We start from the raw sequence: 56915 nt of genomic DNA, 5'->3' as shown, positions 1-56915 counted from the left end.
CACCGCGTCGGCACGGAACTGGTGGCCGCGCACATCGCGTCGCCCGAGGCGCTGGGGCGTACGGTCGAGGTCGTCCAGCTCCGGCTGGCCCGCGACCTCGGGCTGGTCGGCGAGGAGGTCGGGGACCGGCTGGCCCGGCTGCTGGCCGCGGTGTCCATCGGGTACTCCCGGGCGCTGCGGGACCGGACGCTGGACGAGCAGGAGTCGATCCGACGGGCCGCGATGACCGCCCGGGCGCAGGCGGAGCGGGCGCTACGCGCCAGCGAGGCCCGCTTCCGCCACCAGGCGACCCACGATCCGCTGACCGACCTGCCCAACCGCGCGCTGTTCACGGAGCGCCTGAGCGCCGCGATCGACTCTCCCGGCCCGGGCGGGGAGCGCGTCGGGGTCTGCTTCCTGGACCTGGACCGGTTCAAGGTGGTCAACGACTCGCACGGGCACCAGGTCGGCGACGGGCTGCTGGCCACCGTTGCCGACCGGCTCCGCCGGGCCATCGACGGGCACCTGGTGGCCCGGCTCGGCGGCGACGAGTTCGTCGTCCTGGTCGAGCGCACCACCGGCACCGACGACGTCGTCGCCGTGGCGGAGGCGGCGCTGGCCGCCGTGCGCGAGCCGGTGCTGGTGGACGGGCACGAGCTGTGCGTGTCGGCGAGCATCGGCATCGTGGAGCGGCAGGTCGCCGGTACCTCCCCCGGTGACCTCATGCGGGCGGCCGACAGCACCCTGCACTGGGCGAAGGCCGCCGGCGGCGCCCGCTGGGCGCTCTACGACGCCGACCGCGACCGCCGGGAACTGGCCCGGTACGCGCTCTCCGCGGCCATCCCGGCCGCCCTGGAGCGGGGCGAGTTCTACCTCGACTACCAGCCGCTGACCTCGCTGCGCGACGGCCGGGTGGTCGGCGTGGAGGCGCTGGTGCGGTGGCGTCACCCGGAGCTGGGCGTCCTGCGACCGGACAGCTTCATCGGCCTGGCCGAGGAGACGGGGCTCATCGTCCCGCTCGGCGGGTGGGTGCTGGCCGAGGCGTGCCGGCAGGCGGGTAGCTGGTCCGCCGGAGTCGCGACGGCCCCGTTCGTCAGCGTCAACCTGGCGGTACGGCAGGTCCGCCGCCCCGGCCTGGTCCAGGAGGTCCGCGGACTGCTGCGGCGCACCGGCCTGCCGCCGGAGCGGCTTCAGCTGGAGATCACCGAGAGCACCATGATGAGCACCGCCGAGGAGCCCGTCCGGGCGCTGCGGGTGCTGGCCGACCTCGGCGTCCGGATCGCCATCGACGACTTCGGCACCGGCTACTGCAACCTGGCGTACCTGCGGGACCTGCCGGTGACCGAGCTGAAGGTGGCCGGCCAGTTCGTGGCCGGGCTGCGCGCGCCGGAGAGCCGGGCCGACGAGCGGATCCTCGCCTCGCTCGTGGCCCTGGCGCACGCGCTGGACCTGACCGTCACCGCCGAGGGCGTGGAGACCGCCGGGCAGGCGGAGCGGCTGCGGGCGATCGGCTGCGACGCCGCCCAGGGCTGGCACTTCGGCCGCCCGGACTCGGCCGAGCGCCTCCTCGAACGCCTCCGCTGACCGCCGGCCACCCCACCGGCGACGCCCCTTCCGGCCGCTGTCGACCTGCCCCACCGGACGGGGGCATCCAGGCAGGGCTGCCGTTCCGTCACTGTCGACCTGCCCCAACGGGTGGGGCAGCCGGGCAGGGCACCCGTAGTCGGGGCGGCGATGGCAGCGGCCGGTCCGGGGTCGGAACGGCGAACGCCTTGGTCTCATAGACGGGGCAGCTCGACAGCGTGCAGCCGGGCACACCCGGACCCAGCCGGGCCGGCGTCAGCCGGCCAGCAGGGCCGTCATCCGCCGCGCCTGGGTCTCCCAGCGCCACTCCCGCTCCACCCATGCGCGACCGGCCGCGCCGAACTGGCGGGCCAGGTCCCGGTCGGCGAGCAGCGTGGCCACCCGGTCGGCGAGCTGGGCGACGTCCCGGCCACGCACCACGAACCCGGTCTCGCCCTCGCGTACGGCGTCCGGCGCGCCGCCGGAGTCGCCGGCCACCACCGGCAGGCCGGTCGCGGAGGCCTCCAGGTAGACGATCCCGAGCCCCTCGACGTCCAGCCCCCGGTTGCGGGTGCGGCACGGCATCGCGTAGACGTCGCCGGCGGCGTAGTGGGCGGGCAGTTCGGCGGACGGCACCGAGCCGGTGAAGACCACGTCCCGCTCGACCTCCGCCTGGCGTGCCAGCTTCTCCAGCGTGGCCCGGTAGGGCCCGCCGCCGACCACCAGCAGCGCGGCGTCGGGCACCCGCCGGCGGATCTCGGGCATCGCCCGGATCAGCATGTCCTGGCCCTTGCGCGGCACCAGCCGGGAGACGCAGACCACCACCGGGCGGTCGGCCAGGCCGAGCCGACGCCGCACCGGTTCGCCGTCGACGGACGGGTGGTAGGTGTCCACGTCCACCCCGGGCGCGAGCCGGTGCAGCTCGGTCACCCCGTGCAGCGCCCGCTCCAGCCGCACCCTGGTGTACTCGCCCAGGTAGGTGGTCACGTCCACGCCACGACCGATCCGGCGCAGCGCGGCCCGGGCCCCCGGCAGCGCGGCCCAGCCGACCTCGTGGCCGTGGGTCTGCGCCACCGCCCGGCGGATGCCCGCCCGGCGCCGCAGGCCGGCGGCGAGCAGCCCGAGGGGGGCCGCCGCGCCGAACCACACGGTGTCGCAGTCGTACGCCCGGGCCAACCGGGCGGCCCGGCGGGCCACCAGCGGGGTGGGCAGCAGCACGCCGGTGCGCTCCCGGACCACCTCTAAGGGCTGGTCGGCGTCGAACTTCTCCGCGCCGCGCCAGGTCGAGGCGTAGACGACCACCGAGCCGGCGGGCTGGCGCACCGCGAGGTTGTGCACGAAGGACTGGATGCCGCCCGGGCGGGGCGGGAAGTCGTTGGTGATCAGCAGCGTACGGCTCATCGGCCGGCCTCCCTGGCATGGGCGCGGGCGGCGGCCATCCGCTCGACCGTAGACGGGTGCGTGGCGGAGTAGAGGTACTCCCAGCGCGGCGGATCGGGGTCGGCCAGGTTGATCCCGGCGAGCCGGCGCTGCATCGCCTCGAAGGCGGCCGGGTCGCCGGTCAGGGCCAACGCGTGCGCGTCGGCGCGTGCCTCCACCCGCCGTGACATCAGCGCCTGCACCGGGGTGGAGACCAGCCCGGCGACCGTCACCAGGGCGATCAGCAGGGGGAACGCGCGCGGTTGGGCGACCGAGTCGACGCCGGCCAGTCGCAGCAGCGGGCCGGAGGACCCGATCAGGTAGAGCGCGACCACCGCGGCGGCGGCGCCCAGCGCCCCGGTCAGCGTGCCGACCGCCACGTCGCGGTCCTTGGCGTGCCCCAGCTCGTGCGCCACGACGGCGGTCACCTCGGCCGGCGTCGCCTCGCGCAGCAGCGTGTCGTAGACGACCACCCGTCGGGTCGGCCCGAGGCCCGAGACGTACGCGTTCACCGCCCGGGTGCGCCGCGAGGCGTCGGCGACCAGCACGTCGCGCACGGGGACGCCGTCGCGGGCCGCCATCGTCATCAGCTCGGTGCGCAGCGGGCCCTGCTCCATCGGGGTGAACCTGTTGAACACCGGTTCCACCAGCACCGGCAGCACGAAGGAGAGCAGCACCACCAGGGTCGCCGCGCCGGCCGCGCCGAACGCCCACCACCAGCGCGGCGACAGCCGGATGACGGTGTAGAAGCCGAGCAGCGCCACCGCGCCGATGACGGCGCTGACCGCGTACGACTTGAGCAGGTCGACCGTCCAGCCGCTCCAGCCGTTGGTGGCGAGCCCGTAGCGGGTGAGCACGCTCTGGCGCCAGGCGGCGAACGGGAGGGTGACCAGGTCGGCGACGAGCACCACGGCGAGCCCACCGAGCACGGCCTGGGCGATCCAGTGGCCGCCGAAGGGACGGCCGGCCAGCTCGACCAGCCGGCTGCCCAGCGGGGTGAGGCCGAGCGCCAGGGCGACCAGCAGGCCGACGGCCAGCGCGGCCCAGCCGGCGGGGCGCAGCGCGGAGCGGAACTCCCGGCTGTGGGCCACCTGGTCGGCGGGGAGGCCACCCAGCGCGGCCAACTGGTCGGCCCGCGGCGCGGGCGGGCGCTGCCACGGGATCAGCACCGCGGCGGTCACCACCAGGGCCACGGTCAGGCCGACCAGGGTCAGCACCGCCCAGCCGCGCGGGCTCACCGGGGCCCACCCGGCACCGCGCGGCGGCCCGCCGGCGGCACCGCCCGCGACCGTCGGGGCCCCACGGCGCCGCCGATCGCGGCGAGGCTGCCGCCACCGCGCCGTACCCGCGTCATGCGCCGCTCCCTCCCGCCGTGAGCGCCCATCCTATTGCCCGCGTCGGCGACGTTCGCCCCGACCGGACCCGCACCCCGCCGCCGGCTGCCCTCCTGGCGGCTCGCCGAGGCCGGGCTTGGCTGTCGCAGCCCGGCGTCGGCCGCCGTCGTGCCCCACCGACGCCATCGCGCGCCATCATGACGCCATACGACGCCAATCTGTCTTGCCATGACGCCACTGTGATGTCATAGTGGCGTCATGGACCTGACGTCGTATGTCGACAACCTCCGGCAGGAGCTGGCCGGCGTCGCCGAACTCGGCGGCGAGGAGGCCCGGGCGCTGGCCGAGCGACTGGCCGGTCCGCTCGAGTCGGCGCTCCGACTGGCGCTGCTGGACGCGCTGACCGCCGCGGCGGCGGAGATCACCCGCGACCTGGCACCCGGTTCGGTCGAGCTGCGCCTGCGCGGGCGCGAGCCGAGCTTCGTCGTGACGCCACCGCCGACCGGCCCGGAGTTCCAGGGCGAGCCCGAGGCTCCCGAGCCGGCCACCCCACCACCGGCGGACACCGAGGAGGGAGCCACCTCGCGGATCAGCTTCCGCCTCTCGGAGCACCTCAAGAACCGCATCGAGGAGGCGGCCGCCCGCGACGGCCTCTCCGTCAACGCCTGGCTCGTCCGGGCGGCGACCGCCGCCGTGGCGCCGACCGGGGCGGCGGGCCGGCACGCGCCGCGACGCGCCCCCCGGGGCGGGGAGCGCTACACCGGCTGGGCTCGCTGAGCGCCCGCCACCGGTTCGCGTCACCACCTCCCACCATCCGTCCCGTTCCGGGACGTCCACTCCGTTCAGAAGGGACCGTCGTGCCCACATTCGACACCCCGGCGCCGATCTCGGCCACCGTCGACCTGGTCGTCGGTGACGCTCGGATCACCGCGACCGACCGCACCGACACCGTCGTCGACGTCCGGCCGAGCAACGCCGCCGCCGACGCCGACGTCCGGGCCGCCGAACAGACCCGAGTGGAGTACGCCGACGGCCGACTCCTGGTCAAGGCACCCCGGCAGCGCGCATTCGGCCTGGTCGGCAAGCCCGGCTCGATCGACGTGACGATCACGCTGCCCGCCGGCTCACACCTGCACGGCGACGCCTCGGCGGGGGCGTTCCACGGCACCGGTCGGCTCGGCAACTGCCGGATCCGGATCGCGGCCGGCGACATCCAGCTGGACCGCACGGCCAACGCCGATCTCGACACCTCCGCCGGCGGCGTCCGGGTGGAGCACGTCGCGGGCGAGGCCCGGATCAGCACCGGGTCCGGCCGGATCCGGGTGCAGGAGGTCGAGGGCGACGCGGTGGTCAAGAACTCCAACGGCGAGAGCTGGCTGGGCACCGTAACCGGCGAGACGCGCGTGAAGGCGGCCAACGGCGACATCGCCGTCGACCGCGCGCACGCCTCGGTCACCGCCACCACCGCCAACGGCGACGTCCGGATCGGCGAGGTCTCGGCGGGCACGGTGTCGGTCAGGACCGCGAGCGGCGGGCTCGACATCGGCGTGCGCTCCGGCACCGCCGCCCTGCTCGACCTGCACACCCAGTTCGGCCGGGTGGACAACCACCTCGAGGCGTACGAACCGCCCGGCGAGCCCGAGAGCGCCGTGCGCGTGAGCGCCCGGACCTCCTTCGGCGACATCGTGATCCGCCGCTGCTGATCCCCCACGCCACCACCTCCCGGTCGGCTCGACGGCCGGCCCAGCCCCCGACCGGCCCGACGGCCGGCGTGGAAGGAGAAGACGTGCCATCCAACTCGACCCCGGCGGCCATCACGGTCGCCGGCCTCCGGAAGTCCTTCGGCGACCACGTGGTGCTCGACGGGATCGACCTCACCGTCGCCGCAGGGACGATCTTCGCGCTGCTCGGCCCCAACGGCGCCGGCAAGACCACCACCGTGCAGATCCTGTCCACCCTGATCGGCGCCGACTCCGGCGAGGCGCGGGTCGCCGGTCACGACGTCGCCCGGGAGCCCGACGCGGTACGCGCCGCGATCGGCGTGACCGGCCAGTTCTCCGCCGTCGACGGCCTGCTCACCGGCGAGGAGAACCTGCTGCTCATGGCCGACCTGCACCACCTGTCCCGGGCCGAGGGGCGGCAGCGCGCGCGGAGCCTGCTCAGGATGTTCGACCTGGTCGAGGCGGCCGGCAAGCCCGCCGCCAGCTACTCCGGCGGGATGCGCCGGCGGCTCGACCTGGCGATGGGTCTGGTCGGCCGCCCCCGCGTGGTGTTCCTCGACGAGCCGACCACCGGGCTCGACCCGCGCAGCCGGCAGGCCATGTGGCAGATCGTCCGGGACCTGGTGGCGGACGGCGTCACCATCTTCCTCACCACCCAGTACCTGGAGGAGGCGGACCAGCTCGCCGACCGGATCGCCGTGCTCGACCACGGCCGGCTGGTGGCGGAGGGCAGCGCGGCGGAACTCAAGCGGCTCGTCCCCGGCGGGCACATCAGCCTGCGCTTCGCCGACCGGGCCGGGTTCGACTCGGCCGTGGTCGCTCTCGGCGACTCGTCCCGCGACGCCGCCGAACTCACCCTGCACGTGCCCAGCGACGGCGGTGTCCGGTCGCTGCGGAACCTGCTCGACCTGCTGGACAGCCAGTCGATCGCCGTGGAGTCGCTGTCGGTGCACACGCCCGATCTCGACGACGTCTTCCTGGCCCTCACCGGCCAGCCCGAGAAGGTGGGAACCCCCCGATGAGCACCCTGGCCTACGCCGTACGCGACTCCGGCACGATGCTGCGCCGCAACCTGCGACGCGGGATGCGCTACCCGTCGATGACGGTGCTGCTCGCCGGCATGCCCATCCTGCTCCTGCTGCTGTTCGTCTACGTCTTCGGCGCGACCCTCGGCGCCGGGCTGGGCGGCGGTTCGGGCGACCGGGGCGACTACGTCGACTACGTCACCCCGGGGATCCTGCTGATAACCACCGGCCTGGCGGCCACCGGGACGGCGGTGTCGGTCGCCATGGACATGACCGAGGGCATCATCGCCCGGTTCCGGACCATGGCGATCGCCCGGGTGTCGGTGCTGACCGGCCACGTCCTGAGCAGCATGGTGCAGACCATGCTCAGCCTGGCGGTGGTCACCGGCGTCGCGCTGCTCATCGGGTTCCGGCCCACCGCGAGCGCGCCGGCCTGGCTGGCGGCCGCTGGCGTGCTGGCCATGACCACCTTCGCGTTCACCTGGCTCTCGGTCGCGATGGGTCTGGTCTCCAAGAGCGTCGAGACGGCGAGCAACCTCCCCATGCCGCTGACCTACCTGCCCTTCATCGGCAGCGGATTCGTGCCCACCGACTCGATGCCGGACGGGCTGCGGCAGTTCGCCGAGTACCAGCCCTTCACCCCCATCATCGAGACCCTGCGCGGGCTGCTGACCGGCGGGCCGGTGGGGACGAACGCCGCTCTCGCGGCGGCCTGGTGCGCCGCCATCGCGCTGGTCGGCTATCTCTGGGCGAAGAAGCTGTTCAACCGGGACCCGTCCCGCTGACCCGCACCGACCACGGGTGCCCCGACCGGCCGACCGGTCGGGGCACCCGTGGTCGCGGTCGCGGATCGGAGTCCCGGCGCGGAACTCCGACCGTGGAGGCCAGCAACGCCGGCCGGCCGTGCTGCGCCCGCGGCCGGCCCGGTCACGCGACCTGGTGCCGCCCGGCGGGCCGGCGGGCCGCCCGGGGTGCGGACAGCACCTCCACCTCGAACCCGGCCCGGGCGAACACCTCGATCGCCCGGGCCTCGGCGCCGCCCAGCCCGGCGGCCGGGGACGAATCGTCGAACAGGGCGGTGACCAGGCAGTCGGAGCAGCCACTCCCCCGGATCCCGCACCCCGCACAGTCGATGAGCATCACGCCTCCTGGTGCGCTGCGGCGACCGGGCGCGGCGTCACCGTCGCCACCCGAACACCGTCGGTCACCGCGACGCTAGGCGCGGGGTACGACAGAAAGGGACAACGGGGTCGCGGACGGCCGGAATGCGATCAAGCACCCCGATCAGGACCGGGCGAGCCGGCGCAGCAGCGAGTCGGCCCCGAGCGGGTACGCGCCGTGCCGGCGTACGCCGTCGGCGACCTCGCGGTCGGAGGAGACCACCACCACCGGCCGGCCCGGCGGCTCGGCGCGGACCAGGCGCCGGATCAGCTCGTCGGCGGTCTCGCCCTTGCGGGAGAAGAGCACCCGGACCCCGCGCGGCGACGGGGGCAGCCCGTGCATGCGTTCCGCGCCGTCGAAGACCACGGTGACCTCGTCGCCGGTCTGCGCGGCGATCCCGCCCAGGCCGGTGATCAGCCGCTTGCGCTGCTGCTCCAGCGACATCTCGCCGAAGCCGCGCTTGGTGACGTTGTAGCCGTCGACGACAAGGTGCGCCCGGGGCAGCGCCAGCAACTGGTCGAGGCGGGCCGGGTCGTCGGTGTCGCGGGCGCGGGTGGCGGCGCCGGCCGCCGGGGCGGCGGTCTGGTCGGCGAAGGCGTCGGCGACGAAGTCGGCGGGCAGCTTGTCGACCGGGTCCAGCGCCAGCTCGCGGCGCAGCCCGACGGCTGCCTGCCCGATGGTCTCCAGCAGCAGCCACAGTCGGGCGTCGTCCACCGACCGGGCCTCCTTGGCGCTGGCCCGGGCGACCCCGGCCGTCGCCTCCGCCTCGGCCAGCCGGGCCCGGACCCGGCGCAGCTCGGCGTCGGCGTCCGCCGCCGCCCGGGCGGCCCGGCCCCGCTCGGTGGCCAGCAGCTCGTTGGCCTTGCGCTCGCGGGCCTGCGTCTCGCGCAGCGACCGGCCCAGCTGCCGGCTCTCCTCGCGCAGCTGCCCCAGCTCCTCGCGCACCCGGGCCAGCTCGTCGCGGAGCTTCTCCGCCTCCACCCGGGCCACCGCCCGGTCGTGCTCGGCGCGGGTGGCCCGCTGCTCGGCCTCGCGGACCAGCTCGGCGACGACCGCGCTGTCGGCCTCCGCGCGCACCGCCGCGCCGCTGGCCTCGATCAGCTCCCGCCACCCCCGGGGCCGGGCCAGGTAGGCCAGCGCGGCCACCTCGACCGGGTCGGCGGCGGCGGGCGCGGTGCCCTCGAGCACCGCCGCACCCAGGTCGCCGGTGTCGGCGAGCACCCGCGCGGTGATCCGCTGCCGGAACAGCGGATCCCCGGTGAGCTGGGCGGCGATCGCCGGGGCGCCGAGCCGGGCCCGGCGGTTGGGGGCGAACTTGGCGACCCGGCGCAGCGGCACCGGCACCTCGTCGGCGGGCAGCCCGGGCAGCACGGCGGCGGTGAGCGCCACGATCCGCTGGCGGACCGGCTCGGGCAGCACTGGCTCCGGCTCGGGCGTGGACCCGTCGTCCGCCGATCCCTTGGGCGCCGATCCCTTGGGCGCCGATCCCTCGGGCGTGGACCCGTCGTCCGCCGGGCCGTCGGCGACGACCCCCTCGGCCGCCTCGCGACCGGGCTCGACACCGGCCGGCCCAGGCCCCGGCTCGACCGCCGCGGGCAGACCGCCCCCGTCGGGGCCGAGCCCACCGGCGTCGCGCACGGTGTCGACCGGCTCCTCCTGCGGGAGGCGGTCGTCGTGCGGCTCGGTGAGGGGCATGTGGCAAGTCTCCCACCGCGACCGGGCCCACCGCCCGGTGAGTGAGCCGATCTCTCATCCTAGACCGGTGGTGACGGCTGGTGCCGGTGGGACGGGAGTGTCGGACCGGGACGCTAGCGTGCCGCCGATGGCACAGACGGAGTACGTCCAGGAGCCGCTGGCCGGCTTCGACCCGGGCGCGGGCGGGATCGATCCCGCGCTGCCGCTGTACGCGACGACGTTCGTGGTGGTCGACCTGGAGACCACCGGCGGCGCGCCGGACGGCGGCGGGATCACCGAGATCGGCGCGGTGAAGGTGCGCGGCGGCGAGGAGCTGGGCGTGCTGGCCACCCTGGTCAACCCGGGCGTGCCCATCCCACCGTTCATCACGGTGCTCACCGGCATCACGCAGGCCATGCTGGTCCCGGCCCCGCCGATCGAGCAGGTGCTGCCGAGCTTCCTCGAGTTCGTCTCCGACGCCGTGCTGGTCGCCCACAACGCCCCCTACGACGTCGGCTTCCTGAAGGCCGCGTGCGCGAAGCACGGCTACCGCTGGCCCAATCCCCGGGTGCTCGACACCGCCGCGCTGGCCCGCCGGGTGCTGACCCGCGACGAGGTGCCCAACCGCAAGCTCGGCACGCTCGCGGCCTACTTCCGCACCGCCACCCAGCCGACCCACCGGGCGCTCGACGACGCCAGGGCCACCGTCGACGTGCTGCACGGGTTGATCGCCCGGCTCGGCGGGCACCGGGTCGACACGATCGGCGACGCCATCGAGTTCGCCCGGGCGGTCACCCCGACCCAGCGGCGCAAACGGCACCTGGCGGAGGGGCTGCCCAAGGCACCTGGGGTCTACATCTTCCGGGCCGCCGACGACCGGCCGCTCTACGTCGGCACCTCCGGCGACATCGCCACCCGGGTGCGCAGCTACTTCACCGCCGCCGAGAAGCGGGCCCGGATCTCCGAGATGCTCGCCGCGGCCGAGCGGGTGGAGGCGGTCGAGTGCGCCCACTCGCTGGAGGCGGAGGTCCGCGAGCTGCGGCTGATCGGGGCGCACGCGCCGCCGTACAACCGGCGGTCGAAGTTTCCGGAGCGGGCGGTCTGGCTCAAGCTGACCGACGGTCCCTACCCCCGGCTCTCGGTGGTTCGGGGCATCGCCCCCGGCGACGCCGGCTACCTCGGCCCGTTCAGCTCCCGCCGGGCGGCGGAGCTGGCCGCCGCCGGCTTCCACGACGCCGTGCCGCTGCGGCAGTGCACCCACCGACTCTCGCTGCGCACGGTCACGCCGGCCTGCGCGCTGGCCGAGCTGGGCCGCTGCCCGGCGCCCTGCGAGCACCGGATCACCCCGGAGGAGTACGACGTCCGCGCCGTCGCGCCGTTCCGCACCGCGACCGCCAGCGACCCGCAGCCGGTGGTCGACGCGCTGCTGGCCCGGATCGAGGTGCTCTCCCGCGACCAGCGCTACGAGGAGGCGGCGGTGGTGCGTTCGCGGCTGGCCGCGGTGCTGCGGGCGACGGTGCGGATGCAGCGGCTGTCCGCGCTGACCGGGATCGCCGAGTTGGCCGCGGCCCGCCCGGCGGCCCGGGGCGGCTGGGAGCTGGCTCTCGTGCGGCACGGCCGGCTGGCCGGGGCGGGGGTGTCGCCGCCCGGCGTCCACCCTCGACCGACGATCGCCGCGATCCGGGCGACCGCCGAGACGGTGCCGCCCGGCCACGGCCCGGTCCCGCACGCCTCCGCGGAGGAGACCGAACGCATCCTGTCCTGGTTGGAACGACCCGAGACCCGGCTGGTCGAGATGTCCTCCGGATGGGCTTCCCCGGTGGCTGGCGCGGCGCGCTTCCGCGACCTGTTGAGCAAGGCCGAGAGCGCCGCGTCCCATCAACTCTCGACCGAACGCTCATGACCAAGTGACCGATCGGACGACGTCGACTCGCTTAGGCTGTTAGAGAAGTGCAGTCCTGCCCGTTTCGTGGGCCTGCTCCCGGTTGCCGGGTCCCGGCGGCCGTGGGGCCGGGGTGAGGAGGTGTCCCACGTGGACGTCGACGCCGGACGCGGCGCCGCCCTGGGGGGCGCCCTTCCGACCCAACCGGGCGAGCTGCCGCTGGCCCGCCGGCTCCGGTCGCTGCTGAGCTGGCCCACCGCCGATACCGACCCGGTCAACCACCTCGTCCGGACCCATCGGACGATCCACCCGGGCACCGAGCCCTCCGTGCTGCGTCGGGCCTACACCATCGCGGAGAACATGCACCGCGGGCAGTTCCGCAAGAGCGGCGAGCCCTACATCACCCACCCGCTGGCGGTGGCCCAGATCTGCGCCGAGATCGGCATGGACGCCACCACCCTGGTCGCCGCGCTGCTGCACGACACCGTGGAGGACACGCGCTACACGCTCCAGGCTCTCGCGGAGGACTTCGGGCGGGAGGTGGCGCACCTGGTCGACGGGGTGACCAAGTTCGACAAGGCGTTCTACGGCAAGGCCGCCGAGGCCGAGACGATCCGCAAGATGATCATCGCGGCCGGCAAGGACGTCCGGGTCCTGATCATCAAGCTGGCCGACCGGCTGCACAACATGCGCACCCTGGGCGTCCGGTCCGCCGCGTCCCGGGAGCGGATCGCCCGCAAGACGCAGGAGGTGCTGGTCCCGCTCTGCGACCGGCTGGGCATCCAGTTGCTCAAGCGGGAGCTCGACGACGTGGTGCTGCTGCACCTGGAGCCGGAGGAGCACGCCCGCATCGCCCGGCACGTCCACGACCGGCCGGGCTGGGACGCGTACCTCGACGAGGTGGTCGCCCGGGCGAAGTCGGCGCTGCGCCGGAACCGGGTCGACGCCGAGGTGACCGCCCGCCCCCGGCACCTCTACTCGATCTGGAAGGACACCGTGGCCGGCGGCCACGCCGCCCCCTACGACCTGCCCCGCATCGCGATCGTGGTGGACGGCCCGGCCACCGACTGCTACGCGGCGCTGGGCGCGGTCCACGGCCTGTGGCGGCCGGTCCCCGGCCGCTTCAAGGACTTCATCGCCTCCCCGAAGAACAACCTCTACCGCTCCCTGCACACCAGCGTCTGCGGGCCGAGGGAGCGCACCGTGGAGGTGCTGATCCGCACCGAGGAGATGCACCGCTCGGCCGAGTACGGCGTCGCCGCCGACTTCCGCTTCCCCCGGCCGGGCGGCACGGCCGCCTGCGCGGAGCAGCTCGACTGGCTGCGCCGGGTGCTCGACTGGGAGCAGGACGCGGCCGACCCGGCACAGTTCCTCGAGTCGCTGCGCTGCGACCTCGCCGAGACCCAGATCCAGGTCTTCGCCGACGGGCGGCAGGTCGTGCTGCCGGCCGGGGCGACCCCGGTCGACCTCGCGTACGAGCTGGGCACCGAGCGTGGCGACCACTGCCTGGCGGCGCGGATCAACGGCCGGCTGGCCCCGCTCTCCTCCGCGCTCGAGGAGGGCGACGTGGTGGAGATCTTCACCGAGACCGACGCGGCGAACGGCTTCGACGCCGACGTCGCCCCCCGCGGCCCGCGCCGGGAGTGGCTCGGCTTCGTCAAGTCGCCGCACGCGCAGATGCAGATCAGCCGGTGGTTCGCCGAGCACACCGAGCCGGGCATCTCCATCACCGACAAGGTCCGCCTCGGCCGGGCCACCATCGGGCTGGCGCTGCGCAAGCACGACCGCGGGCTGGCCAGCGACCTGCCGCTGCTGCGGCTGTCGGAGGAGCTGGGCTACCCCGACCTGGAGACGCTGCTGGTCGCGGTCTTCGACCGGGTCATCGAGCCGGACACGGTCGTACGCCAACTCATCGACCTGGTGGACCACCGGCAGTGACCGCCCGTCGGGCCCGGGTCGTCCGAACGTTCCTCGGGGCCACTAGCCTGGAGCCATGATCCCCCGCTCGCGCGCCACCGGCCGGGCCGTCGCCTACCAGGTCTTCTACCGGCTGCCGCTGCCGGTGCGCCGCCGCCTGGTCCGGCTGGCCGTACCGAAGTACATCGTCGGCGCGGTCACCCTCGTCCGCGACGCCGAGGCCGAGGGGGCGGGGCGGCTGCTGCTGCTGCGCCAGCCGCCCGGCCGGGGCTGGGGGCTGCCCGCCGGCCTGTTGCAGAAGGGCGAGGCACCGGTGGTGGGAGCCGCCCGGGAGTTGTACGAGGAGTCCGGCATCCGGCTCTCCCCCCGCCAGCTGAGCCCCGCCGTCCCCAACGCGATCGTGCACGCCAAGGGCTGGGTGGACGTGGTGTTCACCGCCGAGGTGCCGGCGTCGACCACCGAGCTGAAGGTCGACGGCGCCGAGGTCTTCGAGGCCGCCTGGCACCCGCTGGACGACCTACCCAAGCTGACCTGGCCGACCGCCCGGCTGCTCGCGTACTACGACATCGGGCCGCTGGCCGGACAGTTCCCGCCCCCGGTGCCCGACGCGCGGCCGTGAACGCCGACCGGGCCGGCCGAGCGGCCGCCACCACCGTCCCGGCCGACCGCGGCGCGGCCACCACCGCCGACCGGGCCTACGCCCCCGCCACCGTCCCGGTCGACGTCTGCGCGGTGGTGCTCGCCGCCGGCGAGGGCACCCGGCTGCGGCCGCTGACCGAGCGGCTGCCGAAGGCGCTCTGCCCGGTGGGCAACGTGCCGCTGCTGGACCGGGCGCTGGACCGGCTGGCCGGGCTCGGCCTGGTCGGGCCGGCCCGGGTCGCGGTCAACGCCTGCTACCTCGGCGCGCAGGTCGTCGCGCACGTCGGGGACCGCGCCCACCTGTCGGTCGAGCCGGGCGCGCCGCTCGGCACCGCCGGCGGGGTGGCCAACCTGCGGGACTGGATCGCCGGGCGCGGGGTGCTGGTCGGCAACGCCGACGCCTACCTCGCCGACCCCGAGCGACCCGCGGGGCCGGACATCGCCGCGCTGCTGCGCGGCTGGGACGGCGACTCCGTACGCCTGCTCGGCCAGCCCGCCGCCGACCCGCGGGCGCCGGGCACCTTCGACGGCCACGTGTTCACCGGCTTCTCGCTGCTGCCGTGGCGGCTGGTGCGGGAGCTGCCGGTCGGGTTCGGCGACCTCGTCCGGGCGGTCTGGCGCCCGGCGGAGGCGGCCGGCGCGCTGACCGTCGTGCCCTATTCCGGCACGTTCTACGACACCGGCACCCCGGCCGACTACCTGGCGGCCAACCTGCACGCGGCCGGCGGCGGCAGCCTGGTGGCGCCCACGGCCACGGTGACCGGCCGCTGCCGGGCGGCGGTGGTCGGCGCCGACGCGGTCGTCCAGGGCGACGTGGAGCGTGCCGTCGTCTGGCCGGGCGCCACCGTGGGCCCCGGCGAGCGCCTGCGCGACGCGATCCGCGCGGGCGCCACCCTCACCGTCCCCGCCACACCCCCGTCCCGGGGCCCGGGGAACATCTAGCATGGGCGACGACGCCGACGAACGGAGAAATGCCCCGTGATCACCGCGATCGTGCTGATCGACTGCGCCACCGACTCCATCCCCGAGGTGGCCGAGGCCCTGGCCGCCCTCCCCGGCGTCAGCGAGGTCTACTCGGTGGCCGGCCACGTCGACCTGATCGCCATCGTCCGGGTCCGGGAGTTCGACCAGATCGCCAAGGTGATCGCCGGCAGCATCTCCAAGGTGCCGGGGGTGCTGAACACCGAGTCGCACATCGCGTTCCGGGCGTACTCCCAGCACGACCTGGAGGAGGCGTTCGCGATCGGGCTCGCGAACGCCGACTGACCACGGACGCCGGCCGGGCCGGCACGGGCGCGTGACGGCCGGTCCACCCAATGGTGGACCGGCCGTCGTGGTACGGCGACGTCAGCTCTGCGTGGGAGCCGGCGTCTCGGTGGTGGTGCCGCCCGGAGCCGGCGACTCGGTGGTGCCGCCCGGAGCCGGGGTCTCGGTGGTGCCGCCCGGAGCCGGGGTCGTGCCGCCCGGGCTCGGCGTGGCGGTGCCGCTGGCCTGCGGAACCGGGATGCCCAGCTGCTCGGCGAGCTGGACCAGCGCGTCGTAGTGCGCCTGCAGCGTCGGCAGGGCGGTCTGGGCCAGCTGGACCACCGTCTGGTCGGAGCCCTGCGAGATCTCCGTCTGGGTGGCCTGGATGGCCTGGACGTGGCCGGCCAGCTCGCTGGTCACCCAGAGCCGGTCGAACTCCTCGCCGCTGGCGTTGTTGAGCTGGTCGAGGACGGACTGCTGGTCCGCGGTGGGCTCGGCCGGCAACTGCACCCCGAGCTGGGACGCGGTCTGCTGGACCGTCTGGTCGAGCTGCGTGTGGTCCGTCTTGAACCGGGCACCCAGGTCCTTGACCCCCTGGTTCTGGCCCTTCTGCTGGGCCAGGTCACCCGCGGTGATCTCGAACAGATTCACCTGGTGCATGGCCTGCAGGTACTGGGTGTCCTGCTGCGACGGCTGCACCGCGGCCTGCGCCGCCGCTGCCGGCGCGATTCCCACCAGCACCAGCGCGGCCAGCAGGCCGAGGCGTTTGATACCCAACATGCTTCCTCCCCCTCGAGACGTTGGACCGCACGGATACCCGGCTGACCGGGGTTATTCCTGCGATCCCCGCCCCGGGGGCGACGGACGACACGCCACGCGCGGAACCGTGGGAGGGGCGGAAACGGACGTGGCGCCCACCGGAGGACTCCGGTGGACGCCACGTCGGGTGTCGCGAGGTCAGCGACGGCTCTCGCCGCTGCCGACCTGCTCCCGGTCGGGCCGCGGCTCGACCGGCGGGTGGCCCGGCGAGACCGGCGCCTCGGCCGGCTTCTCGATCGGGTAGAAGAAGCCCCGGATGGCCGGGCCGAGGGCCCCGAGCCGGTTCATCTTCTTCGGCACGACCCAGCCGGCGTACTCGAGCCCGCCGTGGCCGTCGTGGTCCCCCGCGCTGAGCGGCTGGTGCACCTCTTCGAACCGGCCGTCGGGCAGTCGCCGGATGATGCCGGTCTCGACACCGTGGGCGAGCACCTCCCGGTCGTGCTGCTGCAGACCGAGGCAGATCCGGTAGGTGAAGTAGTACGCCAGCGGCGGGAGCACCAGCAGGCCGATCCGGCCGGCCCAGGTCATCGCGTTCAGGCTGATCATGAACTTGTCGGCGATGACGTCGTTGGCGCCGGAGAGGGTCAGCACGATGAAGAACGCGATGGCCATGGCGCCCGCCGCGGTGCGCGCCGGCACGTCCCGGGGCCGCTGGAGCAGGTTGTGGCTGCGGGTGTCCTTGAGGCGCCGGGCCTCCAGGAACGGGTACAGCGTGGAGATCCCCACCAGGATGCCCGGCAGCACCACCGTCGGCCAGAACAGCGGCGGGATCACGTACCCGTCGCCGATCGGGATGTTGATCTCCCAGGCCGGCATCAGGCGGGTCGAGCCGTCGAGGAACATGACGTACCAGTCGGGCTGGCTGGCGGCCGAGACCACCCACGCCTCGTACGGGCCGAACAGCCAGATCGGGTTGATCTGGAACAGACCGCCCATCAGCGCGATCACGCCGAAGACGACCATGAAGAAGCCGCCCTGCTTGATCGCGTAGCGGGGGAACATCCGCTCGCCGACCACGTTGCCGTTGGTCCGGCCGGGGCCGGGCCACTGGGTGTGCTTCTGCTTGAAGACCAGGCCCAGGTGGACGCTGATCAGCGCGACCAGCAGACCCGGGATGAGCAGCACGTGGGCGATGTAGAACCGGCTGATGATGATGGTGCCGGGGAACTCCCCGCCGAAGATCGACGAGGTGACCCAGGAGCCGATCACCGGGATGGAGAGCATGATCGCCGAGGCGATCCGCAGGCCGGTGCCGGAGAGGCCGTCGTCCGGCAGCGAGTAGCCGGTGAAGCCGGCCAGGAAGCCGACCCAGAACAGCAGCGAGCCGATGATCCAGTTCGTCTCACGCGGCTTGCGGAACGCGCCGGTGAAGAAGACCCGGAGCATGTGCACCACGATCGCGGCCATGAACAGCAGCGCCGACCAGTGGTGCATCTGCCGCATGATCAGGCCACCGCGGACGTCGAACGAGATGTCCAGGCTGGAGGCGTACGCGGCCGACATCGGCGTGCCCCGCAGCGGGGCGTAGCTGCCGTTGTAGACCACCTCGGTCATCGCCGGCTCGAAGAAGAAGGTCAGGAAGACACCGGTCAGCAGCAGGACGATGAACGAGAAGAGCGCGATCTCGCCGAGCAGGAAGGACCAGTGGTCCGGGAAGACCTTGTTCAGCAGCCGGCGCAGCGGGGTGGCCACCTGGAAGCGGTCGTCCACTCCCCGGGCGGCGTTGCCCGGCACAGCTGCCATGTCAAACTTGCGCCGCTTCACGGCCGCTCCCAGAAGTCGGGCCCGACGGTCTCGGTGTAGTCGGACTTGGCCACGAAGTAGCCCTCGGAGTCCACCTCGATCGGCAACTGCGGCAGTCGCCGGCTGGCCGGACCGAAGATGGGCCGGGCGTTGTCGGTGATCAGGAACTGCGACTGGTGGCACGGGCAGAGCAGACGGTTGGTCTGCTGCTCGTACAGGCTCGCCGGGCAGCCGGCGTGCGTGCAGATCTTCGAGTAGGCGGCGTAGTTGCCCCACATGTAGTCGCCGTGCCCGACCCGCTCGTTGGCCCGGCGCGACTCCTGCGCGTCGCTGTCCCGCAGGTGGATCAGCAGGGTCGGCGAGTCGGCGTGCAGGTTGCTCACGCCGTGGTCGATGCCGGGGAAGACCGTGATCTGGCCGCCGGTGCTGACGTCCGCCGGGCGGACCGGACGGCCGTCCTCGCGGACCAGCCGGACCTTGCCGCCGCCCTCGGTCGGGGCGAACCCGGTGGTGAACATCTGGTTGTTCTTGTGCGGCTGGGAGATCAGGCCACCGACCAGGGGCGCGGCGACCACCGCGCCGACCGGCGCGAGACCGGCCAGCAGCGAGATGCCGAGCAGCGGCCGGCGCTTCACGCCCAGCTCGTCGGCCATGTAGAGCATGGTCTGGCCGGTGATGATCCGGTCGTCCTCGCTGACGGCGCCCTCGTGCCGGTCCTGGATCGAGACCTCCTTGGGCAGCAGCTTCTTGCCCCAGGTCAGGATGCCGAAGCCGACGCCGAGCAGGGCCACGCCGAGGGTGGCGCCGAGCAGCGGGGTGTACCACGTGTCGCCGCCGCGGCCGGGAGCGTACTCCCACGGCCACCAGATGTAGACCACCAGGAAGGCGGTCGCCGCCAGCCCGGTCAGCAGGAAGAACGACGCGACGGTGCGGGTCAGCCGGCGCTCGGCCTTGCTGCCCGGGACGACCTGCGGCTCGTAGTGGACGATCTCGATGTCGTCCCGGCGCGCGCCCTCGCGGACGATGTCGAACTGGCTGAGCCCGGGGGTCGTCACGTCGAGCGGTTCCCGGCCCTGCTGGGCCTGGTGCTCGGTGTGCGTGGTCATGCCGTCACCTCGCTACGGGCGGTGCCGGACCCCGGCACCACAGCACTGAATCGGATGATCCGCCCGGTCACGACTTGCCCGCGATCCACAGGCTCGCGAAGACGAGCGCGACGATGCCGACCAGGAAGATCGCCAAGCCCTCGGTGGACGGCCCGTACCGACCGAGGTTGAAGCCACCCGGGTCCTGGTCGTGCTTCAGCGTCTCCTGGATGTAGGCGATGATGTCCGCCTTCTGCTCCGGGGAGATCTGGTTGTCGCCGAAGACCGGCATGTTCTGCGGGCCGCTCAGCATCGCGGCGTAGATCTGCCGGTCGCTGGCCGGGCGCAGGCTCGGGGCGTACTTGCCGGAGGACAGGGCGCCGCCGCCACCGCCGAAGGCGTGGCACTGCGAGCAGTTGATCCGGAACAGCTCACCGCCGGCGGCGATGTTGCCGTCGGAGTGGAGGTTCTCGCCGTCGGGCAGGACCGGGCCGCCGCCGAGCTCCTGCACGTACTGCGCGAGCTGGCGGATCTCCTCGTCGGTGAACAGCTCCGGCTTGCGCTGCGCCTGGGCCTCCTGGCGGGCCATCGGCATCCGGCCGGAGCTGACCTGGAACTCGACCGAGGCCGCGCCGACGCCGATCAGGCTCGGCCCACGGCCCTCGACGCCCTGGGCGTTGCGACCGTGACAGGTCACACAGCTCACGTCGAACAGCGCCTTGCCCTCCGCGGCGGCGCCGGTGAGCGGGGCGTCCTGCGCCTGCACGCCGGGGGCGAAGACGGTGTAGGCGCCGCCGGCCAGCATCAGCGCGGCGAACAGCCGGACCGCGGCACCCAGCCGGCGGCGGCCCCTGCTGCGCGCCGCGGGCCGCTCGCGCAGCCGCGCGAGCAGACCGCGTCGGCGGTCGTTGTCAGAAGTCATGACCTGTGTCCTTAACCGGTTGGACCTTGTCTCAGGGGACGGAGCAGCGGCGCGGTTCGTGACGCGCCAAGATCACTGAAGCCAGTAGATCATGGCGTAGAGCCCGATCCACACGACGTCGACGAAGTGCCAGTAGTAGGACACGACGATCGCCGACGTGGCCTGCGCCGGCGTGAACCGGCCCATGGTCGTGCGGATCATGAAGATGATGAAGGCGATCAGACCGCCGGTCACGTGCAGACCGTGGAACCCGGTGGTCAGGTAGAACATCGACCCGTACCCGTCCGAGTTGATCTTGATGCCCTCGTGCACCAGCTCGCGGTACTCGTTGACCTGACCGAGCACGAAGATCAGGCCCATCACGAAGGTGATCGTGAACCAGCGCCGCAGGGCGTGGACGTCACCCTTCTCGGCGGCGAACACACCGAGCTGGCAGGTCACCGACGACAACACCAGGATCACCGTGAAGGTGGTCGCGTACGGGATGTTGAGTACCTCGGTGTGCTTCGCCCACTGCTCCGGCGCCGCCGCGCGGATGGAGAAGTACATCGCGAACAGCGCCGCGAAGAACATGAGTTCACTGGAGAGCCACACGATCGTCCCGACGCTGACCATGTTGGGTCGGGTCAGGGAGTGGATCCGGCTCTTGTCAATGGCTGGGGCCGCAGTCACGCGGTCATTATTGCCCTTGACCGGGGCCGGCGATCAGCGGGGTGGCAAACCGGTGGCATCGGCAGCCCGATCGGGGTCGTCCGGTTCGCCTGACCTAGGCTGAAAAGCGTGCTGCACGTCGATCCGATCTTCACCGCAACCTCGGCCGCCGCGCCCGCGGTGACCGCGGCCACCCCGCCGCCGTTCACCGTCACCTCCGTGTTCACCGAGACCCGGCTGGACAGTTGGCTGGCCGTCGGCCTGGTGCTGGCCGCCGGCATCTACCTCTACGGGGTGCACCGGCTCCGGCTCCGGGGGGACCGGTGGCCGGTGGCCCGGACGGTGTTCTTCCTCGGCCCCGGCCTCGGCGGGATCGCGGCGGTCACCGTCAGCGGTTTGCACGCGTACGACACGGCGCTGCTGTCGGTGCACATGGTCCAGCACATGGTGCTCTCCATGATCTCGCCGATCTTCCTCGCGCTGGGCGCGCCGGTGACGCTGGCCCTGCGTACCCTGCCGCTGCGGCCGCGCAAGCGGCTGCTGGCGATCGTGCACAGCCGGGTCGCGCGGGTCTACAGCTACCCGCTGGTGGCGTTCACCATCTTCGTGGTCAACCCGTTCGCGCTCTACTTCACCGACCTGTACCGCTACACCCTCGAGCACGCGTGGGCGCACGAGGTCGTGCACGCGCACTTCATCATGACCGGCTGCGTGTTCTTCTGGCCGCTGCTCGGCCTCGACCCGCTGCCGGGGCGCTGGCCGTACCCGGGCCGGGCGCTGCTGATGCTGCTCTCCGTGCCGTTCCACACGGTGCTCGGGCTCACCATCATGCAGAGCACCACGCTCTTCGGCGGCGACTGGTACCCGTCGCTCGGGCTGACCTGGTCCGACCCCTGGGAGGACCAGGTGGTCGCCGGCGGCATCCTCTGGGCCGGCGGCGAGTTCGTCAGCGTCACGATGCTGGCCGTGCTGGTCGTGCAGTGGATGCGCCACGCCGAGCGGGAGGCCCGCCGGATCGACCGCGACCTGGACCGCCAGGAGGCCCGTCAGCGCGCCGCGGAGTCCGCCGCCTGACCTGCGCCGACGGTACGCCCCGGCGCCGCCGACGGGCGGACGTCACGCACCTCACACCGACGGGTAGGATCAGCCGGCAGCTACGAGGTGGGAGCCTGTCCAGCCAATGAGTGAGCGCAGTGAGCGAATCACCAAGCGCAGTGCGACGGTGCCTCATGACGGCACCGCTCACAGCCCGATCCCCGGCCGAGGCCGTGGTGACGCTGTGGGATCCACCGGCGCGGCGTGGACTCGGACCGTTCGGCGAAGCGGAGTGTCGGCATGAGTGATCGTCTTTGCACCGTCCTGCTCTACAGCGACGACCCGCAGGTCCGTGACCGGATGCGGCTCGCCGTCGGCACGCGTCCCGCGCCCGGTCTGCGGATCGAGTTCGTCGACGCGTCCACCTACGCGGAGTGCGTCCGGCTCGTCGACGACTACGAGATCGACCTGCTGCTGCTCGACGGCGAGGCGACCCCGGGCGGCGGCATCGGCATCGCCCGGCAGATCAAGGACGACCGGGACGACGCTCCCCCGACCTGCGTGGTGATCGCCCGCGCCGCCGACCGATGGCTCGCGGCCTACGCCGAGGTCGACGCCACCCTGGTGCACCCGCTCGACCCGGTGACCACCGGCACCACGGTGGCCGAGCTGCTGCGGACGCACGCCCCCGCCTGACGTCCCCCGCTCCGGCCCGTCTCGGCGCCGGACCACCCGGCGCCGGTTCCATCCCACCCGCTTCGCACGCTCGGGAGGCCCGCCATGGGCGATCGGACCTGGCCGCACCTGCTCGCCGCGCTGCTGCGCGGGGAGGAGCTCTCCACCGCCGACACCGCCTGGGCGATGGGCGAGATCATGTCCGGGGCGGCCGCCCCGGCACAGATCGCGGGCTTCGCCGTCGCGCTGCGCGCCAAGGGCGAGACCTCGGCCGAGCTGGCCGGCCTGGTGGAGGCGATGCTCGGGCGGGCGGTCGCGGTCGAGCTGCCCGAGGCGCTGCGGGACACCGCCCTCGACGTGGTCGGCACCGGCGGTGATCTCGCGCACACGGTCAACATCTCCACCATGGCCTCCCTGGTGGTGGCCGGCGCCGGGGTCCGGGTGGTCAAGCACGGCAACCGGGCGGCGTCCTCCTCCTGCGGCACCGCGGACGTGCTGGAGTTCCTCGGCGTGCCGCTGGACCTGGGGCCGGAGGGGGTGGCCCGGTGCGTCGCGGAGGCCGGCATCGGCTTCTGCTTCGCGGCCCGGTACCACCCCGGCATGCGCCACGCCGGCCCGGTACGCCGGGAGATGGGCGTGCCCACCTTCTTCAACTTCCTCGGCCCGCTGACCAACCCGGCCCGGCCGCGGGCCGCCGCGGTCGGCTGCTTCGACCTCCGGATGGCCCCGGTGATGGCGGGCGTCTTCGCCGCCCGGGGCGACTCGGCTCTGGTGATGCGCGGCGAGGACGGGCTGGACGAGTTCACCACCGCCGCGCCGACCCGCGTCTGGGCCATCCAGGCAGGCACGGTCAGGGAGGCGCTGCTGGACGCGACCGACCTCGGGGTGCCCAGGGCCACCCTGGCCGACCTGCGGGGCGGAGACGCCGCTTACAACGCCGACGTGGTGCGCCGGCTACTGGCCGGCGAGACCGGCCCGGTGCGCGACGCCGTCCTGGTCAACGCGGCGGCGGCGCTGGCCACCCAGGGTCCGCTCGACGGCGACCTCACCGAGGCGTTGCGCGCCGGGATGGACCGGGCCGCCGAGTCCGTCGACTCCGGGGCCGCCGCCCGCGTCCTGGACCGCTGGATCGAGGCCGCCCGCGCCGACTAACCCGCCGGCGGCCACCCCGGCGGCGCCGGGTGGGCGTGCGGAAGTTGTCGGACCCCCGTGGGAAACTACAACTGAATAGTTTTCCACTTCCAACATGCGCTGTTCACCACAGCACACCCGTCGTGCGTCGTGCGGCGCGGCAGTTCCGCCGTGCGCCCCGACGGGATCGGAGCGAGAGGAGACGCCCGTGTCGGAGCGCGAGCTCTACTGCGCCACCTGCGAGGGCGTTCAGCCGTTCGTGACGCCGCCGTGCGTCGACGGCCACGGCGTCGACTGCCCCGAGCTGGCCTGCACGGGCTGCGGCGAGGCGGTGCTCGTCGCCACGTTCACCTTCCGGGCCCCGCGCCTGGCGCCGCGGCACCGCCAGCCGTCGCCCCACCGCCGCGCCGCCTGACCCCTCCGCGCCGCCTGCGCCATCGCCACCCGACCCGGTCCGCGCACCGCCTGGACCGTCGCCACCGCGCCGCCTGAGCCCCGCCGCGCCGCCTGACGCGGCCCGCGCCGGCACCACCGCCCCGACCGGCGGCGCGGCGCACGCCCGGCCGGTCCTCGGCCGCCCCGCACGTCGGCGATCACGGCACGAAGGCCCGCCTCCCCGAGGGGAGGCGGGCCTTCGTCACGTGCAGGGGGCCGTCGTCGGCCGCCGGCTCAGTGCTCGGCGGTGCGCCGGGTGCCGCTGTAGTACTCGAACAGCAGGCCGCAGGCCGCGAAGATGACCGCCACGGCACCGACGCCCAGCAGCCAGAACTGCCAGAACACGAGGCCGAAGCCGGTGAGCGCGGCGGCCAGCGCCAGGCCGAACGGCCAGTAGCTGCCCGGGCTGAAGAAGCCGACCTCGCCCGCGCCGTCGGCGATCTCACCGTCCGGCCGGTCCTCCGGCCGCAGGTCGATCCGGCGCGAGACGAACCAGAAGAAGCCGCCACACATCGCGCAGAGCAGGAAGCTCAGCAGCAGTGCGATCGTGCCGACCCACTCGACGTGGCCACCGGAGTCGGCGGCGGTCCAGCCCCCGTAGAGGGCGGTGGCGAAGAGCAGGAACCCGGCGATGACCAGGAAGATGCGCCACTCGGTCTTCATGCCAGCCCCCTCAGCTTCCCGTACCGGCCGGCGCGCTGTCCGGGTTGAAGTTGGCCTCGGTGCGACGGGTCTCGAACGGCCGCGTCTTCTGCGCGTACGGCTCCTCGCCGATGGCCGTCAGGGCCTCCTGCGTGGACTTGCCGTCCCGCTTGGCCGCCAGGAACTGGTCGTACTTCTCCGGCGAGACGACCCGCAGCTCGAAGTTCATGAACGCGTGGTAGCTGCCGCACAGCTCGGCACAGCGGCCGACGAAGGCGCCCTCGGTGTCGAGCTTGGAGACCTCGAACACGTTGCGGATCTTGCCCGGCATGACGTCCCGCTTGAACAGCAGCTCCGGCACCCAGAAGGAGTGGATGACGTCGCGGCTGGTCTCCTCGAACCGGATGGACCGGTCGGTCGGGAGCACCAGGATCGGGATGACCTCGCTGGTGCCGAGCACCGAGGCGACGGTGTTGGCGTCCTTGCCCTGGCCGTCGCGGTAGTTGAACTGCCAGTTCCACTTGAACGCGACCACCTCGACCGTGACGTCGGGGTTCTTGGTCGTCCGCACCACGTCGGTCTGCACGACCGCCGTGTAGTAGAAGAGCACGGAGACGATCAGGATCGGCGCGATGGTGTAGAGGAACTCCATCGGCATGTTGTAACGGGTCTGCACCGGCAGCTCGTTGCCCCGCTTGCGGTAGCGCACGATGCACCAGAAGATCAGGCCCCACACGAACACGCCGACCGCGAGCGCCGCGACGCACGAGGCGATCCACAGGTCGTACATCCGGTGGGACTCGGGCGAGATGCCGCCCTGCGGCCAGCCGAAGCCGCCGAACGCGGCGCCGACGTCGCAGCCCGTGAGCAGGACCAGCAGCGCCGCCCCGCCGAGACCGAGCCCGGCGATCCGACCAGCACCACGCCCCCGGCGCCCACCGGCTCCTGGGGAAGCGCTGTGCCGTACGGCCGACGGCCGTACCTCCGAACTCCTTGCGACCACCTGGTCCTGCCTCCCTAGCGCGCCGCGGTGTCTGTTCTGTTCTGTTCTGCCGGCCTCCGCCGGAGCGGAGCGACAACACCGGCGGCAAAGGCGTCACCGACGGTCGCAGATTACTCGACCATGACGGGCTCGACCGTCTTGGGGTCACTCTCCGCCCCCATCGGGGGGATCTTGGGCGTGCCGGCGCGATAGCGTTGGCTTCCGTGAGCGCTTCCCCGGTCTACCTGGACGCGGCCACCGCCGCGCCGCTGCACCCGGTCGCCCGACAGGCGCTGCTGGCCGCCCTCGACGACGGTTGGGCCGACCCCGGCCGGCTCTACACCCAGGCCCGCCGCGCCCGCCAACTGCTCGACGCCGCCCGCGAGGCCACCGCGCAGACGCTCGGCGTGCGCGCCGACGAGATCTCCTTCACCCCCAGCGGTACGACGGCCGCGCACGCCGCCGTGCTCGGCGGCCTGGCCGGCCGGCGGCGGGTCGGCCCGGCCCTGGTGCACTCCGCGATCGAGCACTCGGCGGTGCTGCACGCCGCCGAGCAGCACGTCGCGGCGGGCGGCACGGCGACGTCGGTGCCGGTGGACCGGCGGGGCCGGCTGGACCTGGACGGCTGGTCGGCGGCGGTGCGGGCACCGGGCGTGGCGCTGGCCGCGCTGATCGCCGCCAGCCACGAGGTCGGCACGCGCCAACCGGTCGCCGAGGCCGCGCGGGAGTGCGCCGAGGCCGGGGTGCCGCTGTTCGTGGACGCCGCCCAGGTGGTCGGCCGGGCGCCCGTGCCGGCGGGCTGGTCGGTGCTGACCGCCAGCGCGCACAAGTGGGGCGGCCCGCCCGGGGTGGGGCTGCTGGTGGTGCGCAAGGGCACCCGGTGGGAGTCGCCCTGGCCGGCCGACGAGCGGGAGTCCGGGCGTACGCCGGGAACGCTCAACCTGCCGGCGGTGGTCGCGGCGGCGGCGAGCCTGCGCGCGGCGGCGGCCGACGCGGCGGCCGAGGCGGCCCGGCTGGCGCCGCTGGTGGACCGGATCCGGGCCCGGGTGGCGGCGGAGGTGCCCGACGTGGAGGTGGTGGGTGATCCCGACGACCGCCTCCCGCACCTGGTGACGTTCTCCTGCCTGTACGTCGACGGCGAGGCCCTGCTGCACGCGCTGGACCGGCGCGGGTTCGCCGTCTCCTCCGGCTCCTCCTGCACCTCCTCCACGCTGCGCCCGTCGCACGTGCTGGAGGCGATGGGGGTGCTCTCGCACGGCAACGTGCGGGTCTCGCTGCACCGGGAGACGACGGAGACGGACGTGGAACGGTTCCTCGCCGAGTTGCCCGAGGTCGTGGCGCGGCTGCGCGCCGAGGCGGGGGTGGTGGGGCTGTGACGGCGCCGGCGGAGATCCTCGACTGTCGTGGTCAGCGCTGCCCGCTGCCCGTGATCGCGGTGGCCCGGCGGCTGCCCGAGCTGCCCGTCGGCACGGTGGTGCGGGTGCTGGCCGACGACCCGGCGGCGGCGGTGGACATCCCGGCCTGGTGCCGGATGCGCGGCCACGAGTTCCTCGGCACGGTCACCGGCCCCGACGGCCCCGCCTTCGACGTCCGCCGCCTCCACTGAGAGGTGTCAGGAAGGGCACCCGGCCGACGCGGAAGGCCCTTCCCGACACCGAGTGAGTCACGGCAACAGGTGCGGTCGGACGTCCTCGGCGGCCACGTCGCCGTACGACTCGGCCATCCGCTTGACGAACAGGTCGCGGCGGACCTCGTACTCCTGCGTGCCCACGGTCTCCAGCACCAGCGTGGCGAGCAGGGAGCCTACCTGGGCGGCCCGCTCCAGCCCGAGGCCCCAGGACAGCGCGGTGAAGAAGCCGGCCCGGAAGCCGTCGCCGACCCCGGTGGGGTCGACCGCCCGGATCTCCCGAGCGATCGGCACGTGGATCGGGTCGATGTCGCGCCCGGCGATCTCCACGCCGTGCTTGCCCAGCGTGGTGACCCGGACCTTGACCCGGTCGAGCAGCTGCGCGTCGCTCAGCCCGGCCTTGCTCTGCAGCAGCGACTTCTCGTAGTCGTTGGTCATCAGGTAGTCGGCGCCCTCGATCAGCGCGACGACGTCCTCGCCGTCCATCCGGGCGAGCTGCTGGGACGGGTCGGCGGCGAAGGAGTATCCCCGCTCCCGGCACTCGGCGGAGTGCCGCAGCATCGCCGCCGGGTCGTTCGCACCGACCAGGACCAGGTCCAGCCCGTCGAGGCGGCGCGCCACCGGCTCCAGCTCGATGTTGCGGGCCTCGCTCATCGCGCCGGCGTAGAACGAGGCGATCTGGCACATGTCGGTGTCCGTGGTGCAGACGAACCGGGCGGTGTGCGCCACCTCGCTGACGTGCACCGAGCCGCAGTCGACCCCGTGCCGCTCCAGCCAGGAGCGGTAGTCGGCGAAGTCCGCGCCGACCGCGCCGACCAGCACCGGGCGCAGGCCGAGCTGTCCCATGCCGAAGGCGATGTTCGCCGCCACGCCGCCGCGACGCAGCACCAGGTCGTCCACCAGGAAGGAGAGCGACACCTTGTGCAGCTGGTCGGCGATGAACTGGTCGGCGAAGCGGCCGGGGAAGCTCATCAGGTGGTCGGTGGCGATCGAGCCGGTCACGGCGATCTTCATGTCAACCCTCGGGGTCGGGAGCAGGGCGCCGGTCAGCCTACCGGTCCGGCCCCCTCAGGATGACCCGTCGGTCCGGCCTCGGTCATCTTCTCGGCTGCGCTACCGGGCCCGAACGCGGCAGCGGGGCCGCCCCGAAGGGACGGCCCCGCTGGTCGCGAGCGGAGGTGGGCTCAGCTGAACGAGTCGCCGCAGGCGCAGGAGTTGCCCGCGTTGGGGTTGTCGATGGTGAAGCCCTGGGCGTCGATGCGGTCGGCGAAGTCGATGGTGGCGCCGGCCAGGTAGGGGGCGCTCATCCGGTCGACGACGACCTCGACGCCGTCGAAGTCGGTGACGACGTCACCGTCGAGCGAGCGCTCGTCGAAGAAGAGCTGGTACCGCAGGCCGGAGCAGCCACCCGGCTGCACGGCGACCCGGAGCCGCAGGTCTTCGCGGCCCTCCTGCTCGATCAGGGCCTTGACCTTCTGCGCCGCGACGTCGGTGAGGACGACGGACGTGGGGGCCTTGGCCTCGGTCGACTCGGTCTGCGCTGGCGTGGTCACGTGAAATCTCCCTGCGCGGTTGGGTCCGGACGCACTGGCCAACATCTCACGTCGCCCAGCCATTCCCGGTGTGGTCCAGATCCGATGGTACGCCGCTGCGACCGGCCTCACCCGCCGCCGTGACACGGGCCGCCGCAGCCGGCGCGCCGACGGACCCGATCGGGCGGCGGGCGAGCGGCTCCCGGCCGCGCGCCACCGCACGGGGCGCGCACGGGCCCGTCGGCCAGGTCACGCCCGCGGGCCGGTCAGCGGCTCCACTGCCGGGCCAGCTTGGCGCCGAGCGCCCGCAGCCCCTCGGCCGGGCGCTCCAGCGCGGCGGCCAGCCCGCCGCGCTCCTCGCCCCCGAAGTGCTCCACCAGGCTGTACGCGTCGGTCACCCCGGCCGCGCCCGCCTCCCGCCGGCCGGTGCTCACCTGGCCGGCCAGCACCACGCAGGGCAGGCCCCGGTCCCGGGCGGCGCCGGCCACCCCGGCCACCACCTTGCCGCGCAGCGACTGGTGGTCGAACGAGCCCTCCCCGGTGACCACCAGGTCGACGGCGTCCAGGGCGTCGTCCAGCCCGATCGCCCGGGTGACCAGGCCGATGCCCGACTCGCAGTGCCCGCCCAGCGCCAGGACGGCCGCGCCGAGGCCCCCGGCCGCGCCGCCGCCGGGCAGGGCGCCCAGCCGGTCGGGGCAGCCGGGCAGGTCCCGCTCCAGCACGGCGGCGAAGCGCTCCAGCGCCGCGTCGAGCAGCAGCACGTCCGCCCGGTCGGCGCCCTTCTGCGGGCCGAACACGTTACTCGCCCCGTGCAGGCCGAGCAGCGGGTTGTCCACGTCGGTGGCGGCCACCAGCCGGGCGTCGCGCAGCCGGGGCGCCCCGTCGAGCGCGACGGCGGCGGCCAGCGCCGCGCCGCCGTACGGCAGCGCCCGGCCCGCGTCGTCCAGCGGGGTCACGCCGAGCGCGGTGAGCATCCCCGCGCCGCCGTCGTTGGTGCCGGAGCCGCCCAGGCCGATCACCACCGTGCGGGCGCCGGCCTCCACCGCGGCGGCGACCAGCACCCCCAGGCCGTACGAGGTGGTGGTCTTCGGGTCGCGCTCGCCCGCGTCGAGCAGGTGCAGCCCGCACGCCTGGGCGCTCTCCAGCCAGGCGGTCGTCCCGCCGGCGGTGAGCAGGATCTCACCGGCCACCGGGCGGCCCAGCGGGTCGACGGTCGGCACCGGGATCCGGCGCCCGCCGAGCGCGTCGCCGAGCACGTCGAGGAAGCCCGGCCCACCGTCGGACAGCGGCCGGACGAGCAGGTCGTCGCCGGGAGCCACCTCGCGCCAGCCGGCGACCACGGCGTCGGCGACCTCCGGGGCCGACAGGGTGCCGGCGAACTTGTCCGGGCAGAGCAGCACGCGCATGCCGAGCAGTGTGGCAGCCCACACCGGTGGAGGCTGCGCTCAGGCCACCCTGTGGGACCATGGGGTACGTGACTTCGACCTGGGTGGAACCCTCCAACACCGCAACGGCCCTGCTGCTGCTCGGCCGGGGCAGCGACCCCGCCACCGAGCGGGGCGTCGAGTGTCCGGGCGACCTTCCGGCGCCCAGCGACCCGGACCTGGTGGCCCGGGCGGCGGCGGCGAAGGCAGAGCTGGGCAGCAAGGTCTTCGTGCTGGGGCACCACTACCAGCGCGACGAGGTGATCCAGTTCGCCGACGTCACCGGCGACTCGTTCAAGCTGGCGCGCGAGGCGGCGGCCCGCCCCGACGCGGAGTACATCGTCTTCTGCGGCGTGCACTTCATGGCCGAGAGCGCCGACATCCTCACCTCGGACGCGCAGAAGGTCGTCCTGCCGGATCTGGCCGCCGGCTGCTCGATGGCGGACATGGCGGTGCTGTCGCAGGTCGAGACGGCCTGGGACGTGCTGACCGACCTGGGCATCGCGGAGCAGACCGTCCCGGTCACCTACATGAACTCCTCGGCGGACATCAAGGGCTTCGTCGGCCGTAACGGCGGCGTGGTCTGCACCTCGTCGAACGCGAAGCGGGCGCTGGACTGGGCGTACCAGCAGGGTTCGAAGGTGCTCTTCCTGCCCGACCAGCACCTGGGCCGCAACACGGCCGTGCTGGAGATGGGCCTCTCGCTGGACGACTGCGTGCTCTACGACCCGCACAAGCCGAACGGCGGGCTCACCCCGGAGCAGCTGCGCGACGCGAAGATGATCCTCTGGCGGGGGCACTGCTCGGTGCACGGCCGGTTCACCCTCGACAGCGTGAAGGACGTGCGGGAGCGGGTGCCGGGGGTGAACGTGCTGGTCCACCCGGAGTGCCGGCACGAGGTGGTCACCGCCGCCGACTTCGTCGGCTCGACGGAGTACATCATCAAGGCCATCGAGGCGGCCCCGGCCGGCTCGGCGTGGGCGGTCGGCACCGAGCTGAACCTGGTCCGCCGGCTCGCGCTGGCCCACCCCGACAAGCAGATCATGTTCCTGGACAAGGCGGTCTGCTACTGCTCGACCATGAACCGGATCGACCTGCCCCACCTGGTCTGGGCGCTGGAGGAGCTGGTGGCCGGCCGGGTGGTCAACCAGATCACGGTCGACCCGGACACCGCGCACCACGCCCGGGTGGCGCTGGACCAGATGCTCGCCCTGCCCGGGGCCGACACCCCGCCGCCCGCGGCGAGCTGATCACGCTCGGTAGCACCACTGGTACGGAAATGGGCCCGATCACCGATTAGTACCCTCAGGGGCGATCTGACCGGGTCCATTTACGTCACGGAGGGCTATGCTGCCGGGGCGACGACTCACGCGGCCGTTTCGACATGACCGCATTCCGGGTAGCGAAGACATCGCGAGCCCACCATCAACACGGCAGCACCGACGCGCTGGAGGTTGCGTTGACCGACGACGTCCTGGTCGTACACGGAGGTACTCCGCTGGAAGGGCGGATCCGCGTGCGCGGCGCGAAGAACCTGGTCTCGAAGGCGATGGTCGCCGCTCTGCTCGGCGACAGCCCGAGCCGACTGTTCGACGTGCCGAAGATCCGTGACGTCGAGGTGGTCCGGGGCCTGCTCGGCCTGCACGGCGTGAAGGTCACCGACGGCGAGGAGGACGGCGAGCTCGTCTTCGACCCCGCGAACGTGGAGAGCGCGAGCACGGACCAGATCAACGTGCACGCGGGCTCCAGCCGGATCCCGATCCTGTTCTGCGGGCCGCTGCTGCACCGCCTCGGCCACGCCTTCATCCCGGACCTGGGCGGCTGCCACATCGGGCCGCGCCCGATCGACTTCCACCTCCAGGCGCTGCGCGAGTTCGGGGCGACGGTCGAGAAGACCCCGGAGGGCCTGCACCTGTCGGCGCCGAACGGGCTGCACGGCACCAAGTTCTCGCTGCCGTACCCGAGCGTCGGGGCGACCGAGCAGGTGCTGCTGACGGCGGTGATGGCCGAGGGCGTCACCGAGCTGCGCAACGCGGCGGTGGAGCCGGAGATCATCGACCTGATCTGCGTCCTGCAGAAGATGGGCGCGATCATCAAGGTGCACACCGACCGGGTGATCGAGATCCAGGGCGTGCCGAAGCTGCACGGCTACACGCACCGGCCGATCCCGGACCGGATCGAGGCGGCGAGCTGGGCCGCGGCGGCGCTGGCGACCCGCGGCCACGTCGAGGTCCTCGGCGCGCAGCAGGCCGACATGATGACGTTCCTGAACATCTTCCGCTCGGTCGGCGGCGAGTACGAGGTCACCGACGCCCGGCCGCCGAAGCTGGGCGACCCCGGCCAGGAGGGCGGCATCCGGTTCTGGCACCCGGGCGGCGAGCTGAGGTCGGTGGCCCTGGAGACCGACGTGCACCCGGGCTTCATGACCGACTGGCAGCAGCCCCTGGTGGTGGCGCTCACCCAGGCCCGGGGCCTGTCCATCGTCCACGAGACGGTCTACGAGCAGCGGCTGGGCTACACCGAGGCGCTGAACTCGATGGGCGCGAACATCCAGGTCTACCGGGACTGCCTGGGCGGCACCCCGTGCCGCTTCGGCCGGCGCAACTTCAAGCACTCCGCGGTGATCGCGGGGCCGAGCAAGCTGCACGCCGCCGACCTGGTCATCCCTGACCTGCGGGCCGGTTTCAGCCACCTGATCGCCGCGCTGGCGGCCGAGGGCACCTCCCGGGTCTACGGCGTCGACCTGATCAACCGGGGCTACGAGGACTTCGAGGCGAAGCTCGCCGACCTCGGCGCGCACGTCGAGCGTCCGTAACGTCGGCCACTCCCGACCGCGCCCGGTGCACCGCGATGTGCACCGGGCGCCGTCGTTTGGCTACCCTTTCCGCGTGCCGTCGCTGTTTCGCCGCAAGTCCACCGACCTCGTCGACGAGGCCGTCACCCCGGTGACGCCCGACGAGGAGTCCTCGTCCGCCCAGCCCCGGGGCTACACCCCGAGCAAGAAGGAGCTGGGCAAGGTCACGCCGAAGCGGCCCAGCGCCGGCCGCCGACCGGCCGCGGCCACCAAGCCGCTGACCAAGGAGGAGGCGCGGGAGCGCCGGCGCCAGCTGCGCGCGGAGTCGGCGGCGGAGTTCCGCCGCGAGGGTGGGCCCCGTGACCGCGGCCCCGAGCGGCTGCTCGCCCGCAACGTGGTCGACTCCCGGCGTACGGTCGGCACCTGGTTCTTCGGCGGCGCGCTGATCGTGCTGATCGGCTCGAACGCGGCGATGCCCCCGATCGTCCGCCTGGTCTCCAACATCCTCTGGGGCGCGCTCGCGCTGGGTGTGGTGGTCGACTCGTTCCTGATCTCCCGCAAGATCCGCAAGCTGGTCCGGGAGCGCTTCCCGAACACCGGGCAGCGGATGGGCTCGCTCTACCTCTACGCCATCATGCGGTCGATCACCTTCCGCCGGATGCGCGCGCCCGAGCCCCGGGTCAACATCGGCGACCCGGTCTGACCCCGCCGCACCGACGGCCCCTCCCGCACCGCGGCGAGGGGCCGTTCGTCGTCAGCGGACCGGGGTGGGGCCTACGGCACGCCGAGCAGGCGGAGCAGCGCGGTGGTGCCGGCGGCGGCGAGCACCACCAGCACGAACGGCGCCCGCCGCCAGGCCAGCAGCACGCCGACCAGCACGCCCAGCGGCCGGGCCCAGCCGGCGAACCGGCCGGCCTCGGTCAGCGCGGCGGTGGCGCCCAGCGCGGCCAGCAGGGCGGCGGCGCCGACCGGCAGCAGCCGCCGGGACCACTCCGGCAGGTCGAGCCGGTCGCGCAGCAGCACCCCGGCGACCCGGAAGCCGTACGTCCCGGCGGCCAGCGCCACGATCACGGCGATCAGCACGACCCCTCCCCCGTCCGGCCGACCGGCACGGACCCGCCCCGCGGCGGCGTCCGCTCCCCCGCACGCACCGGCTCCCCCACCCCGCCCGGCGGCTCGGCGGCGGTCCCCGGGACCGTTCCGCCGCCCGCGACCGGCGCGTTCGGCGGGTGGCCGCCGCCCGCGACCGGCGGGTGGCCGCCGCCCGCGTTCGCGGCCCGCCGACCACGGCGTACGGCGGCGACGGCCAGCACGGCCGGGCCGGCGAGTGCCAGCAGCACCGGCAGCCCGGCCGGCAGCAGCGGGGTGGCCAGCACCGCCAGCACCGCGCCGGCCAGCGCCACCCGCCGGGTGTCGCGGTCGCGCAGCGCCGGCAGCAGCAGCGCGATCAGGCCGGCCGGGAACGCGGCGTCCAGGCCGAACGCGGCGGGGTCACCGACCACGCCGCCGGCGAGCACCCCGAGCACGGTCCCCACGTTCCAGGCCAGGAAGAGCAGGGTGCCGGCGAGCCAGAACGCCCGCCGGCGCGCGCCCCCGGCGGGGCGGGCCAGCGCGAAGGCGGTCGCCTCGTCGGTCATCAGGTGGCTGCCGAGCAGCCGGCGCCACAACGGGCGGCCGATGCTGTCGGCCAGCGCCAGCCCGAACGGCAGGTGCCGGGCGTTGAGCAGCAGCCCGGCGAGGACCGCCGCGAGCGGACTCCCGGTGGCCACCAGCCCGACCGCCATGAACTGCGCGCCGCCGGCGTAGACCAGCACGGACATGACGACGGCCGTCCAGCCCGGCAGGCCGGCGGCCACCGCCACCGCGCCGAACGAGGCGCCGACCGCGACCATCGCCGCCCCGATGGCGGCGACGTCGCGCACTGCCGCGCCCTCGACCGTTCGCTGTACCGTACGCATGGTCCATCATGATGAACGCGCCGCATGTGTTCGTCAAACCGAACAAACGGAACGCTGGAGCGAACAATGTCCGCCGAACCGTCTCCCCCGCTGGCCTCCATCGCCGTCGCGCTCCGCCGCGAGCGCGACCGCGTCGGCATCTCGCTCACCGAGCTGGCCCGCCGGGCCGGCGTCGCCAAGTCCACCCTGTCCCAGTTGGAATCCGGGGTCGGCAACCCCAGCGTGGAGACCCTCTGGGCACTCGGGGTGGCGCTCGGCGTGCCGTTCAGCCGGCTGGTCGAACCACCGTCCCCCGCCGTCCGCGTCGTGCGGGCCGGCGACGGCCCCCGGATCCGCTCCGAGCACGCCGACCTCACCGCGACGCTGCTCGCCGCGGGCACCGCCCACGTCCGCCGGGACGTCTACCTGCTCGAGCTGGAGCCCGGGACGGTACGCACGGCCGAGTCGCACACCCCGCGCAGCGTCGAACACATCGTGGTGGGCGCCGGGCGGCTGCGCGTCGGGCCGGAGGGCGACCTGGTGGAACTCGGCCCGGGCGACTACGCGACCTTCCCCGGCGACACGCCACACCGCTACGAGGCGCTGACCCCCGGCACCTTCGCCGTCCTGGTGATGGAACACCCCTGACCGCCCGGCCCGGCCTCGCCTCCCGCGCCAGGAGCGGGGCGCGGGCTTCCCGGAGTCGGGCTCAGCTCGCCCGGCGGCAGGCTCCACTCGCACGGAGGGCTCAGCCACCCCGGTAGAGCCGGGCCACCACGTCCTCGATGTCCGGCTCGACGATCGAGACGTCCCGCAGCGAGCCCAGGGCGGCCAGGGCGGCCACCACCTCGGCCACGCCCGCCGACTCCAGCGCGAAGGCCAGCCGGTGCCCGTCGGCCTCCACCCGGTGCAGCGGCGCGCCGGGCAGCGCCGGCGGCTCGGGCAGCGGGTCCTCCAGGTCGGCGACGAGCAGCCGACGAGAGCCGTACCGCTCGTGCAACGCGGCGATCGACCCGTCGTGCACCACCCGACCGTGGTCGACCACCACCAGGCGACGGCAGAGCCGCTCGATGTCGGCCAGGTCGTGGGTGGTGAGCACCAGCGTGGTGTCCCCGGCCCGGCCCAGCTCGCCGAGGAAGCCACGGACCGCCTGCTTGCTCACCACGTCCAGGCCGATCGTCGGCTCGTCGAGGAAGAGCACCTCGGGGCCGTGTAGCAGGGCGGCCGTCAGCTCGCCGCGCATCCGCTGCCCAAGGGACAGTTGCCGGACCGGGGTGTCCAGGAAGGCGTCCAGGTCGAGCAGGCTCCGGCAGCGGCGCAGCCGGGCGGCGTGCGCGGCGGCCGGCACCCGGTAGACGTGCCGCAGCAGCGCGAACGACTCCCGTAGCGGCAGGTCCCACCAGAGCTGCGAGCGCTGGCCGAAGACGACGCCGATGCGCAGCGCGAGCCGGGTGCGCTGGGCGACCGGGCGCAGGCCGCAGACGCGCACCTCGCCGGCGGAGGGCGTCAGCACCCCGGTGAGCATCTTGAGCGTGGTGGACTTGCCCGCGCCGTTGGGCCCGATGTAGCCGAGCGTCTCGCCCCGAAGGACCCGCAGGTCGACCCCGTCCACGGCGGTGACCCGACGCTTCTCCCGGCGCAGCCGGCCGGCCCGCACCCGGACCGTGAACTCCTTGCGCAGCCCGTCGGCCACGATGACGTCGTCGCTCACGACCCCGTACTCCGGTAGTGGCGGACGCCGGTGCGCCAGGCCGCCGCGGCCCCGGCGGCGGCGACCAGCGCGACCGCCGGCGCGGCCCAACCGACCCAGCCCGGCAGGCCGAGCGGGTCGGCGCGGCCGAGCAGCGCCAACGCCGGGTGGTAGCTGACGAAGGCGAAGCCCAGGCCGTACGCGAACACGGCGCGGAACCAGCCGCCGAACACGGTGACCGGGTACGAGGTGAAGTCCCGGCCGCCGTAGGTGACCGAGTTGGCCAGCTCGCCCGAGTCGACCCACCAGAAGGAGACGGTGGCGGTGGCGACGAAGACCGCCCCGAAGAAGACCACGCCGGACACCGGGGCGACGACCACCAACAGCGCCCGCGCCGGGGTCCACTGGACGCCGGCCGAGCCGACCGCGACGACCAGTACGGCGAGCCCGAAGACCGCCCGGGACACCTTGCGCAGCGGCAGGTCCATCAGCAGCAACTGCGGCAGCGCGCCGAGCGGGCGGACCAGCACGGCGTCGAACAGCCCCGTGCGCACGTAGCGGGGCAGCCGCTCGATGTTGCCCACCAGCAGATCGGCGGTGGCGAACGCGCAGGTCGAGAGGCCGACGATCACCAGCGTCTCGCGGAGCGTGAAGCCGCCCAACTCCCGCGTGACGCCGAAGATGACCAGCACGGTCAGCACGTCGAAGACGGTGGACCCGACGTTGCCGAGCACGTCGACCACGAACGACGTCCGGTACGCCGTCTGCGACCGCGCCTGCGCCCCCAGCAGCGCCCGGTACGCGGCCAGCGCCCCGCCGCCGCGGCGCCCGGCGGTCGACGCCACGGCCCCGTCAGCCACCCTGCACCACCAGGCGGCGTTCGGCGCGGCGCTGCACGAGCCGGCAGGCGGCCAGGACCAGCACCGCCCAGGCGAGCTGGAGGCCGACCAGCCCGACCTGGGTGCCGGTCGGGTCCCGCTCGACGAGCACGTCGAGCGGGGTCTGGAGCAGGCTCGGGAAGGGGGTGCCCAGCCAGAGGACGTGCTGGAGCCACTCCGGCAGGAAGCGCAGGGGGAAGTAGAGCCCGGCGAGCACCCCCGAGCCGAGGGTCCAGAGGATCATCGGCCCCCGGACGTCCTGCAACCAGTACGCGGTCGCGTTGACCAGGAACCGGCAGCCGAAGCAGAGCACCACGGCGGCGACGGCGGAGAGCGCGAAGAGTGGCAGGGTGGACCAGCGTCGGGGCACGTACACCTCGAAGAAGAGCGGCCCGACCAGCACCGGCGGGAGCAGCCGGACCAGGGCGGCGTGGCCGGCGCGGCCCAGGTCGGTGGCGAGGTGGCTGGTCACCGGGTGCACCGGCCGCAGCAGGTCGCTGGCGACGTCGCCGGTGCGGATCCGGTCCGCCAGGTCCGTCCACCCCCAGAGCAGGACGACGGCGAGCAGGCCCTGACCCACCCAGACGAAGCTGGCGAGCTGGGTCCGGTCGTACCCGGCCACCGTGCCGGCGGCACCGGCCGCGGCGAGGAGGACGTAGCAGCGCAGGAAGCCGAAGACCGTGTTGGTGACGACGCCCGCCACGGTCGCCTGCCGATACGTGGCGTAACGTCGGAAGCCTGATCCGGTTATAGCACCAAATGTCCGGAACCATAGGATAACGTTTGGGGTGGTGGGCGGTGCCACAGTGGCGGTGAGCGAGCCCACGCCGCTACCCTCCTTCCGCAGCCACGCCATGCCGGGACGGGCGACTCTACCGGCACGTGGGGCGCCCAGCGCGACAATTTGCAACGAGGTGACATCGCCGTGAGCGAGCGGACGCGAGCCGGCCACCGGGGCGCCGCCGTGAGCGAGCGGACGCGGGCCGGCCACCCCGGCGCGCCCGTTCACCGACGGCGCGCTGCGGCCGTTCCGCTCACCCGCCGTGGCGACAGGTCCCCGAGATGAGCCGCTACGCCGACCGGTGGCACGACACCGGCGAACCGTCCTGGATGGTCGAGCCGACCACCGAGTGGCACCCGCAGTTCCCGGGCCAGCGCTACCCCGGCGACATCGGCATCCAGCACGCCCCGCCCGCGCCCCGGGGCCGGGCGGTCGCCGTCGGCCGCGCCGAGGTGCCCCCGCTCGCGCCGACCCGACCCGACGGGACCTACCTCGGCCGGTCCTGGGACGACGACCCCGACGGCTGGACCGGCCGGCAGGAAGGCTGGAACGGCCGGCAGGAAAGCTGGAGCGGCCCGCTTGGCGGCCCCGACGGGCGGCGCGACGACGAGCCGTACCGCCGGCCGCACGCGGAGCCGACCTGGCCGGACGATCGGCAGCCGCCGCACCGGCAGGAACCGCCGCACCGCAACGCCCGGGACGGCTTCGACGGGCCCGGCCGCTCCGGCGCGGGCCGGCCGGCCGACTCCCTCCGGCCGCGCGACCACGACCGCTACGACGCCCGCCCGCCACGGCACGAGCCGGCCGGACGGGACCGCCCCGTCTCGCCCGCCGGCCGCTCGGAGCCGGGCTGGCTGCCCGAGCCGGGCGAGGACCAGCGCCGGTCGCCGGCGTACCAGCGGCCGGACCCGGGCTACGACCGGCGGCCGGAGCCAGGTCACGACCACCGGCCGGGCCCGGGCCACGATCGCCGGCCGGAACCCGGTCACGACGGCCGTTCCGAGCGCGACCACGACGACCGGACACAGCGCGACCACGACGGCCGTTCCGAGCGCGGTCACGATCCGCGGGTCGGACCAGGGCACGACCGCCGGCCCGAGACCGACGACGACCGCCGAACGGGCGAGGGGGCCCGCCAGCCCCGGTACCAGTGGGGTGTTCCCACCGAGCACCGCCCCTCGGACGCGCCGCGGGACCGTACTTCGGACGAGCGGCGGGGCGGTTCCTCCGACGAGCGGCGGGAGCGCGTCGGGGACGGGCCGGGGCCGTGGGAGCACGCCGCGTCGGGGCAGTGGGAACGGCGTTCCGACGGGCGGGAGGAACGCGCCCCGGGCGGACGGGGCCGCGAGCCGGGCGTACCCGCCGACGGGTGGCAGCGCCCCGACCGGGCCGCGAGCGGGCAGCCGTACCGTGACGGGGAACGGCGCCAGCCGGAGCCGGACGAGCGGTGGCAGGCACGCGAGGCGGCGGCGCGCGCCGAGGCGTACCCGGATCGGCGCCCGCGCGAGGCCGCCCGGCCCGAGGCGTACCGGGAGCATGAGGCGTACCGGGAGCCGCACCCGCAGCAGGGCGGGTTGCCCTGGCCGTCGTCCGGCCCGGCGCAGCCCGGTTTCGATCGGGACACGCGCCGCACCGCACCGCACCCCGAACACCGGCGGCCGGCCGACCGTCCCCACCACCACGGGGGCCCGCACGAGGCCGCCGCACCACCGGCCCAGCCCCGGCACGAGGAACTGCGCCCGTACCCGCCGTCGCGGGGTCCCGCTGGCGGCGACCGCCCGGTGTCCGGCGCGCCGGTCTCGGTACCGCCGGTCTCCGGCCCGCCGGTCTCGGTGCCGCCTGCCGCCGGCCCGCCGGTCTCGGTACCGCCCGGCTCCGGCCCTCGGGGCTTCCTGACCCCGCGTGACGAGGTTGCGGTCCCTGGCCGGCCGGTCTCCCCCGCGCCGCCCCGCGACATGCCGCCCACGGACCGAACCGGCCCGGTCGCGCCGTCCCGCGACCTGCCCGTGTCGCCCGCTGGTCCCGTCCCGCGCCCGATCCCCGCTGCGGGCCCACCCGCCGGCCCGCCGCCATCGGCCGGTCCGGCCACCGCCCGCCAGACGGCACCGGCAGCCCCGGTGTCGCCGGCAGCCCCGGTGTCGCCGGTGTCGCCGGCAGCCCCGGTGTCGCCGCCAAACCCGACGCCGCCGCCAAGCCGGGTGTCGCCGGCAGCCCCGGTCAGGGGTGACGCGGTACCGCCAGCAGGCCCGGCCGCCGGCCGCCCGCTGTCGCCGGCAGGCCCGATGCCGCCGGCAAGCCCGATGCCGCCGGCAGGCCCGGTTACCAGCCGACCGGTGTCACCCGCCGGTCCGGTCCGAGGTGACGCGGTTACGCCAGCAAGCCCCGGCCCCGGCCGCCCGGTGTCACCCGCAGCTCCGGTCACCGGCCGACCGGTGTCACCCGCAGGCCCGACCACCAGCCGACCGATCTCCCCGGCAGGCCCTCCCGCCAGCCGACCGGTGTCGCCGGGGGGTCCGATCGGCGAGCCACCGGCTGCTGGTTCTCGGCCGCCGCTGCCCGCCGTCGAGGAGCAGTTCCAAGCGACCGGCCATGTGCCGCGACCTGCTCCCGAGGACGACGTCACGCCGGTCCCGGCACCGCCCGCCGCCCGACTGCGGCTGGAGTTCCTGCCGGCACCGGGGGCCACGTCCAGCACCGGGTCCTCCGGCCCGGCCCCGGCACGCCCCGAGCCGGTCCCGCCGACCCACCCGTACGCGCCCACACCGCAGCAGGGCCTCGGTGCCGACCATCGCGACGCCGAGCCCGTGATCGGACCCCCGGCCACCACGCCGCCGGCCGACCATCCGGCGAACGCCCACCCGGCCGGTCCGCGCCCCGCTCCCGAGGACAGGGGCGCGGCGACCACCCCAGCGGTTCCGTCGGAGACGCCAGCGGCCGCGATGCCGCTCGCAGCGGGCATGCCCAGGGTGTACGTTCCGCCGCCACCGAGCGATGCGCCGGCGCCGGCGGCCCCGCCCCGACCCCAGCCGGCCGTGCCGAGCGGCGCGGACGCCTGGTTCCGGCCCTCCAAGCCCATGACGCCTTCCGCAGAGACGGACGACGCCCGTCCCGCGGAGGCAGACAACCCTCGCCCCGCTGCCCCGGCGGACGCGTCCCCGCGCGCCATGTCGACACCCCCGGTCGACGCGGCGGCCCCGAAGCCCGTCCAGGACGACCTCCTATCGCCCGAGCCCACCCACGACCGCCTCGACGGGGCGGCTGGGACCGATCCGGTGACACCCGCACCGGCCTCGCCGGGGACCTCGTCGACGGCCGCCGCGTCGGTTACCTCGCCTGTGTCTTCGCCGCCGGCTACGCCGCCTGCCTCCGGTCCGCCTGCCGGACCGGTATCCGTGCCACCCACGGCACCCGCCCCGACCCCTGCGGCAGGCGACCCGGCTCCCCCGAGTCACTCGGCCGCCACACGACCGGAGCCGGCGGGGCCCCACCTCGCCTCCGCACCGGCACGCCCCGTCTCCGGACCACCTGTCCCCCGCCCTGTCTCCGTGCCCCCTGCCCCGCACGTGTCGGCATCACCCGCCGGGCCGGAGTCGGCACCCCCGGCCCCGTCGAAGTCGGCACCGCCCGCCCGGTCGGAGGCGATGCCCGCAGTGCCGCCGGAGTCGGCACCACCAACCCGGACGGAGGTCGTGCCCCCGGTCCCACCCGAGTCGACACCACCAACCCAGACGCGCTCGGCGCCCCCGACCCCGCCGGAGTCGGCACCACCAACCCAGACGCGCTCGGCGCCCCCGACCCCGCCGGAGTCGGCACCACCAACCCAGACGCGCTCGGCGCCCCCGACCCCGCCGGAGTCAACACCGCCTGCCGCGTCGGATCCGGTGCCAAGGGAGCACGCCGCTCCTGCCCAAGTCACGCTTGACGGTCTTCAAACCGGCCAGTCCAGGCCCGAGAACCTCGCACAGACCGTGACGGCGCCTGCCCCGGGCGCTTCTGCCCCGCCGCCCGCAACGGGCGTCGCGCCCCGGCACACCCCCGACACCGACGCCGCGACCAGGGCTGGACCCGCCGGTGGAACACCATGGCTGTCACCGAAGGGTTTTGACACCCATGGCGTTCCACTCGACGCTACCGAGCCGCGCTCAGCGTCCGCGCCGCCCCCAGATGCGGCAGTGCGGGCAACCGCACCGCTGAGCGGCGCAACCGGAACGGTTCCTCCCGCGCGACCGGTCGACGCGTCCCCGAGCGACTTCGTCCCTGGACCGGCGACGGTGAGCAGCGCGCCCGACGCCGTTCCATCGGCGGCGGCACCGGCCTCGGCCACGCCGGTTTCCGGACCGCCTGCCCGGCCCGTGTCCATGCCCCCGGCGGGGCCCGCTGCCTCACTCACGGCGCGGCCCGTGTCCACGCCGCCCGCTGCGACCCCGACACAGGCCACACCCGTGCCGCCCCTCGCGACTCCGACACAGGCCACACCCGTGCCGCCCGCTGCGACCCCGACACAGGCCACACCCGTGCCGCCCCTCGCGACTCCGACACAGGCCGCACCCGTGCCGCCTGTCACGGGTACGGCGGCCGGGGGTGTCTTGCCGGCTCCCACGCTCTTCCCCGCTCTGCCGGTGGACGGGCCCTTGCCCGCGCCACCCGAAGGACACACCCCGGTGCCCGAAGACCGCCCGGAGGACGGTCCCGCGCCCGTTGCTGTGCCGGCCGACGCGCCGGTCACCGCGCCGCTGGCACAGGCCCTGCCCACTCCGCCTGTCGCGCCCGTGTCGGCCCCGCCGACCCGGCCCGCCACCGTAGCCACCGACAGCACGCCGTCGATGCCGGCTCAGCCGGTCACCACGCCACCCTCCGAAAAACCGGCAGTGCCACCAGGCGTCCCCGACGTCGCGCCGGGACAGGGGGTGCCCATGCCGCCAGCACCGCCTGTCGACGCGCCGCCGGCGTCGCCCCTCACCATGTCACCGGCGCAACCACCATCCGCGCTGCCCGTCTCCGAGGCAGCCGCGCCGCCGCCTGTCTCCGCGCCGCCGGCGCGACCGGCGCCAACAGCGCCCACACCGCCGGCGCAACCAGTGCCAGCGTCACCCGCGCCGCCAGTTGCCGAACCGCTGGTTCCTTCCGCCACCGGGCCGGTACCGCCCGTCTCGGCAGCACCGGCACAAGCGGGACCGCTGACACCGGCCGTCACCGCGCCCGGATCACCCGTCTCGGTGCCGCCAGTTGCACAAGCCGAACCGCTGGCACCGGCTGCCGCCGCCCCGGCACCACCCGTCCCGGCACCGCCCATCCCGGCACCACCCGCCCCGGCACCGCCCGGCCCGACACCGCCCGCCCCGGCACCGCCCGCCCCGGCACCGCCCATCCCGGCACCGCCAGCCCCGACACCGCCCGCCCCGACACCGCCCATCTCGGCAGCGCCCGTCTCGGCGGTGCCCGGGCAGCCGGTGTCAGCGCCGCCCGTCTCGGCGTCGGCACAGCCGGCGTCCGCAGCGTCCGCGCCGGCCGTATCGGCACCGATCGGGCAGGGTCCGTCGGCTGCTGGCGAACGGCACGAACGCGCCCAGGAGCAACGCGGCACCGAGCGACGCGCCCAGGAGCAACGCGGCCCCGAACAGCGCGGCCCCGAACAGCGCGGCCCGGAACCGCGGGACGTCGACCGGACGAGTGCCGCGCAGGGCGACCCGGAGCAGGTGCTGGCGGCCTACCGCTGGCGGCTCGACCCGGAGACCCTGCGCGAGGTGATGGAGGTGCCGGAGGAGTTCCGGACGATCCGCCGACGCCTCACCGAGAAGCTGGGCGCCGCCGTGGACAACCGGTCGCGCGCCCGGCTGCTGAGCCTGCGGGCGGTGGTCTCACGGCTGCTCGGCGAGCTGGACGACGCGCTCGCCGACGGTCGGCTCGCACTCACGTACGCGGAGGCGACCGGGGAGTTGCGGCGTACGGCGGTCGCGCAGGCACGGCTGGCGCACGTGCTGCGCTGGCGCGGCGAGTTCGTGGAGGCCGACCGGCTCTTCGCCGAGGCCAACTCGACGGAGCTGCCCGACCGGCTGCGCGCGGCGTTGCACGAGCACGCGGGGCGGTCGTGCTACGACCAGGGCCGGTTGATGGAGGCGTGCCACCACTTCGAGCGGGCCCTCGACCTGCGCGGCGACGGGGACCCCGAACTCCAGGCACGGATCCGGCTCAGCCTGGACTCGGTGGCGGCGCGGGTGGCGGAGACGGGCTTCGGGCCGTACCCCCGGAGTCGGGACGAGATGCTGGAGCGTGACCGGCCCCCGGTGCCGGCACGCGACGGCGACCTGTGGGGTTTCGCCGACCCGGACGGCGACATGGCCATCGCGGCCGAGTACGCCGAGGCGCAGGCGTTCCGCGAGGGGCTGGCCTGGGTGCGGCGGCCGGAGACGGAGCGGTGGTCGCTGGTCGACCTCGCCGGCGCCACCGTGCTCGGGCCGTCCTACCCGGTGGTCCGCCCGTTCAGCGACGGGCTGGCCTGGGTGTCGGACGGCGCCTCCGGGTGGGTGGCGATCGACGCCGGCGGCGAGGTGGTCGTGCCGCACGGCTTCGCGGACGTACGCCCGTTCCACCGCGGCGTGGCGGTGGTCCGCCGGGAGGGCTGGGGGGCGGTCGACCGCAACGGTCGCATCGTGGTGCCCACCCGGTACCACGGGTTCGCCACGGTGCTGGCCGACGGCCGGTACGTCGACGGTTTCACCGACGAGGGGCTGGCCGTGGTGGACGTGGCCGGCCGGCGGGGCGTGGTGGACCGCACCGGGAAGGTGCTGGTCCCGCCCGCCCATCCGGCGCTGGTCATCCACCCCGTCGCGTTCCTGGTCGACGACGGCACCGGGCACTGGGGTGCGCTCGACCGGCGGGGCGAGCCGCTGATCGAGCCGGTGCACCGCGACCGCGACGAGGTCGTCGCCGAGATCGAGCGGCTGCTCGTCGACACCCACCCGGTGCTCTGAGCAGCGGCTCCGGCCGCTCATGATCGGCAGGGGTAGGGTCGTGAGCATGGAATTCCGTCACCTGGGCCGTTCCGGCCTGATGGTCAGCGAGATCTCGTACGGCAACTGGATCACCCACGGCTCGCAGGTCGAGGAGGACGCGGCGTTCGCCTGCGTCCGGGCCGCCCTGGACGCCGGCATCACCACCTTCGACACGGCCGACGTGTACGCGGGCACCCGCGCCGAGGACGTGCTGGGCCGCGCGCTGGAGAGCGAGCGGCGCGAGGGGCTGGAGATCTTCACCAAGGTGTACTGGCCCACGGGACCGGGCCGCAACGACCGGGGCCTGTCCCGCAAGCACGTCATGGAGTCGATCAACGGCTCACTGCGCCGGCTGCGCACCGACTACGTGGACCTCTACCAGGCCCACCGGTACGACTACAGCACCCCGCTGGAGGAGACGATGGAGGCGTTCGCCGACGTCGTGCACTCCGGCAAGGCGCTCTACATCGGCGTCTCGGAGTGGAAGGCGTCGCAGATCCGCGAGGCCCACCAGCTCGCCCGGGAGCTGCGCATCCCGCTGGTCTCCAACCAGCCGCAGTACTCGATGCTCTGGCGGGTCATCGAGTCCGAGGTCGTCCCCACCAGCGAGGAGCTGGGCGTCGGGCAGATCGTGTGGTCGCCGATCGCGCAGGGCGTGCTCTCCGGCAAGTACCTGCCGGGTCAGCCGCCGCCGGCCGGCTCCCGCGCCGCCGACGAGAAGTCGGGCGCGGGCTTCATCGCCAGGTTCATGACCGACGACGTACTGACGCGGGTGCAGCGGCTCAAGCCGCTGGCCGAGCAGGCGGGCCTGAGCATGGCGCAGCTCGCCGTCGCCTGGGTGCTGCAGAACCCGAACGTCTCCTCGGCGATCATCGGCGCGTCCCGCCCCGAGCAGGTGCAGGACAACGTCAAGGCCGCCGGCGTGCAGCTCGACGCCGATCTGCTCAAGGCGATCGACGAGATCATCGACCCGATCGTCGAGCGCGACCCGGCCCGGACCGAGTCCCCCGCCGCGCGTCCGTGACACCCCCGGCCCGGCCGGCCCCCACGAAGGGGACCGGCCGGGCCGGGCAGCGCCGGGCCGACGGACCGGCCGGGCCGGGCGACGGCGGGGCGACGGACGGGCCGGGGCGACGGCGGGCCGGGTGCGACGTGCCGGTCAGCCCTGCCAGAAGCGGATCAGGTCCAGGCCGAGCGCGTAGAGCCACGACGGCAGGCCGAGGACGTCGCCCACGGCGAAGACCGCCCCGAAGAACCAGCCGCTGATCCGCGGGTTCCACAGCAGCGCGAACAGCAGGATGAAGCCGAACGGGGCGAACAGGTCGTACATCTTGCGCCACTGCGCGTTCAGCCACGGCTGGATCATGTTGCCGCCGTCGAGGCCGGGCACCGGGAGCAGGTTGAGCACGCTCGCGGTGAGCTGGAGGAACGCCAGCAGCGCCACCCCCGCCCAGAACTCGACCGGCCCGCCGCCGGCCGCGCCGAGGCGTAGGGCGGCCACCAGGACCAGCGTGAACAGCACGTTGGTGGCCGGGCCCGCGAGGCTGACCAGCGTGTGCCGCAGCCGCCCGGGGATGGCGTGCCGGTCCACCCAGACCGCCCCGCCGGGCAGGCCGATGCCGCCGAGCAGCACCACCAGCACCGGCAGCCCGATCGACAGCAGCGGGTGGCTGTACTTCAGCGGGTTCAGCGTCAGGTAGCCCCGGTGGGCCACGCTGCGGTCGCCGGCCCGGAACGCGACGATCGCGTGGGCGTACTCGTGCAGGCAGAGCGACACCAACCAACCGGACACGACGAAGAGGAACACGTCGAGCCGCACGTTGCCGAACCCGTTCCAGGTCAGCACGCCGCTCGTGGCGAAGAGCGCGACCAGGGCGAGGAAGACCGGGCTGGGCCGGAACGCCGCCCGGGGCACGCCGAGCACCAGCGGCTCGCCCCCCGGGCGGTCGCCGGCCATCACTCCGCCGGGGGCAGCAGGCTCATCCGGTATTCCACCCGGTCGTCCTCGACGAGCGCGACCGAGGTGACGCCGGACGCCGCGAGCTCGCGCCAGGTCTGGCCGATCCAGGACTCGGCGTCCGCCTGGCTGCCGAACGACTCCGCCGGCCCCTCGACCGACTCACCGTTCGTGCCCTCGTACCGCCAGCTCCACGCCATGCCGCGTCTCCCCTCGCCGCTGATGTCCCGTGGGACGAACCCCCGCCAGCGTAGTCGGCCGCGCCCGTACGGGCGCGGCGCTCGGCGGCCGGGGCTCCGACGGGCTGATCAACCGGGGGCGACGGGCCGGTACCGTGGCCCGGTGCTGACTCAAGGAGTGGTGCTCAGCGAGCGGTACCGGCTGGGCGAACGGGTGGCGACCGGCGGCATGGGCGCGGTCTGGCGGTGCACCGACATCATGCTGGAGCGCGAGGTCGCGGTGAAGGTGCTGCTGCCGGCGCTGACCGCCGATCCCGAGTTCACCGCCCGGTTCAGGGCCGAGGCCCGGATGCTGGCGGCGCTGCGTCACCCGGGCGTGGTCGCCGTGCACGACGTCGGCCGGTCCACCCTCGCCGACGGCAGCCAGGCCGACTACCTGGTGATGGAGTACGTCGACGGCCAGCCGCTGAGCTCCTGGCTGCGGCGCGCCGGGCGGCTCGACCCGGCGTCCACCATGTCCGTGGTGGGGCAGGCCGCCGCGGCGTTGCACACCGCCCATCTCGCCGGCATCGTGCACCGGGACGTGAAGCCCGGCAACCTGCTGGTGAAGTCCGACGGCCGGGTGGTGCTGGTGGACTTCGGCATCGCCCGCTCGGGCACCACGGCGGGCATCACCGCCGCCAACGTGATGCTCGGCACCGCCTCGTACATGTCCCCCGAGCAGGCCGCGAACCAGCCGGTCTCCCCGGCGACGGACATCTACGCGCTCGGCGCGGTGGCGTACGTCTGCCTGGCGGGGCAGCCGCCGTTCGACGGCGACAACCCGCTCCAGGTGGCGCTGCGCCACGTCCAGGAGGAGCCGCCGCCGCTGCCGCCCGGCACCCCGCCGCCGGTGGTCGCGCTGGTGGAGCGGGCGATGGCCAAGCGCCCCGCCGACCGGTACCCGGACGCGGCGGCGCTCGCCGACGCCGCGGCCGAGGCGCGGGACGCGACGCTGGCCGTCGTCCCGGCCTCCGCCCGCCCGCCGTGGGCCGTCGCCGGGCCGGCCCCCGCCCCGCTCGCGTCCCTGGCCGGCGGGGGCACCGACCCGGGCGGCAGCTCTCTGCCCGGCGCGGGGACCGGTCCAGGCGGCAGGTCCCTCGCCGGCTCGGGAACCGGCCCGGGCGTCAGCTTCCAGCCCGGCGCCGGGCCGGGTGGCCTCGCCGCGCCCGCGCCGTCCGCCGCCGGGGCCGACGCGGGCCGCATGCCCCCCATCGACCCGTTCGGCGCGCTGCCGCCCGCTCCAGCCGGGCACCGGCCGGTCGCGCCGGCTGCGGAGGCGGCCCCGTTCGGGCGCCCGGGTCATCCGGCGGCCGGAAGCGACACGTGGGGCGGGCTGCCGCCGACCCGGGAGGACCCGGTCGAGGCGCGGCCGTCGCGGCGGCACCGGGGGGCGCTGGTCGGCGCGGCGGCCACCGTGTTCGTGGTGCTGGCCGGGGTGGTGGGGGCGACGACCCTCTTCTCGGGCGGAGACCCGGCCGGCGGGGACACGCCTACGGCGCTGACCGGCAGGTCCGTGGCGGCGGGGACTTCGGAGCCGGAGGGCGGCGACGGCACGGGGCAGCTCCAGGTCGACCCGTCGTCGGGCGTCACCCCGTCGGCGGCCCCGTCGTCCGGGGCGCCCTCGTCGACGCCCGGCCGCTCCTCGGCCCCCACGACCGGCGGCGAGCCGACCGTCACCTCGTCGGGGCGGCCCAGTTCCGCCCCGACGACCAGCCAGCCGGCGAAGCCGAACCCGTACACGCCGGTCGAGGCGTGCGGCAGCGGGTACAAGGTGATCGACTCGGCCGCGCTGACCGCCTCGGGCGTCCGCAAGGGCCGGGTCTACCTGCTCTACCACGCGGGCACCGGCACCAACTGTGTGGTGACGATGAAGGAGTCGGCGGTGGGCACGGCCACGTCCGCCTCGGCGTGGCTGGAGGTGCAGGGGCGGGCACGCAGCACTGACAGCGGGTCGTTCTCCTACTACGCGGGGCCGGTGCGAGCGAAGGCCGCCGGGGTCTGCGTGAAGTGGGGCGGGTCGACCGGCGGGGCCAGCTACGGCAGCGGCTTCGAGCACTGCGACTGAGCGGAGCCCGCGGCGCCTCACCCGCCGTGGGCGGGCCTACGGCGGCTGACCGCACCCGCCCGCCCACCGCCGGCCGGACCCGCCGGCCGCCGGCTGGGCCGCTGGCCGGCCGCGCGCCCGCTGGGCCACCGGCTCCTCGTACCTCCGGGGGCCATGCCCCGGGGGCTGGCTCTAAAGTACGGGCATGTCGGTTGACGGGTGGAACACGGTCCTGGTGCTCGGCGGCATCCGGTCCGGGAAGTCGGAGTTCGCCGAGTCCCTGGTCGCCGAGGCGCCGACGGTCCGCTACGTGGCCACCGCCGCCGACGCGCCCGCCGACGACGCGGAGTGGGCGGCCCGGCTGGCGGCGCACCGTGCCCGTCGACCGGAGACCTGGGCCACCGAGGAGACCGCGGACGACCCGCGCCGCCTGGCGGACGTGATCGCGTCCGCCGGCCCGAACGAGACGCTGCTCGTCGACGACCTCGGCGGCTGGGTTACGGTGCTGCTCGACCCGGCCCACCAGCCGGCCGACGACACCGCCACCATCGCCGAACTGGCGGCGGCGGTGCGCGGCTGCGCGGCCCGGCTGGTGCTGGTCAGCCCCGAGGTCGGGCTCTCGCTGGTGCCGACCACCCCGCTCGGCCGGGCGTTCACCGACGCGCTCGGCGCGGCCAACCGGGCGGTCGCCGACGCCTGCGACGCGGTCGTGCTGGTGGTCGCCGGGCAGGCGGCCTGGCTGAAGCCCGGCGCCCCGCAGCCGGGCGTCGTGCCGGCCCAGGCCGGCCCGGCCCCGCTCACCGCGACGGGTGCGCCGGCCGCCGCCACGACCGCCACCGGCGCGGCTGGCGGGCCGGTGGGCGTCGCGGAACCCGCCGCGGGCGTGCCCGCCCCCGCGTCGGCCGAGCCCGACGGCACCGCCTGGGCCGCACCGACCATGGCGCTGCCGGTGGTCGCCACCGGCCTGGTCATCCAGCCCGGGATGGAACTGCCCATGCCCGACGAGTACGCCGGCCCGCAGGCGGTCGAGCGGCTCGCCACGCTGGACGTGCCCGGGGCGGGGCTGGGCGCCCTGGAGCGGGTGGTCGGGTTCGCCGCCGCCACCCAGGGCACCGCCACGCCGGCCCCGTGGGGCTCCGTACGGGTGCTGCTGCTGCACGGCGACCACCTCGGCGGCGCCGCCGCCGGCAGCGTGGACGGCGAGTCGGCGCGCCGGGCCCGGCAGGCCCGCGCCGGCAGTGGGGTGCTGGCCCGGCTGGCCGCCGAGAGCGGCGCCGACGTCCAGGTCGTGGAGACCCCGGCCTCGGCACCGATGGAGGACGAGCCGGCGCTGACCGGCGAGCAGGTCGAGGCGGCCCTGCGGGACGGCTGGCGGCTCGCCGAGGAGGCCGCCGACGCGGGCGTACACCTGCTGGTGCTGGGGGCGTGCGGTGCCGGCACCGAGGCCGCCGCGGCGGCGGTGCTGGCCGCGACGGCCGGCGCCGAGACGCCCGCGGTGCTCGGCCGCGTGGTCACCGACTCGGGCGGGATCGACGACGCGGCCTGGATGCGGCGGTGCGCCGCCGTGCGGGACGCGCTGCACCGGACCCGGCGCTCGCCGCGCGGCGCCAAGGACGTGCTGGCCGAGCTGGGCGGCGGCGACATCGCCGTGGCCACCGGCGTCCTGCTCGGCGCGACCGCCCGCCGGCTGCCGGTCATGCTCGACGGGCCGGTCGGCGTGGCCGCCGCCATGGTCAGCCGTGACCTGGCCGGGCAGGCCCGGCACTGGTGCCTGCTGGCCGACCACCGCGGGGATCCCGCCGTCCGGCTCGCCGCCGACGTGCTGGGCCTGACCCCGCTGCTCGACGTGCACCTCGACCTCGGCGAGGGCGCCAACGCGCTGGCCGCGCTGCCGCTGCTGCGATCGGTGCTGGCGCTGGCCGCCGCGCTGCCGGCCCGCCCGTCGCCCGGCGGCGGGGCGGACGGCGACGACGGGAACGGCGACGAGGGGGACGGCGAGCCGGAGCCCGGTGTCGACACCGACGAGCCCGACTTCCGCGAGCCGGAGCCGGCCGGCCCCGGGCCGACCAGCACGGAACCGGAGACGGAGCCGGTGGACCCGTCCGGCCGGCGTGCCGGCTGAGTCGCGGCTCGCCGACGGGGCGCGGCTGGCGCTGACCACCTTCACCACCCTGCCGGTGCGCGCCGGGCGCATCGACCGACCGGTGGCGGGGACGGCGATGGCGCTCGCCCCGGCGGTCGGCGCGCTGCTCGGCGCCGTCCTGGCCGCGATCCTGCTGCCCCTGGGCGCGCTCGCGCCCCCGCTGGTCGCGGCGGCCGTGACCGTCGGCGCCGGCGCGCTGCTCACCCGCGGACTGCACCTGGACGGGCTGGCCGACACCGTGGACGCCCTGGGGTCGTACCGGCGGGGGACGGCCGCGCTGGAGATCATGAAGAAGCCGGACGTGGGCCCGTTCGGGGTGGTCGCGCTGGTGGTCGTACTCCTGGTGCAGACGGCGGCCCTCGCGGAGCTGGCCGGCCGGTCGTGGCCGGCGGCGCTCGCGGCGGTGGTGGCGGCGACCGCCGCGGGCCGGCTCGGGGTGACGGTTGCCTGCCGGCGCGGGGTGCCGGCGGCCCGCCCGGAGGGACTCGGCGCGCTGGTCGCCGGCACCGTCGGGCCCGTCGCGCTGGTGGGCGGGACGGTCGCCGTCGCGCTGCCGGCCCTCGCGGCCGTGCCGGGCCGCCCGTGGCAGGGGCCGCTCGCCGTCGCCGCCGCCCTCGCCGTCGCGGTGGGGCTGCTGCGGCACGTGGTACGCCGACTCGGCGGCGTCACGGGCGACGTGCTCGGCGCGACCGTGGAGGTGGTCACCACGCTGGTCTACCTGGGACTGGTGCTGTCCGGCTGAACCGGGCACGTCGCGGCGGGTAGCGTTCTCCCACGACAGCACCGGCGCGGCCATCCGGGGGACGACATGCTCATCACGGACGACTTCCTGCCCGTACCGGTCCCGGAGTCGCTGAGCGCGACCTATCTGGTGCCCATGACGGGGCTGCCGAAGGTGAGCACGAAGACGGCCGTGCAGCGGCTCAGCGGCCGGCTGGCCGAGCCGGTGCACGGGCTGGCCCGGCAGATGCTGGACAGCCCGCTGATGACCGTGGACACCCGCCCGATCGGCGAGTTCCCCGCGCTGCCGCCGGACCTGCTCACCGCGTTCGGCGCCACGGAGGCGCAGCTGGCCCGGCTGGCCGCCGCGAGCCACCTGGTGGTGGTGCAGGCCGAGTACCGGCCCGGCTGGCCGCCGGCCCACGAGTGGGCGGCGCGGGCGGTGGCCGCGGCCGTCGCCGAGTCCGTCGACGGCGACGTGGTGGACGTCTTCGGCCTGCAGTTCCTCGACCCGGCGACGGCGCTGCGCTCGCTGCCCGACGAGCAGGGGCGCATCCGGCTGGTCGACTGGGTGCTGGTGCCCTACTCCTCGGACGCCGAGGGCCTCTGGTTCACCACCAAGGGGCTGCGTCGCTTCGGGCTGCTGGAGCTGCAGACCCAGGGCGTGCCGGACCACCTGACCCGGGCGTGGGGCGCGGTGATGACCGGCGCGGCGCGGCGGCTGCTGCGGGACTGGACCGACGGGCTCTCCGGCGAGGAGGTGCCCGCGTTCGTGCAGCTGCCGGTGCTGGCCACGGTGACCGGGCACGACATCGCGGTGGCGTACGGCAATCCGGAGCAGCACGGGGCGACGGCGCCGGTGCTGCTGCGGCTGGAGCTGGACCCGGCCACCGACCCGGACGCCGACTCGTTCCTCAGCCTGCGTCCGCCGGCCGGGCACCCGGGGCCGGACGGCCGCTACTACGCCGCCGCCTGCGCGACCCTCTTCGCCGGCATCCAGCCGGACGTGCGCTACGCCCGCCCGGGCGACGCGATGAGCAGGGCGATCGCCACCGCACGCGCCGGGCTGGGCGACATCCGGGCCCGGTTCCTCGCCGGCCAGCTCCCGCCGGAGACGCAGCTCGTGGTGAAGTACGGGCTGCCGGGCGACGACGGCCCGGAGTACGTCTGGGCCGGGGTGACGTCGTGGGACGCGCCGGAACGGATCGTCGGCGCGAGCGCCAGCGACGCCAACACCGACCCCACCGTGCGCATCGGCTCCCTCGTCGTGGTGGAGGCGGCGGACGTGGTCGACTGGGCGGTGCTCGACGGCACCGGCGTCATCGAGGGCGGCTGGACCCAGGCCGTCCTGGACGCCGGCGAACGCCCCCCGCCCCCGGTCTGACCACGCCGGCCACCAGACCCCCGTTGATCATGAAGTTATCGCCGATCCGGACGGCTGCAACTTCATGATCAACGGGTCGCGGTCACTTCACCGAAGGGGTGACGAACGGGGGGCGGGTGACGCGCATCTGGGCGCGGCGGCCGCGGATGTCGACCTCGACCAGGTCGCCGTCGGCGAGCTTCGGGGCGGTGTCCAGCAGTGCCAGGGCGATGCCCTGCTTCCTGGTCGGGGAGAACGTGCCGCTGGTGATCGTGCCGACCTGCCCGTCGCCGACGAACACCGCCATGCCGGGGCGCGGGATCGCCCGGTCGACGGCCTCCAGGCCGCGCAGCGTACGCCTCGGGCCGGCGGCCTTCTCGGCGAGCAGCGCGTCGCGGCCCCAGAAGGCCGCCTTGTCCCAGCCGACCGCCCAGCCGGAGCGGGCCTGCACCGGGGTGATCTCCAGCGACAGGTCCTGCCCGTGCAGCGGGTACCCCATCTCGGTGCGCAGGGTGTCCCGGGCGGCCAGCCCGCAGGCGCGCAGCTCGAAGGGCTCCCCGGCGGCGAAGAGCGCGTCCCAGACCGCGACGGCGTGCTCCGCCGGCGCCACCAGCTCGAAGCCCAGCTCGCCGGTGTAGCCGGTGCGGCACACGGTCAGCTCGACCGGCCCGGACGCCACGTCCAGGGTCGCGGTGGAGAAGCTCATGTAGCCGTGGTCGGTCGGCAGGCCCAGCGCGCCGAGCAGCTCCGCCGAGCGCGGCCCCTGCACGGCGAGGACGGCGTACGCCTCGTGCTCGTCGGTGACCGTGACCGACGCGGGCGCGGCGGCGCGGAGCCGGCGCACCACCTCGGCGGTGTTCGCCGCGTTCGGGATGAGGAAGACGTGGTCGTCGGCGTGCAGGTAGGCGATGATGTCGTCCACCACGCCGCCGGTGGCGTCGTCGCAGCACAGCGTGTACTGCGCCTGGCCCGGCCCGATGCGGCGGAGGTCGTTGCTCAGGCAGGCGTTGACGAACTCCGCCGCGCCCGGCCCGGTCACCCGCGCCTTGCCGAGGTGGGAGACGTCGAAGACGCCGACCCCGGTCCGCACCGCGGTGTGCTCCTTGAGCACGCCGCCCCCGGCGTACTCCAGCGGCATCTCCCAGCCGCCGAACGGGGCGAACTTCGCGCCCGCAGCGGTGTGCCGCTCGTGCAGGGGGGAACGGCGCAGCCGGGTCGCGGCGGCGTCGGAGGTCACGTCGGTCATGGGTGGGAACTTACCGGGGCCTGAACGGCTGGTTAGCATCGGCGGGACCCGCCGGAGCCGTCGGCGGGACAGCCCCGACCTCCGACGGGTACGTTCCGCCGGAGACCTTCATCGCCGGTACGCCTCGACGCGACCGGCCCGGCCCGCCCGGAGTAGCTTCAGTGACATCGCCCAGCACCACCCTGAGCCTGGTCGACACCGACCCCGCCGAGCTCGCCGTCGACGCGATCGTGATCGGCGTGCACAGCCAGACCGGAGAGCAGGACGCCACCAGCGGCCCCGCCGGTACCCTGCTGCTGGCCAGCGGCGCGGAGAGCATCGCCGCCGCCTTCGACGGCAAGCTGACCGAGACACTGGCCCTGTTGGGCGCGACCGGCGGCCCCGGCGAGGTGATCAAGCTGGCCACGCTGGGCACCGTGACGGCCCCGGTGGTCGCGGCGGTCGGGCTCGGCCCGGAGCCCACCGGCGCCGCCCCGGCCCCGGAGGCCCTGCGCCGGGCGGCCGGCGCGGCCGTCCGGGCGCTCGCCGGCGCGCCGCGGGTGGCGCTGGCCCTGCCGCTGCCGGACGACGCCGACGCGCCGGCCGCGCTGCGGGCCGTGGCGGAGGGGGCGCTGCTCGGCGGGTACCGGTTCGCCGGCTACAAGACCCGGCCGCAGCCGGCCCGGCGGGAGCCGGTGGCCGAGGTGCTGGTGGCCGTCCCGGACGCCGGTGACGCCGGCGCCCAGGCCGAGATCGCCCGGGCCCAGGCGGTCGGTGGCGCGGTCCGGCGCAGCCGGGACTGGGTCAACACCGCCCCCAACGAGCTGCGCCCGCCGTCCTTCGCCGACTCGGTGGCGGACGCCGCCCGCGAGGCCGGCCTCGAGGTCGAGGTCCTCGACGAGGCCGCTCTGGCGGCCGGCGGCTACGGCGGCATCATCGCCGTCGGGCAGGGCTCGGAGGCCCCGCCGCGCCTGGTGAAGCTGAGCTACACCCCGGCCGGCGGCGGCAACGGCAAGCGGGTCGCGCTGGTCGGCAAGGGCATCACCTTCGACACCGGCGGCATCTCGATCAAGCCGGCGCAGGGCATGTGGGAGATGAAGTCCGACATGGCGGGCGCCGCCGCGGTGGGCGCCACCATGCTGGCAATCGCCGCGCTCAAGCCGTCGGTGGCGGTGACCGCGTACCTGCCGATGGCGGAGAACATGCCGTCCGGGCGGTCGTACCGGCCGGGTGACGTGATCAGCATGTACAACGGCAAGAAGGTCGAGGTGCTCAACACCGACGCCGAGGGCCGGATGATCCTGGCCGACGCCATGGCACGGGCCTGCGAGGACGGCTGCGACTACCTCTTCGAGACCTCCACCCTGACCGGCGGGCAGGTCATCGCGCTGGGCAAGAAGATCGCCGGCGTGATGGGCAGCCCGGAGCTGTGCGAGCGGGTCAGGGTCGCCGGCGACGCCGTCGGCGAGCCGGCCTGGCCGATGCCGCTGCCGGACGACGTACGCAAGGGCATGGACTCCGACGTGGCCGACATCTCGCAGGTCAACGCCGGCATGGACCGGGCCGGTCACATGCTCCAGGGCGGGGTGTTCCTGCGCGAGTTCGTCACCGAGGACGTGGCCTGGGCGCACATCGACATCGCCGGGCCGGGCTACCACTCGGGCGAGCCGACCGGCTACTGGACCAAGGGCGGCACCGGCGTCCCGGTCCGCACGCTCGTCCAGCTCGTCGAGGACGTCGCCGCCAACGGCTGAGGTGTAAGGAAGGGCCCCTTGTTAACGCGGCGGTTTCAAGGGGTCGTTGCAACGCGTTGGCTAGTCGGTGACGGCTAGGAGCTTAGCGAGGCGCTCGGCTGGGGTATCCCAGCCGAGCGTTTTGCGTGGGCGGCCGTTGAGTTCGGCGGCGACG

At 74.8% G+C, this 56915-nt stretch carries 50 protein-coding genes (1 of these 50 running past the window's edge); 27 read left to right on the top strand and 23 right to left on the bottom strand.

Features of this window, described 5'->3' with window-relative positions:
* A protein-coding gene (locus AB0G14_RS03025; protein WP_357693348.1) for a bifunctional diguanylate cyclase/phosphodiesterase crosses the window boundary here: on the top strand, positions 1-1563 show its 3' portion. The gene continues 93 nt to the left of window position 1, outside the view; only the last 1563 of its 1656 coding nucleotides appear in the window; the start codon falls outside the window, past its left edge; its stop codon occupies positions 1561-1563.
* 255 nt (positions 1564-1818) lie between these two features.
* Here AB0G14_RS03025 and AB0G14_RS03020 read toward each other — a convergent pair whose 3' ends face one another.
* Positions 1819-2943, bottom strand: a complete 1125-nt coding sequence (locus AB0G14_RS03020) for a glycosyltransferase family 4 protein (RefSeq protein ID WP_357693143.1) — start codon at positions 2941-2943, stop codon at positions 1819-1821.
* Positions 2940-4199, bottom strand: a complete 1260-nt coding sequence (locus AB0G14_RS03015) for a M48 family metallopeptidase (RefSeq protein WP_357693141.1) — start codon at positions 4197-4199, stop codon at positions 2940-2942. The genes AB0G14_RS03020 and AB0G14_RS03015 overlap by 4 nt, the downstream gene beginning before the upstream one ends.
* A 354-nt stretch (positions 4200-4553) precedes the next feature.
* Here AB0G14_RS03015 and AB0G14_RS03010 point away from each other — a divergent pair, with 354 nt between their 5' ends.
* The 4 genes from AB0G14_RS03010 to AB0G14_RS02995 all read left to right on the top strand — a co-directional run bounded on the left by AB0G14_RS03010 (position 4554) and on the right by AB0G14_RS02995 (position 7826).
* Positions 4554-5072 (top strand): hypothetical protein, encoded by a 519-nt coding sequence (locus AB0G14_RS03010; protein WP_357693139.1) that lies wholly within the window; start codon positions 4554-4556, stop codon positions 5070-5072.
* 80 nt (positions 5073-5152) lie between these two features.
* Positions 5153-5998 (top strand): DUF4097 family beta strand repeat-containing protein, encoded by an 846-nt coding sequence (locus AB0G14_RS03005; RefSeq protein ID WP_357693137.1) that lies wholly within the window; start codon positions 5153-5155, stop codon positions 5996-5998.
* An 83-nt stretch (positions 5999-6081) separates the two neighbouring features.
* Positions 6082-7038 (top strand): ATP-binding cassette domain-containing protein, encoded by a 957-nt coding sequence (locus tag AB0G14_RS03000; RefSeq protein WP_357693135.1) that lies wholly within the window; start codon positions 6082-6084, stop codon positions 7036-7038.
* Entirely contained in the window at positions 7035-7826 is a 792-nt protein-coding gene (locus AB0G14_RS02995; RefSeq protein ID WP_357693133.1) for an ABC transporter permease, read from the top strand. Before AB0G14_RS03000 ends, AB0G14_RS02995 begins: the two co-directional genes overlap by 4 nt.
* Positions 7827-7968: 142 nt before the next feature.
* Here the strand turns inward: AB0G14_RS02995 and AB0G14_RS02990 are convergent, their stop codons facing one another.
* Positions 7969-8181 (bottom strand): hypothetical protein, encoded by a 213-nt coding sequence (locus AB0G14_RS02990; protein ID WP_357693131.1) that lies wholly within the window; start codon positions 8179-8181, stop codon positions 7969-7971.
* 144 nt (positions 8182-8325) lie between these two features.
* Entirely contained in the window at positions 8326-9897 is a 1572-nt protein-coding gene (locus AB0G14_RS02985) for an NYN domain-containing protein (protein WP_357693129.1), read from the bottom strand.
* A 127-nt stretch (positions 9898-10024) separates the two neighbouring features.
* Here AB0G14_RS02985 and AB0G14_RS02980 point away from each other — a divergent pair, with 127 nt between their 5' ends.
* From AB0G14_RS02980 to AB0G14_RS02960, 5 genes are all read left to right on the top strand, one after another.
* A complete protein-coding gene (locus AB0G14_RS02980) occupies positions 10025-11779 on the top strand; it encodes a DEDD exonuclease domain-containing protein (protein WP_357693127.1) in 1755 nt (584 codons plus the stop codon).
* Between the two features lie 129 nt (positions 11780-11908).
* The gene (locus AB0G14_RS02975; protein WP_357693346.1) at positions 11909-13696 is read left to right on the top strand and encodes an HD domain-containing protein; all 1788 of its coding nucleotides are present in this window, start codon (positions 11909-11911) and stop codon (positions 13694-13696) included.
* Between the two features lie 55 nt (positions 13697-13751).
* Positions 13752-14294 carry an NUDIX domain-containing protein gene (locus tag AB0G14_RS02970; RefSeq protein WP_357693125.1) on the top strand — a complete coding sequence of 181 codons (543 nt, stop codon included), beginning with the start codon at positions 13752-13754 and terminating at the stop codon, positions 14292-14294.
* 113 nt (positions 14295-14407) lie between these two features.
* The gene (locus AB0G14_RS02965) at positions 14408-15256 is read left to right on the top strand and encodes a sugar phosphate nucleotidyltransferase (RefSeq protein WP_357693344.1); all 849 of its coding nucleotides are present in this window, start codon (positions 14408-14410) and stop codon (positions 15254-15256) included.
* A 36-nt stretch (positions 15257-15292) separates the two neighbouring features.
* On the top strand, positions 15293-15580 hold the full coding sequence (locus AB0G14_RS02960; protein WP_357693123.1) for an Lrp/AsnC ligand binding domain-containing protein: 288 nt from the start codon (positions 15293-15295) through the stop codon (positions 15578-15580).
* An 81-nt stretch (positions 15581-15661) separates the two neighbouring features.
* Here AB0G14_RS02960 and AB0G14_RS02955 read toward each other — a convergent pair whose 3' ends face one another.
* The 5 genes from AB0G14_RS02955 to AB0G14_RS02935 all read right to left on the bottom strand — a co-directional run bounded on the left by AB0G14_RS02955 (position 15662) and on the right by AB0G14_RS02935 (position 20800).
* Positions 15662-16339, bottom strand: coding sequence for a DUF4142 domain-containing protein (locus AB0G14_RS02955; protein ID WP_357693121.1), 678 nt, complete (start codon positions 16337-16339; stop codon positions 15662-15664).
* A 177-nt stretch (positions 16340-16516) separates the two neighbouring features.
* A complete protein-coding gene (locus AB0G14_RS02950) occupies positions 16517-18142 on the bottom strand; it encodes a cytochrome bc complex cytochrome b subunit (RefSeq protein ID WP_357693119.1) in 1626 nt (541 codons plus the stop codon).
* Positions 18139-19227, bottom strand: a complete 1089-nt coding sequence (locus AB0G14_RS02945) for a Rieske 2Fe-2S domain-containing protein (protein ID WP_357693117.1) — start codon at positions 19225-19227, stop codon at positions 18139-18141. Before AB0G14_RS02945 ends, AB0G14_RS02950 begins: the two co-directional genes overlap by 4 nt.
* A gap of 67 nt (positions 19228-19294) precedes the next feature.
* A complete protein-coding gene (locus AB0G14_RS02940; RefSeq protein WP_357693115.1) occupies positions 19295-20128 on the bottom strand; it encodes a cytochrome c in 834 nt (277 codons plus the stop codon).
* A gap of 72 nt (positions 20129-20200) precedes the next feature.
* Positions 20201-20800, bottom strand: coding sequence for a heme-copper oxidase subunit III (locus AB0G14_RS02935; protein ID WP_357693113.1), 600 nt, complete (start codon positions 20798-20800; stop codon positions 20201-20203).
* A 108-nt stretch (positions 20801-20908) separates the two neighbouring features.
* Between AB0G14_RS02935 and AB0G14_RS02930 the strand changes: the two genes are divergently transcribed.
* From AB0G14_RS02930 to AB0G14_RS02915, 4 genes are all read left to right on the top strand, one after another.
* Positions 20909-21853 (top strand): cytochrome c oxidase assembly protein, encoded by a 945-nt coding sequence (locus AB0G14_RS02930; protein WP_357693111.1) that lies wholly within the window; start codon positions 20909-20911, stop codon positions 21851-21853.
* Positions 21854-22114: 261 nt separating this feature from the next.
* The gene (locus tag AB0G14_RS02925; protein WP_350682093.1) at positions 22115-22510 is read left to right on the top strand and encodes a hypothetical protein; all 396 of its coding nucleotides are present in this window, start codon (positions 22115-22117) and stop codon (positions 22508-22510) included.
* Positions 22511-22594: 84 nt separating this feature from the next.
* On the top strand, positions 22595-23641 hold the full coding sequence (gene trpD / locus AB0G14_RS02920) for an anthranilate phosphoribosyltransferase (protein ID WP_357693108.1): 1047 nt from the start codon (positions 22595-22597) through the stop codon (positions 23639-23641).
* Positions 23642-23828: 187 nt separating this feature from the next.
* Positions 23829-24035: a hypothetical protein gene (locus AB0G14_RS02915; protein ID WP_357693106.1), complete on the top strand. Its 207-nt coding sequence runs from the start codon at positions 23829-23831 to the stop codon at positions 24033-24035.
* Between the two features lie 254 nt (positions 24036-24289).
* Here the strand turns inward: AB0G14_RS02915 and AB0G14_RS02910 are convergent, their stop codons facing one another.
* Complete coding sequence (locus tag AB0G14_RS02910) at positions 24290-24718, bottom strand: cytochrome c oxidase subunit 4 (RefSeq protein ID WP_357693104.1); 429 nt, start codon at positions 24716-24718, stop codon at positions 24290-24292.
* A gap of 10 nt (positions 24719-24728) precedes the next feature.
* Positions 24729-25700, bottom strand: coding sequence for a cytochrome c oxidase subunit II (coxB, locus tag AB0G14_RS02905; protein WP_357693102.1), 972 nt, complete (start codon positions 25698-25700; stop codon positions 24729-24731).
* A 203-nt stretch (positions 25701-25903) separates the two neighbouring features.
* Here coxB and AB0G14_RS02900 point away from each other — a divergent pair, with 203 nt between their 5' ends.
* Together AB0G14_RS02900 and AB0G14_RS02895 are read left to right on the top strand one after the other, a co-directional pair.
* Positions 25904-27055 (top strand): aminotransferase class V-fold PLP-dependent enzyme, encoded by a 1152-nt coding sequence (locus AB0G14_RS02900; protein WP_357693100.1) that lies wholly within the window; start codon positions 25904-25906, stop codon positions 27053-27055.
* Positions 27052-27285 (top strand): sulfurtransferase TusA family protein, encoded by a 234-nt coding sequence (locus AB0G14_RS02895; RefSeq protein WP_350682105.1) that lies wholly within the window; start codon positions 27052-27054, stop codon positions 27283-27285. The genes AB0G14_RS02900 and AB0G14_RS02895 overlap by 4 nt, the downstream gene beginning before the upstream one ends.
* A gap of 57 nt (positions 27286-27342) precedes the next feature.
* Here the strand turns inward: AB0G14_RS02895 and AB0G14_RS02890 are convergent, their stop codons facing one another.
* The 3 genes from AB0G14_RS02890 to AB0G14_RS02880 form a co-directional block, all read right to left on the bottom strand.
* A complete protein-coding gene (locus AB0G14_RS02890) occupies positions 27343-28320 on the bottom strand; it encodes a carbohydrate kinase family protein (RefSeq protein WP_357693098.1) in 978 nt (325 codons plus the stop codon).
* Positions 28321-28490: 170 nt separating this feature from the next.
* Complete coding sequence (erpA, locus tag AB0G14_RS02885) at positions 28491-28859, bottom strand: iron-sulfur cluster insertion protein ErpA (protein ID WP_357693096.1); 369 nt, start codon at positions 28857-28859, stop codon at positions 28491-28493.
* A gap of 245 nt (positions 28860-29104) precedes the next feature.
* The gene (locus AB0G14_RS02880; protein ID WP_357693342.1) at positions 29105-30244 is read right to left on the bottom strand and encodes a glycerate kinase; all 1140 of its coding nucleotides are present in this window, start codon (positions 30242-30244) and stop codon (positions 29105-29107) included.
* Positions 30245-30312: 68 nt separating this feature from the next.
* Between AB0G14_RS02880 and nadA the strand changes: the two genes are divergently transcribed.
* From nadA to AB0G14_RS02865, 3 genes are all read left to right on the top strand, one after another.
* The gene (gene nadA, locus AB0G14_RS02875) at positions 30313-31512 is read left to right on the top strand and encodes a quinolinate synthase NadA (RefSeq protein WP_357693094.1); all 1200 of its coding nucleotides are present in this window, start codon (positions 30313-30315) and stop codon (positions 31510-31512) included.
* A 209-nt stretch (positions 31513-31721) separates the two neighbouring features.
* The gene (murA, locus tag AB0G14_RS02870) at positions 31722-33077 is read left to right on the top strand and encodes a UDP-N-acetylglucosamine 1-carboxyvinyltransferase (protein ID WP_357693092.1); all 1356 of its coding nucleotides are present in this window, start codon (positions 31722-31724) and stop codon (positions 33075-33077) included.
* A gap of 73 nt (positions 33078-33150) precedes the next feature.
* Positions 33151-33759 carry a DUF3043 domain-containing protein gene (locus AB0G14_RS02865; protein WP_357693090.1) on the top strand — a complete coding sequence of 203 codons (609 nt, stop codon included), beginning with the start codon at positions 33151-33153 and terminating at the stop codon, positions 33757-33759.
* Positions 33760-33830: 71 nt separating this feature from the next.
* On the opposite strand, the gene AB0G14_RS02860 is transcribed toward AB0G14_RS02865, so the two are convergent.
* Entirely contained in the window at positions 33831-34139 is a 309-nt protein-coding gene (locus AB0G14_RS02860; RefSeq protein ID WP_350707921.1) for an AzlD domain-containing protein, read from the bottom strand.
* Positions 34133-35014, bottom strand: coding sequence for an AzlC family ABC transporter permease (locus AB0G14_RS02855; RefSeq protein ID WP_357693088.1), 882 nt, complete (start codon positions 35012-35014; stop codon positions 34133-34135). The genes AB0G14_RS02860 and AB0G14_RS02855 overlap by 7 nt, the downstream gene beginning before the upstream one ends.
* A gap of 66 nt (positions 35015-35080) precedes the next feature.
* On the opposite strand from AB0G14_RS02855, the gene AB0G14_RS02850 reads away from it, so the two are divergent.
* Positions 35081-35641: an XRE family transcriptional regulator gene (locus AB0G14_RS02850; protein ID WP_357693086.1), complete on the top strand. Its 561-nt coding sequence runs from the start codon at positions 35081-35083 to the stop codon at positions 35639-35641.
* Between the two features lie 100 nt (positions 35642-35741).
* On the opposite strand, the gene AB0G14_RS02845 is transcribed toward AB0G14_RS02850, so the two are convergent.
* The 4 genes from AB0G14_RS02845 to AB0G14_RS02830 form a co-directional block, all read right to left on the bottom strand.
* Entirely contained in the window at positions 35742-36704 is a 963-nt protein-coding gene (locus AB0G14_RS02845) for an ATP-binding cassette domain-containing protein (RefSeq protein WP_357693084.1), read from the bottom strand.
* Complete coding sequence (locus tag AB0G14_RS02840) at positions 36701-37543, bottom strand: ABC-2 family transporter protein (protein ID WP_357693082.1); 843 nt, start codon at positions 37541-37543, stop codon at positions 36701-36703. Before AB0G14_RS02840 ends, AB0G14_RS02845 begins: the two co-directional genes overlap by 4 nt.
* A complete protein-coding gene (locus tag AB0G14_RS02835; RefSeq protein ID WP_357693081.1) occupies positions 37536-38387 on the bottom strand; it encodes an ABC-2 family transporter protein in 852 nt (283 codons plus the stop codon). Before AB0G14_RS02835 ends, AB0G14_RS02840 begins: the two co-directional genes overlap by 8 nt.
* A gap of 179 nt (positions 38388-38566) precedes the next feature.
* The gene (locus AB0G14_RS02830; protein WP_357693079.1) at positions 38567-40036 is read right to left on the bottom strand and encodes a hypothetical protein; all 1470 of its coding nucleotides are present in this window, start codon (positions 40034-40036) and stop codon (positions 38567-38569) included.
* A 3756-nt stretch (positions 40037-43792) separates the two neighbouring features.
* On the opposite strand from AB0G14_RS02830, the gene AB0G14_RS02825 reads away from it, so the two are divergent.
* Positions 43793-45313, top strand: coding sequence for a WG repeat-containing protein (locus AB0G14_RS02825; RefSeq protein WP_357693077.1), 1521 nt, complete (start codon positions 43793-43795; stop codon positions 45311-45313).
* Positions 45314-45359: 46 nt separating this feature from the next.
* Entirely contained in the window at positions 45360-46358 is a 999-nt protein-coding gene (locus AB0G14_RS02820; RefSeq protein WP_357693075.1) for an aldo/keto reductase family protein, read from the top strand.
* Between the two features lie 135 nt (positions 46359-46493).
* On the opposite strand, the gene AB0G14_RS02815 is transcribed toward AB0G14_RS02820, so the two are convergent.
* Positions 46494-47291, bottom strand: a complete 798-nt coding sequence (locus AB0G14_RS02815; protein ID WP_357693073.1) for a site-2 protease family protein — start codon at positions 47289-47291, stop codon at positions 46494-46496.
* The gene (locus AB0G14_RS02810; RefSeq protein WP_350707905.1) at positions 47291-47491 is read right to left on the bottom strand and encodes a hypothetical protein; all 201 of its coding nucleotides are present in this window, start codon (positions 47489-47491) and stop codon (positions 47291-47293) included. Before AB0G14_RS02810 ends, AB0G14_RS02815 begins: the two co-directional genes overlap by 1 nt.
* Positions 47492-47633: 142 nt before the next feature.
* Between AB0G14_RS02810 and AB0G14_RS02805 the strand changes: the two genes are divergently transcribed.
* From AB0G14_RS02805 to AB0G14_RS02790, 4 genes are all read left to right on the top strand, one after another.
* Complete coding sequence (locus AB0G14_RS02805; protein WP_357693071.1) at positions 47634-49577, top strand: protein kinase; 1944 nt, start codon at positions 47634-47636, stop codon at positions 49575-49577.
* A gap of 184 nt (positions 49578-49761) precedes the next feature.
* Positions 49762-51678 (top strand): bifunctional adenosylcobinamide kinase/adenosylcobinamide-phosphate guanylyltransferase, encoded by a 1917-nt coding sequence (locus AB0G14_RS02800; protein WP_357693069.1) that lies wholly within the window; start codon positions 49762-49764, stop codon positions 51676-51678.
* Complete coding sequence (gene cobS / locus AB0G14_RS02795) at positions 51668-52441, top strand: adenosylcobinamide-GDP ribazoletransferase (RefSeq protein ID WP_357693067.1); 774 nt, start codon at positions 51668-51670, stop codon at positions 52439-52441. Before AB0G14_RS02800 ends, cobS begins: the two co-directional genes overlap by 11 nt.
* Before the next feature lie 66 nt (positions 52442-52507).
* Positions 52508-53803, top strand: coding sequence for a DUF2314 domain-containing protein (locus AB0G14_RS02790; RefSeq protein WP_357693065.1), 1296 nt, complete (start codon positions 52508-52510; stop codon positions 53801-53803).
* A gap of 82 nt (positions 53804-53885) precedes the next feature.
* Here the strand turns inward: AB0G14_RS02790 and gcvT are convergent, their stop codons facing one another.
* On the bottom strand, positions 53886-55028 hold the full coding sequence (gcvT, locus tag AB0G14_RS02785) for a glycine cleavage system aminomethyltransferase GcvT (RefSeq protein WP_357693063.1): 1143 nt from the start codon (positions 55026-55028) through the stop codon (positions 53886-53888).
* Between the two features lie 161 nt (positions 55029-55189).
* Between gcvT and AB0G14_RS02780 the strand changes: the two genes are divergently transcribed.
* Positions 55190-56761: a leucyl aminopeptidase gene (locus AB0G14_RS02780; protein WP_357693061.1), complete on the top strand. Its 1572-nt coding sequence runs from the start codon at positions 55190-55192 to the stop codon at positions 56759-56761.
* Positions 56762-56915 lie beyond the last annotated feature (154 nt).

The sequence above is a fragment of the Micromonospora sp. NPDC023814 genome, from assembly GCF_040639595.1.
Classification (GTDB): domain Bacteria; phylum Actinomycetota; class Actinomycetes; order Mycobacteriales; family Micromonosporaceae; genus Micromonospora.
This window is presented reverse-complemented; position numbering and strand designations above follow the sequence as displayed.

What these genes read in the sequence shown, in the direction of transcription:
- AB0G14_RS03020 (WP_357693143.1), bottom strand. Translation starts at nt 2,943, where the DNA reads ATGAGCCGTACGCTGCTGATCACCAACGACTTCCCGCCCCGCCCGGGC.
- AB0G14_RS03010 (WP_357693139.1), top strand. Translation starts at nt 4,554, where the DNA reads ATGGACCTGACGTCGTATGTCGACAACCTCCGGCAGGAGCTGGCCGGC.
- AB0G14_RS02995 (WP_357693133.1), top strand. Translation starts at nt 7,035, where the DNA reads ATGAGCACCCTGGCCTACGCCGTACGCGACTCCGGCACGATGCTGCGC.
- AB0G14_RS02990 (WP_357693131.1), bottom strand. Translation starts at nt 8,181, where the DNA reads ATGCTCATCGACTGTGCGGGGTGCGGGATCCGGGGGAGTGGCTGCTCC.
- AB0G14_RS02985 (WP_357693129.1), bottom strand. Translation starts at nt 9,897, where the DNA reads ATGCCCCTCACCGAGCCGCACGACGACCGCCTCCCGCAGGAGGAGCCG.
- AB0G14_RS02980 (WP_357693127.1), top strand. Translation starts at nt 10,025, where the DNA reads ATGGCACAGACGGAGTACGTCCAGGAGCCGCTGGCCGGCTTCGACCCG.
- AB0G14_RS02970 (WP_357693125.1), top strand. Translation starts at nt 13,752, where the DNA reads ATGATCCCCCGCTCGCGCGCCACCGGCCGGGCCGTCGCCTACCAGGTC.
- AB0G14_RS02955 (WP_357693121.1), bottom strand. Translation starts at nt 16,339, where the DNA reads ATGTTGGGTATCAAACGCCTCGGCCTGCTGGCCGCGCTGGTGCTGGTG.
- AB0G14_RS02945 (WP_357693117.1), bottom strand. Translation starts at nt 19,227, where the DNA reads ATGACCACGCACACCGAGCACCAGGCCCAGCAGGGCCGGGAACCGCTC.
- AB0G14_RS02940 (WP_357693115.1), bottom strand. Translation starts at nt 20,128, where the DNA reads ATGACTTCTGACAACGACCGCCGACGCGGTCTGCTCGCGCGGCTGCGC.
- AB0G14_RS02925 (WP_350682093.1), top strand. Translation starts at nt 22,115, where the DNA reads ATGAGTGATCGTCTTTGCACCGTCCTGCTCTACAGCGACGACCCGCAG.
- trpD (WP_357693108.1), top strand. Translation starts at nt 22,595, where the DNA reads ATGGGCGATCGGACCTGGCCGCACCTGCTCGCCGCGCTGCTGCGCGGG.
- AB0G14_RS02910 (WP_357693104.1), bottom strand. Translation starts at nt 24,718, where the DNA reads ATGAAGACCGAGTGGCGCATCTTCCTGGTCATCGCCGGGTTCCTGCTC.
- AB0G14_RS02890 (WP_357693098.1), bottom strand. Translation starts at nt 28,320, where the DNA reads ATGAAGATCGCCGTGACCGGCTCGATCGCCACCGACCACCTGATGAGC.
- AB0G14_RS02880 (WP_357693342.1), bottom strand. Translation starts at nt 30,244, where the DNA reads ATGCGCGTGCTGCTCTGCCCGGACAAGTTCGCCGGCACCCTGTCGGCC.
- AB0G14_RS02855 (WP_357693088.1), bottom strand. Translation starts at nt 35,014, where the DNA reads ATGCGTACGGTACAGCGAACGGTCGAGGGCGCGGCAGTGCGCGACGTC.
- AB0G14_RS02850 (WP_357693086.1), top strand. Translation starts at nt 35,081, where the DNA reads ATGTCCGCCGAACCGTCTCCCCCGCTGGCCTCCATCGCCGTCGCGCTC.
- AB0G14_RS02820 (WP_357693075.1), top strand. Translation starts at nt 45,360, where the DNA reads ATGGAATTCCGTCACCTGGGCCGTTCCGGCCTGATGGTCAGCGAGATC.
- AB0G14_RS02815 (WP_357693073.1), bottom strand. Translation starts at nt 47,291, where the DNA reads ATGGCCGGCGACCGCCCGGGGGGCGAGCCGCTGGTGCTCGGCGTGCCC.
- AB0G14_RS02810 (WP_350707905.1), bottom strand. Translation starts at nt 47,491, where the DNA reads ATGGCGTGGAGCTGGCGGTACGAGGGCACGAACGGTGAGTCGGTCGAG.
- AB0G14_RS02800 (WP_357693069.1), top strand. Translation starts at nt 49,762, where the DNA reads ATGTCGGTTGACGGGTGGAACACGGTCCTGGTGCTCGGCGGCATCCGG.
- AB0G14_RS02790 (WP_357693065.1), top strand. Translation starts at nt 52,508, where the DNA reads ATGCTCATCACGGACGACTTCCTGCCCGTACCGGTCCCGGAGTCGCTG.
- gcvT (WP_357693063.1), bottom strand. Translation starts at nt 55,028, where the DNA reads ATGACCGACGTGACCTCCGACGCCGCCGCGACCCGGCTGCGCCGTTCC.